The sequence below is a fragment of the Colwellia sp. 5_MG-2023 genome, from assembly GCF_030547795.1.
Taxonomy (GTDB): domain Bacteria; phylum Pseudomonadota; class Gammaproteobacteria; order Enterobacterales; family Alteromonadaceae; genus Colwellia.
The window spans coordinates 1-57,671 of the sequence record NZ_JAUOPW010000020.1; the positions used below are offsets into that span (position 1 = coordinate 1).

The window sequence follows — 57,671 nt, forward strand, 5'->3', positions numbered from 1 at the left end:
AGGAGTCGAACCTGCGACCGCCTGGTTCGTAGCCAGGTACTCTATCCAGCTGAGCTACGCGTCCGCAATTAAGATGTTTTTAATATCGTACTTAACCGATAAAACTTTCTTTTATATCTTAGTTTAAAGATTCACAACCATACATTACAAAAGGTAAATAATGGCGGAGAGGGAGGGATTCGAACCCTCGATCCGGGATAAACCAGATACTCCCTTAGCAGGGGAGCGCCTTCGGCCACTCGGCCACCTCTCCAATGGATGCGAATACTAATGGATCTTAAGAATAAGTCAAACATTTTTGTGAATTTATTTATGTTTTTTTACTGTTTGCTGAGAATTCAGCCAATAATGCTATTTTTCAGTCAATTTTTTAGAATAAAAAAATAATAGCCACAAAAAAAGCACTATAAAAATAGTGCTTTTTCGAACGTTCATAATGTCCATAAAATTAAACGTTGCCGGTATTTTCTCCATCATCTTTTTCTGCTTGTATACGCATGTAAATTTCTTCACGGTGTACTGAGATTTCTTTTGGCGCATTAACACCTATTCTGACTTGATTACCTTTTACGCCTAATACTGTAACTGTGACTTCGTCACCAATCATAAGCGTCTCGCCAACTCGGCGTGTTAAAATTAACATTTATATATTCCTTTCATTAAAATTGAGAATCACTAAATAAATATATAAGCTAGTAATATATGTAAATAGTATATTTTTTCATAACACAATTAAGTAATAGACAATATTATGAAAAAATCCACTTTTAATAAGTATTAAACTCCTATGTTTATCACTTATTAAAACGTACGTCATTCTAACAAGCTTATATTTACTTTGAATATAGCTAAAAGCTATTTTTCAATGTATTTCAGTTTTTTTTTGCTAATATTAACACTTCTATAACATAATCGGTTGTGATGCAGTCAATATCCACAAATTTTAAACAGTATTGTAGGCTGAGAAATCATATAAACCTTCACATAATAATTCCCCGTGTTTAAATGAGCTGCTATGTATCTATATTAAGTAAATAAGCAATTAAAAGGAGAGAAAGAGGTTTATCTGTATATATGCTTACAGGCGCTAGCTAAGTAGTTCTAATATCTTTATTAAGGGGACTATATTCGTTAATCTGAAACTCGACTTAATAAATACTCCTCTAGCAGCCATTTTACTGACTTCATCATTATTTATTTCATAATTAGCACAACTAATTATTGAAATAAATATCTTGTATTAGGCAATTTTTGATATAAAAAAAGCCAATTCAATTACATGATTGGCTCTTTGGTACAAATTGACCGCCCTGAAGTGTGTAATCACATTGCAGGACGATACATTTATATATTAATTTAGCTAAGCTTTTCAACCAACCAAGGTTGAACTGATGCTAAAGCAGTGGTTATATTCTCAGGTTGACTACCACCGGCCTGTGCCATATCAGGACGTCCACCACCTTTACCGCCAACCTGTAAAGCAACCATATTAACTAACTCACCAGCCTTTACTTGGCCGATAAGATCTTTAGTAACACCTGCAATTAACCCAACCTTACCGTCATTGGCTGTTGCCAGCATGATAATACCCGATTGCATTTTATTTTTTAGTTCGTCAACCATACCGCGTAATGCTTTGGTTTCAACGCCATCAAGATCTGCAATTAATACCTTCACACCATTAATATCAATGGCACTGCTTACTAAATCTGAGCCTGCTTGCGCTGCTAACTCTTGTTTTAACTGACTCACTTCTTTTTCTAACGCTTTAGAGCGGTTAATTAATTGTTCAATCTTAGTATCTACACTTGCAACATCAGCTTTTACTAAACTTGCTACTTTAGCTAAACAAGCGCCTTGTTGATTAATAAATTCTAATGCTCCTGTGCCGGTAACAGCTTCTATACGTCGTACACCTGCCGCAATGCCAGATTCTGACACTATTTTTAATAAACCGATATCGCCGGTACGATCTACATGAACACCACCACACAGCTCGGTAGAGAAACCACCTAAAGTAACTACACGTACTTCATCGTCATATTTCTCACCAAAGAGTGCCATTGCACCTTTTTCTTTAGCTTCTTCAATGTCCATTAATTCTGTTTTTCTTTCGTGGTTACGACGTATTTCATCGTTAACCAGTAGCTCAACAGCTTGTAATTCTTGTGTCGTCATTCCTTCAAAATGAGAGAAATCAAAGCGAAGTTTTTCGCTATCGCACAATGAACCTTTTTGGGTAACATGATTACCTAGCACTTTGCGTAAAGCAGCATGTAACAGATGCGTAGCAGTATGATTTTTAATAATAGCAGCACGACGTTCACTATTGATTTCAGCTTTAACACGACGGTTCATACCAATATCAGTACGAGCAATACCTTTGTGAGCAAAAGCATCACCTAGCTTTATGGTATCTTCTACTTCAAAAACACCATCATCTAGATGTAATAAACCACTATCACCAACTTGTCCGCCTGATTCAGCATAAAACGGGGTATGATCTAAGATGACTAAGCCCTGCTCACCTGCATTCAATTGATTCACCGGCTCTTGCTCGCTCGAATTAAACAGTTCGACTACAGTGGCAGAAGATGTATGACTACTATAACCTTTAAAATTAGTTTTATGATCTGATTTTAATTGTTGGTTGTAATCAGTTCCAAATTGACTTGCTTGTTGTGCTCGCTCTCGTTGCAAACCCATCGCTATATCAAAACCATTATGATCAATATTGAGTTGGCGTTCACGAGCGATATCGGCAGTTAAGTCTGCTGGAAAACCATATGTATCGTAAAGTTTAAATACATCATCACCAGAAATTGTGTCGCCATCTAAATTGTCTAACATCTCTTCAAGCAAAACCATACCACGATCTAAAGTACGACCAAACTGCTCTTCTTCAATACGTAATAATTTTTCAATAATGGCTTGTTGTTGAACTAATTCAGGATAAGCGTCACCCATTTGTTCAATAAGTGATTTTACTAATTTATGGAAGAAGTGCTCTTTTGCTTCAAGTTTATGTCCGTGACGAATCGCACGACGAATAATGCGCCTTAATACGTAACCACGACCTTCATTCGATGGTACAACACCATCAACAATCAAAAAGCAGCATGAGCGGATATGATCGCTAATAACACGTAATGATTTATTATCTAAATCATTACACGACAATAAACTAGCAGTATCTTTAATTAAAGCTTGAAAAAGATCAATTTCATAGTTGCTGTGTACATCTTGCATAATCGCAGAAATACGTTCTAGCCCCATGCCAGTATCAATTGATGGGTTAGGTAGTTTATCCATATCGCCATTTGCTTGGCGATTAAACTGCATGAAAACTATATTCCAAATTTCAATAAAACGGTCACCGTCTTCTTCAGGCGATCCTGGAGGACCACCCCAAATATCAGCGCCATGATCATAAAATATTTCTGAACATGGGCCACATGGACCTGTATCACCCATTGACCAAAAATTATCTGATTCATACTTTTTACCAGCAGATTTATCACCAATACGAATAATTTTATCTTCAGGTATACCTATAACATCTTTCCAATATAAGAAAGCTTCTTCATCGGTTTCATAAATGGTAACTAGTAGCTTTTCTTTTGGTAAACCCAGAACACCTGTTAAGAATTCCCAAGCATAGCTTATTGCGTCTTCTTTAAAGTAATCACCAAAACTAAAGTTACCTAACATTTCAAAGAAAGTATGATGACGGGCTGTGTAGCCGACATTTTCTAAATCATTATGCTTACCACCAGCTCGAACACAGCGTTGTGCTGAAGTGGCTCGTGTGTAACTACGCTTTTCAGCACCTAAAAATACATCTTTAAAAGGTACCATACCTGCATTTGTAAAAAGTAATGTTGCATCATTACCTGGCACTAGTGAGCTACTTTTAACTATTTGATGTTGTTTTGTGGCAAAAAAATCCAAGAATGCTTGACGAACTTCGGCGGTACTTTTAATCATGGGGACCTTAATCAATCTGTGTGTTCAATTATCGTTAACTAGCGCAAAAATTTCATTAATAGAAAATCTGCGATATTGTAAAATCGTATTTTTTGGTTTGCTCTTCTTAAGTTAATAGAAGATCTACTCTCTTACTTTCACCAAAGCGTTTATTATACGCAAGCTCGGCTTGAAGATACCAATCAATTTCGCAATTATTCTGCAATTGTTGAATAATTGTTGAACAAACACCTTTTTGTTCTAACTCATTGACCATATGTAGCTAATCATAATCACTATTCAGAAAGCGCTATAAATAGGCTAGACAAGATTTAATAAATGTTTCTCTAGCCATTATTTTTCCTGACTTCATCGTTAAATTCAATTGTAATAGAGTAACTATTAACACGAAATTTATTTTCGAACTAAAGTAAAAGGTTATCAAGCTAGGCTATAGTAAAAATTAATATAATTAATTATTTCAATTGATTTAAAATATTTTAAATCGAGTTCAGATTAAGTATTCCCTTAAGATCGTATATTGATAACGACAATTTCCACTTACGTGTTTAATAGCCTTTTATAGAATATGGATATAACACTCGTTTAACTTATTTTAATTGAAATACTAAATGCGTTCGGCAAAGTAAGCTCAGTTCAGTAATCTAATATTATTTTTAGTTTTATTGGTTAAAGCAAAGATAATTGTTTACATTGAGTATTCTTTTCAATGCTTGGCTCAGCAAAACCTAAAGTTAAGCCGACAAGACGTATACCTCGTCCTTTTGAACGCTCATGTGCTTTAAGTAATAAACGATGAAAAGTATTTTCTTCTGCAGCTAAGCTTTGTTGCTCAACTGTAGTTTGATTAAAGTCATTGAACTTTAACTTAATACCTTGGCGCACAATTTGTCTGCCTTCAACTTTTGCTAATCGCTCTACTAATTTGGGGTATAGTTTTTCAATCACCCGTAAACATTCGGCTTCACTATAAACATCTGTCATTAAGGTTGTTTCTATTGCTAACGATTTTCGCTGCCGACTTACTTCTAATTCTCTGTTATCGATACCGTGCGATTTTTGATACAAGCTAGTTGCAAATTTACCGACTATAGTCGCGAGATGGTTGATAGAAGAAGCTCTAACGTCGGCACAAGTAGTAAAACCAAATGATTGTAATTTTTGAAAAGTTTTAGGCCCTATCCCTGGAATTTTTTTCAGAGATAATTGCTCAACAAATTGACTAACTTGATCAGGTGGAACAACGCACTGACCATTTGGCTTATTTTCATCGCTCGCTATTTTCGCAATAAACTTATTAGGCGCGACACCTGCTGAAGCTGTAAGGTTTAGCTCATTATATATATCACTGCGAATTTTTTCCGCAATAAGCGTTGCACTGCCATGACATTGTACTGAATCAGTTACATCGAGAAAGGCTTCATCAAGTGATAAGGGTTCAATCAGATGGGTATAACGAGAAAAAATCTCTCTTATATGAGCAGAAACTTCTTTATAAACAGACATGCGCCCATGCACAATAGTTAATTCAGGACAGAGTAATTTTGCTTTACTCGCTGGCATAGCAGAACGTACACCATATTTTCGTGCTTGATAATTACAAGTGCAAAGAACACTACGAGGCCCATCACCACCAACCGCTAATGGTATATCACGGTATTTGGGAAAGTCTCGCATTTCTACGGCTGCATAGAAACAGTCCATGTCTATATGAATTATTTTTCTCATACAGATATGTTACTGAGTTTTTATACAGTGTCAATTATTCAGTTAGCTTTGAAGCATTAAGCTTCGGTGCTAAAATATTTACAATAGCTTGAATATGATCATCTCGATCATTTAGCGCTGCTATATAATGGTATTCCTCACCACCAGCCTCGATAAAAATGTCTCGATTTTCATGCTCAAGCTCTTCTAGTGTTTCTAAACAATCAGCGCTAAACGCAGGACTAATAATAGCAACATGTTTATGACCTGCTTGAGCTAAACTTTCGAGTGTTTCGTCGGTATATGGCTGTAACCATTGTGCTTTACCAAAACGTGATTGAAAAGTCATCACGAAAGAATCATCTGTTAAGTTTAACTTTTCGCTTAATAAGTTATTGTCTGAGCGACTTAATAATTCTTTCTTTAGTAGGTCTGTTGTTATTTTACAAAAATCATAATAAGGGTCGCCCCATTGGTAAAATAACTCAGGCATACCGTGATAGGAAAGTACTAATTTATCGGGTGTACCATGTTCATTTAAGTGCTCTATTACCGTATTGGCTAGTGCATTAATATAAGATTTATTATTATGATAACTATTAATAAAGCTAATGTTAGGCACATAACGCCATTTTCTTAGCTCTTTACTAACCGCATCAAAAGTAGAAGCTGTCGTTGGTCCTGCATATTGTGGATAAAGCGGTAACACAACAATATTATCGACATCTGCCTGCTGAAATTTTTGTAATACACTGGGTATTGAAGGTTCGCCATAACGCATGGCAATATCGACAATAACATCCTGTCCGTACTTTTCTTGCAGTTGTATTGCTACTTTTTGTTGCTGAGCTCTACTAATAACAAGTAAAGGTGCGCCCTGCTCTGTCCATACAGTTTGATAGAGCTTTGCAGATTTTTTTGGGCGTATACGTAAGATAATACCATGCAGTATTATCAACCAAATAAGACGCGGAATTTCAACAACTCTGGGATCAGACAGAAATTCACGTAAATATTTACGCACTGCACCCGTAGTTGGTGCAGCTGGTGATCCTAAATTAGTTAGTAAAACTCCTGTTTTAAAAACCTTTTCACTCTTGTCATTATTGTTAGCAACGTTATTCTTATGAGCTGTAAAACGTGATTTCATTTTAATCTTATTTAATTTTGCTATTCAACAAGGCTATCAATAACAATATCGATAGTTTCCGTTTTATCAACCGGTATATTCTGAACTTCAGCTTTAAAGTCGCCTGGTTTAATACCTGCGCCACCATCTTTAGAAACGATAGCGTATATATTCACTGTGCTCACACTACTTAAATTGCTCTGTGGAGACATTGCAGTGCTATTATTTAATACTACGTTTTTAGGCAGGTCACTGGCCATTAATTTTATTGCCGCTAATGGCATACGTTGGCCATCAGTTGGGATCGCATAAACAAATACAACCTTATCTTCACCGTTTGCTAATTGCACCATAATGTCGTCAGATAAACTCACACTAAGGTTAAGCTGTGGACCATCAATAGCTGCCGTTGATGGTGTTTGATTTACTTCGCTTCCAAGGCGTCTTTTCGCTTCGTTTACCGCTTCTTTTAAAGCTTCAATATTCACGCTTTGTCTATTGTCATCAATAATTCGTTGCCAGTATTCAATCGCTTTAGCATATTCTTGCGAAATAAAATTATGCATACCTAATAAAATGTTGGTTGACGGATCATTATTATCTAACACTAAAGCTTTATCAATTAGGGTTTGTACTTGTCCATCTATTTGCTGGTTATTGCGATAATAGGTTGCCTGGGCAATTGCGCCAAATAAGTCGGCATGCTCACCTTCAATTCGAATGACTTCTTCAAATGCATGTATAGCAAGATCAAACTCACCGACACCAACGAAAGCTTGACCTAAATCATACCAAGCCTTGCTATCATCTGAATTAGTATCTATTTTTTGCTGTAAACCTTTTATGTAAGCCAACATTTCTTCTTGTTGTGCTTCTGAAGATTGTAGCCCTTCTTGATTAGTAGTTGATGCCATTGGAGTAGCAATAATCGTATCCAACGTGCCTTGCTTTAAATAGATAGCAACAGAAAAAGAAACAACAAATAAAGACAAAAAAATCGGCCATAAAACACTAAAATGATTAGTGTTTTTCACCTTGTTTTTTTCCTTTTCTGTCGTTGTTACATCTTGCAATAAACTATTATCTAATTCTGCTAACAAATATTGGTAGCTTTCTTCATCAATAGCACCATCGCTATAATCTTTTTCAATTTCAGTTTTATGTTCTTTATAAAGCACAACGTTAGTTTCATCACGTAAACCTTGCTTGCTTTGATTATTTTCTTTTGCCTTTTTAAAGAATGGCACCCAAACAATTAATAAAAGTAAGGCAATAAAGATAAAGGCTATTAATACTATTTCCATAACGGTTGACTACTCTTTCTCTTGTTTAGTTTCGTTTGGGCTAGCCTTATTAGAGGCTGCTACATTACTGTCGCGTTGTAATAATTGATTTAGCTTTTCTTGTTGTTTGTTATCTAATGCTAAACTTTCTTTTGTCGCTGGTTTTTTTCTCACAATAATAATAACAACGATAATACCTATTAAAATTAATAATGCAGGACCAAACCAAAGAATATAAGTAAGGCTTGTTACGCGAGGTCTATATAATACAAATTCTCCATAACTACTCACCATAATATTAACAATTTCAATATCCGCCTTGCCTTCAACAAGTAAATTATAAAGCTCTAATCGCATTGCCGAAGCAACAGTAGAGTTAGAATCAGCTAGGTTTTGATTTTGACATTTAGGGCAACGTAATTCTCGACTCAATGCCTGAAAACGAACTTTGGTTACTTCATCTTTAAATTGAAAGGTTTCTACTGGTGCAGCATGTACAGTACTAACCATAAAAGTACTAGTAGCTAACATTGCAAGAAAAAATAAAAATCTACTTAACATCATTATTTACCCGCTTGCTTTTCAGCAATAATTTGATTAATTAATGGCTCAAATTCTTTACGCCAGACGCGAAGATCTAAAGCACCGGCAAAACGTTTTCGAATAATGCCATGATGATCAATCACAAAGGTCTCTGGTGCGCCAAAAACACCTAGCTTTACACCAAGTAATCCATCTTTATCAAAAATAGAAAAAACATAAGGGTCTTCGTAATGCGTTAACCACTCATTAGCCGCTACCAATTCATCTTTATAATTTATGCCATAAAGCTTGAATTGCGGATCTTTAGACAGCTCAAATAAATAAGGGTGTTCATATTTACAGGTTGGACACCAAGTTGCCCACACATTTAATAAAACAATATCACCTTTTAAGTCTGCCTTAGTAACGGTGCCATTAGGGTTAGCCAAGGTCGGTAACGCAAAATTAGGCATGGGATTACCCACTAATGCTGATGGCATTTCAGCAGGGTTTAAGGATAAGCCTCGATAAAGTACGACACCTAATGCAATTACTAATATAAGTGGTAGAAAGCGGATAATTTTATTCATTTAAGCATTCTCCGATGCAGCTTTAATACTTGGCTTTACATCAGCCGCTGCATTTTTTGGGTTATCACGGCTATTATTCAAAGCATTTTTTCTTACCTGGCTTTTCACTCTGTAGCGTTTATCCATCATGGCTAAAATACCACCAATCGCCATAAATATCGCGCCTAGCCAAATCCAGCGAACAAATGGTTTATAATGAACTCGAATAGCCCATGCTCCAGCATCTAGAGGGTCACCTAAAGCGACATAAATATCTCTAAATAAACCACCATCAATACCAGCTTCTGTCATCCCCATTGTTTGTACTCGATAAGTTCGACGTTCAGGTTTCAATAAAGCAACAAAGTTATCACCATCATAAACATTAATTTGACCTTGCTCAGCAATATAATTTGGTCCTTCTACATGCTTAATACCATTAAATTCAATATGATAACCTGCTATCTCTACTTTTTCATGTAATTGCATTTTAACATTGGTTTCACTTTCATAACTCGATACTAACGTAACACCAACAATAGTTACCGCAATTCCTGCATGTGCTACTGTCATGCCCCATTGCCCTAAACTTAACTTTGCTCTAAGTTTATATTGATTGATTAAATCCTTAACTACCACAAGGAAAACCCATGCAGCTAATGTCATGCCCATAGCAACCAATGCATCAAATTCACCGCCATAAATAACAGGGAATAATAAACCAAATGCAATACTAAATACTGAAGGTTTAATTAGCTGCTTACGTAATTCTCCTTTTTTAGCCTTCTTCCATCGAATGAGGGGACCAATTCCCATAATGATAAATAATAAGCTCATAATTGGCACAAAAACCGCATTAAAATACGGAGGCCCTACCGAAATTTTTCCGTAACCCAAGGCATCAACTAGCAAAGGGTATAATGTACCTAATAATACCGTTGTGGCAGAAACAACTAAAATAACATTACATAACAATAATGCGGTTTCACGTGAGTAAAGTGCAAAACGACTAAAACTTGCAACATTGCTTGCACGGAATGCATATAAAGTTAATGAGCCACCAACAGCAATAGCTAATAGCACTAAAATAAACACACCACGAGATGGATCAGCAGCAAAAGAATGTACCGAAGTTATAACACCTGAACGTACTAAAAACGTTCCTAATAAACTTAAACTAAAAGTAAAAATTGCCAGCAAAATAGTCCAATTTCTGAAGGTACCTCGTTTTTCAGTTACTGCTAAGGAATGAATCAACGCCGTCCCCACTAACCATGGCATGAAAGAAGCATTTTCAACAGGATCCCAAAACCACCAACCTCCCCAGCCAAGCTCGTAATATGCCCACCAACTACCTAATGCAATACCTAATGTTAAGAATACCCAAGCACCAATAGTCCAAGGACGCGACCACCGAGCCCAAGCGGCATCCATTTTACCCGACATTAGTGCCGCGACGGCAAAAGCAAAAGCAACAGCAAATCCCACATAACCTAAATACAGCAAGGGTGGATGAACAATTAAACCAACATCTTGTAGTAATGGGTTTAAATCGCGACCTTCAAGTGGGACATTTGGCCAAAGACGTTCAAAAGGGTTAGAAGTTAGTAATGTGAATGCAATAAAACCGACGGAGACCATGCCCATTACAGAAAGTACACGGGCAATAAATTCTTGTTCAACATTTTTTGAAAATTGAGCTACTGCCATAGTCCATGCGGTTAAAGAAAAAACCCAAAGAAGTAATGAACCTTCATGTCCGCCCCACACTGCACTTATTTTAAAGTAATAGGGCAAATGCGTATTTGAGTGATTTGCAATATATTTAATAGAAAAGTCATCAACAACAAAGCTATAAGCTAAAATCACAATACTAATTGCGGTAAAAATAAACATACCAAAGGTAAGTGGTTTAGCATAATTCATTAACTTATGTTGGGTACTGTAGACACCAATCAATGGAACAATACTTAAGCATAATGAAAAAGCAAAGGCTATAACCAAAGCGATATGACCTAATTCAGGTATCAGCTCAGGTAAAATTTGGGGATTCATTTATTTCTCCGTATACACATAATTATTATTATTTGGGCTCAAGCATAAATAATAAAAAAGTACTAACTCATAATAGTTGCGCAATTCTAGCACACTTTTATCAAGGAAAAGATCAAATGCTTTACCCAAAATGATTTGATAATTGTTTCTTAATGTTACAAATTATCAAGTAACTATGTTTGCTAATTCTAACTATTGCTATGGTATGATATATCCAATGGACATAATAATAATCTAATTCAAAATGAACTACGAAACAGCAATCATCAAGTAAACTTTGCAAGTAAATGAAGTAGTACTGTAAATTGCTAAACTAAGTTATTAAATTAATTTATTAAATAATAGAGAAACCTCACTTTGTCAGAACATCAAACTAACACCAGCAATACCTCTTTACTTAGCGCAATAAGTTTAACTTGTATTCGCGAAGATCGTTTGTTGTTTGATCAACTAAATATTAAAATAAACGCTGGTGACATAGTACAAGTTGATGGGCCTAATGGCTCAGGAAAAACCAGCTTACTCCGTATTTTAGCTGGCTTATCCCAACCTTATGAAGGCGATATTTATTTTAAAAATAAATTAATAAATCACTCAAACGAAGAATTTCATCAAGCGTTACTTTACTTAGGCCATCTGCCAGGTGTGAAAGGTGAAATGAATGCACAAGAAAACTTAGCATTCAACCTTAACTTGCATGGTTTACACTGTGATGACACATCGATAAAGCAAACATTAGCTAAGGTAAACTTAACAGGTTTTGAAGATAGTTTAGCTGCTCATTTAAGTGCAGGACAACACAGAAGAATATCATTAGCTCGCTTATATCAATCAACCGCTCGCATTTGGATTTTAGATGAGCCTTTCACAGCGATAGATAAGCAAGGTGTGTACGATTTAGAACAATTATTTAAAGCTCATATTAATCAAGGTGGTTGTATTGTTTTGACGACACATCAGGATTTACTGACATTCGAGCCATCCTCAATAAAAAAAATAACCTTAGACTACATAGTTGAGTAATAATAAATGTACCGCACTCAAAGCCAAATAAATCAAGATAAAAATAGAGGACAGCATGGCTGCAGCTAATTTGTCATATCGTGCTGTTTTTTCGCTCGTACTTAAACGTGATCTAACTATTGCTATGCGCCATAAAGATGACATTATTAATCCACTTTTATTTTTTGTTATTGTCATCACCTTATTTCCATTAGGGATTGGGCCAGAAGCGCAAACCTTAAGTCGTATAGCGCCAGGCATTATTTGGGTAGCCGCGCTATTATCAACTTTATTATCACTCGATAGATTATTTAAATCGGATTATGAAGATGGTTCACTAGAGCAAATGTTATTGAGCCCTCAACCTATCTTTGTTTTAGTACTTGCAAAAATTGTAGCTCACTGGCTAATAACGGGGCTTCCATTGATTTTAATTGCACCTTTGCTTGCTATACTTTTACATTTAAATGAACAAAGTTATAGCGCGTTAATGCTAACGTTATTATTAGGAACACCGGTATTAAGTTTGCTTGGCGCAATAGGCGTAGCCTTAACTGTCGGCATTAAAAAAGGTGGCGTACTACTGAGTTTACTCGTACTGCCCTTGTATATTCCCGTTTTAATATTTGCAACAAGCGCTATTGATACCGCAGCGCTTGGCTTACCTTACAGCGGACAACTTGCTATAATTGCAGCATTATTTTTTGGCTCTCTAACACTGGCGCCTTTTGCTGTTAGCGCTGCATTAAAAGTAAGTACTAATTAACATAAAGCTCGATTGATTAAGTCCCTGATAAAAATTCAGGATAACGGTATTTGTCCTAATAACCGAATGCTTATTCATAAGAGTAAATAACTATAATAGTTTTAGTAAAAAGAGAAGAGCATACTTATGTGGAAATGGTTACATCCCTACGCTAACCCAGAAGTGAGTTATCACTTAACTGGAAGGATTATTCCTTGGTTTAGCGCATTAACAATCTTGTTTTTATCTATTGGTCTTATTTGGGCATTAGCTTTTGCGCCCGCTGATTATCAACAAGGTGACAGTTTTCGTATTTTTTATATACATGTACCTGCTGCTTCATTGTCAATGGGCATTTATTTAGGCATGGCAATAGCAGCTTTCACCTCTTTAGTATGGCAATTTAAATTAGCCGATGCATCGGCTGCGGCCATGGCTCCTGTTGGTGCTATATTCACGGCTATTGCGTTAATTACCGGCTCAGCTTGGGGGAAACCTATGTGGGGAACTTGGTGGATATGGGATGCTCGATTGACCTCTGAACTTATTTTGTTGTTTCTATATTTAGGTGTTATTGCGCTACATAATGCTTTTGAAGATAAAGCTTTAGCAGGAAAAGCGGCTGGTATTTTAACGCTTGTCGGTGTGATCAACTTACCTATCATAAAGTACTCAGTAGAATGGTGGAATACTTTACATCAAGGCTCAACAGTCAGCAATTTGGGCAAACCATCGATGTCTGTTGAAATGCTTTGGCCTTTTGTATTCTGCTTCCTAGGTTTTGCTTTATTAGTTGGGACAATTGTTTGTATACGTTTTCGTAGTGAAATTTTAATTCGTAATAGTATAAGGCCTTGGGTAAAAGCATTAGCTTTAGAAAAGAGCCTTTCCAATAACGCTTTGGAGAATAAATAATGCAATTTGACAGTTTTAGTGCTTTTTTAGATATGGGTGGCTATGGCTTTTATGTGTGGTTATCTTTTGGTATCTCAACGGCCCTCATCTTAGCACTTATTTTTAACTCCATTTACGCCCATAAACAAGTTATTAAAAATATTGCTATGCGCCAGCAAAGAGAAAATAAATTACGCGAATTACGTTCACAACGTAATAAAACTCAAACTAACACACCTAAAGAGGTTATATAATGCACCCCCGCCGTAAAAAACGTTTAACAATAGTTGCCTCAATATTAATCGGTATTTCCTTTGTCGCCGGACTGGTACTTTATGCTTTAAGTCAAAATATTGATTTATTTTATACACCATCAGAAATAACTCTGGGTAAAGACGGCTCTGGTGCTACTCCAGAAATTGGTCAGCGTATTCGTATTGGTGGTTTGGTTGTACCTGGTTCAGTTAAACGTGATCCAGATAACCTGAAAGTTACTTTTAAGCTTTCAGATATGAAAATGCCAATTACCTTTAATGAAAATGATTTAATGATCTCAGTTTATTACGAAGGAATTCTGCCAGACTTATTCCGTGAAGGGCAAGGAATTGTTGCTAATGGCACATTAGTATTAGGAAGCTCTGGAGAATTACATATTGAAGCAAGTGAAGTGCTAGCTAAGCATGATGAAAACTATATGCCGACAGAGCTTGCCGATGCTGCAGGTAAAGATTATAAAAAGCTAGAATATACCAATAAACAGTTAGAGAATAAGAATTAACCACTCTCAAGTAGCGAAGTCGATTAGGAGAACACACTATTTGTTGTTCTCCTTACCTCACAGCCACTGAATTAATACACTACCGTCCTTAAAATCACTTAAGTTAATTTAGTTTGAAGTAACGTAATTAACCGAAAGTATACGATCTCCAATCTTGTTGAGAATCTCAACTTCCCCGTCACAAACAGCAATAATAGATTTACCATCTTTAAATTCTTTTGGAATAATAACTCTTCCAGATAAGTTCTGATCAAATATTTCCACCGTATGATGCAGTTCTAAACCATTATCTTGATAATAAATAATGGTCACTTTACGTTGAAGCTCCGACATAGTATTGACAACTTTAATAATAAATATGGTGATAGATTATACACGAATAACTTATTAGTAAAGCTATTTACTTTGCGCATAAAAAAACCCTGAACCATAAAGGCCCAGGGTCGATCAAATGACCGTTTAACGCACCCTCAACTTTCAAAATAAATAATTGAAATTATTAATTTTGACCGCAGAGATTTTTTACAAATACTGGCTAGAAGGAAGTACCAATATTCGTAATTCTTTCGTTAGTCGTAATTATGTATCTAACTACTTCCAACTTTTCATTTTGCAGCCTTTTACGGCATAAAATAGAATAAATAAATAACAAGGTAACATCACAATATACCCGCCTTGTTGCCCCATAGAAGTGCCGCTTGCCAGTCCCCAAAATAAAGGACCAAATGCGCCACCTGAAATCCCCATAACTAATAGTGCTGAACCAATACTAGTTAGCTTACCCATGCCAGATAAAGCTAAAGGAAATACTGCTGGCCAAACAATCGCATTAGCTAGACCAAGAAATGCTATTAGGATCAGTGTATCTGGGAATTGTGCTTCACCTAAAATAAATGAAAGCCCATTAGCGATAACAAATGAATTATTATCACCAAAAACAACACCTAAGCTCAGTAATACACCAAGTAGCGCAGAAATAGTTAATGCTGTTTGTTGCGAAATAAAACGAGGTATTAAAATAATACCTAAAATGTAACCAACAACCATGCACCCCATAGTATATGACGTCATCACACTATAATTTTTAACACCTAACGATAACGCAAACGTTCCAATGGTATCACCTGCAATGACCTCAACAGCCACATAGAAAAATAATGCTAATACACCTAGCGCTAAGTTAGGATGAGACAGCGCTTCTTTTAGCTGTCCTTTGTTATCACCTTCATCTACTTCTCTTTCTAGCTCAGGTAATGGCGATTTTTTAACAGCAAATCCTAATAAACCAATAAATAAAGCCATGCCCAAATACGGCGTGACTAGCGCATCAGCCATACCATCAATTTCTATTTCGGTTAATTCAGTATTAGCCGTATCACCAAAACCACTTAAAATAAGCGCGGTAAAAACAATAGGAGCAACAACACCTGCGCCTTTATTTAAGATGCCCATAACAGAAATACGTGCTGCAGCTGATTCTTCAGGTCCAAGGCGAACAACATAAGGATTAACAGCTGTTTGTAATAAGGTTTGACCTGCTCCCATTACTAATTGAGCTAAGAGAAACAAAGCAAATATTTGTGTTTTAGCTGCAGGGATGAATAATAAGCCTGCAGCCATCATAGTCGCCATCCCTAATGCCATACCGTTTTTATAGCCAACTTTACGAATAATGGCAGCAGACGGTAGTGCGGTAAAAGTTACTGCGATGTAAAAAGAGAATAAGATCAAAGATGCTTGAAAAGGTGATAACTGTAATATTTGTTTAAGGTAAGGCATTAACGAGCCGTTTAACCAAGTAGCAAAACCTAAGATAAAGAATAGCCCTGCAACTATTGCCATAGGTAACACATTACTCTTTGAGTTATTTGATTGCTCTTGTTCATTTATAGGTAATGACATTTCTCTAACTTCCTCTTTTTTAGTATGTTAGCGATTAAAATAACACTAACTTTTTAATTATTTTTATTTACTACTCAAATAAATTTTATCGCTATTAATTAAACTTTTTCTCCAGCAATCCAAGTAGATAAAACAGTGAAATCTTCTTTTAAAACAACCATATCTGCCTGCATCCCTACCTTTAACTCTCCACGAATAATATTTTGATTTTCATACAAGTATTGTGCTGGATATAAACTCGCCATACGTATTGATTCACCTAGAGGAATATTCAAACCTAAATGTGTATTTTTTACTGCTGTAGCCATATCTAAAGATGAGCCTGCTAATTCACCTGTGGTTGACGTTAACTTGCCCTTGTCTACATAAACCGTTCTGTCATATAAAGGGAATTCTGTCATATTAGTTCCAACTGGTGGCATTGCATCTGTGACTAAAAATATTCCTCCGGCAGGTTTAGTTTTAATCGCTAACTTACAACTTGCATAATCAACATGATGACCATCAACAATTAAACCACATTGAGTATTATCATTTAACAAGGCGCAACCCACGACTCCTGGCTCTCGACCTTGTAATGGTGACATAGCATTAAACAAATGCGTAAAACCAGTTGCGCCAGCATCAACCGCTTTTTGCGCTGTACAAAAGTCTGCATTAGTGTGTCCTAAACAAACTTTAATACCTAGTTCAACCATGCGCGCTATATCTTTTGCAGAAACAGTCTCTGGGGCTAAAGTAACCATCACTTGCCCCATGTCTTTTCGTGATAATATTTGCCATTCAGCATCAGAAATTGGACGAATAAGGTCACCACTGTGAGTGCCTTTTTTGGCTAAGGATAAATGAGGGCCTTCGAAGTGAATACCCACTATGCCTGGTATTTTCTTGGTTATTGCTTCTGATATAGCATCAGCTGCTTGCGTCATCACGTCTACTTTGTCAGTGATTAACGTTGGCATCATTGCTGTGGTACCAAACTTTGCATGAGCTGACATAATAATTTCAAGCTTCTCAACAGAAGGAGAGTCGTTAAATAAAGCGCCACCTCCACCATTAACTTGTAAATCAATAAACCCTGGCACAACTAAATCTGATGCTACAATATCTACATCATTAATATTTTGATCTATCGCGCTAATAACACCATTAGTAATGGTTAATACTTGATCATCAATAAATTGCTGACCATCAAATAAACGTTTGGCGTGAAATCTAAGTTGTGTCATTTAATGTTAATCCTTAAATATTTCTAGTGTGCCTATGCTAGTTATCGACTCGTTTCTAGCTCAACTACGCACTTTGAACTACACTTAAGCTTTGTTGCATTGCTAGCTCTTTACGGGCAAACAATACAGCTCCAACTTCTGGAGGACTTAATGGCTCGGCTAATTTTTCTTGCAAATTTTTATCAAGCCAAGGTTTCAACCGTATTGTTAAACCGCCAAGCATTGATATACGCGCGGGCATTTTAGTTAATAACACACGAGCAATACTATTAATGTATTCGGCACCTTCTGTGACAATTGCAATAGCAATATTATCGCCCTGCTCTGCAGCATCAAACACTAAATTTGCTAGTTGAGCAAAATAAGTTGCTTTTTTTCCCGCTACTTTTTCAACGATAGATGTCGCATCAGCACAATGTAATTTTGCTAATAACACATCATTCATTATTGAATCTTCAGCAATACCATCAAGAGAAAGTAATACTTGCTTCACTGCTTGTAACCCAAACCAAGCACCACTACCAATGTCACCTTGAGGAAAACCATGCCCACCAATGATAACTTCTTGGTCATCAATACATGAAAATCCACAAGAGCCTGTACCTGAAATGATGACCGCACCATTACTACTATGATGAGCACCTAAACAAGCAATAAGTAAATCGTGCGCTAAAAATAAGCCTTTAAATGGGCTTTGCCATTCTTGCATTTGCTTAAACTGAATAGGTAAATTAACCCCTGCTAAACCAACGCCAGCATAAATTTCGCTTAAGTTAATATGTGTTAATCCTGCATCTTTTAATGCCAACAGTGCAGACTCTGTAATTGAATCAGTTGCTTGCCCTATTCCATGTAGAGGGTTGCCTGGTCCAGAAATTCCTGTTCCCAGAATTTCATTGTTTTCATTCATTACAATGGCTTTACACTTGCTTCCACCACCGTCTATTCCTAGAAATAGCGCTTTGTTATTGTCACAGCTTGTGAGCATACTAACCTCAAAATTTTTCTCAATTATTCAATATCTTGCTTTCGTATTGTTAGTGCTACTTCTAATAAATAAGCAATATAAAAAGAATTAAATTAAATTGATTTATTCATTTATCTTACCTTTAGATGACAGCGTTGTCATTTATTTTTTCATTAATTATTAATATTTACCAATATTTTAGTTAACGAAAAAATATAACATCCTGATATTAAAAGAAATATAAAGAATTAATTATCGATAAAGACGAAAAAATTATTGTTTTTCATCTTTATCGATAATATAAAAATCATTACTTAGTAACTTTAGTAATGCGCCCTGTTCTTAAACCATTAATAGCACGACTACGAACAGATACCGCGCCAGTTACTTTAACTGGTGCTGTATACGTGTGCCAAATTGACGGTCCACTTTCAGTATTATTTATTTGATATTCAATAGTAAGCCCTGGAAAAGCGATATTAGCTTTTAGTACCCCATCTTCAATTACAGCACCTACTGTTGGCAAGCGATAATCTACTCCAGCTAACTCTAACTTAGGAAGCTCTTTTTGACCTAAAACTTGTGCAAATAAACGCCAGTCATCATCTCGAGATTTTTTCATATCTGTTGTAAATAAGCCTGTCGTTTGACTGTATATAGCGCCATCATAATTATATGGTATTGCCCAGCTAGGTAGATGCCAAGCGCGTTCTGCTAAAGCGATTAAACGTGGATATATTTTATGTTCTGCAACTTCATCACTACGTGTATTTTCACTCCAAAGTTGACCTTGAATGCCTAAAAAGGTTTGTCCTTTAGCTAGTGTCGACTTGGTATCATCAGCAACATAACTATTGTCTTCTCTGTCCAACCAAAACTCTGCATGAGCTGGTAAGTTATCAGGCATAAATTGAAAAACTTTCTCTGTGTTGGTATGACGAGATGCCCAGTAATAACCGTGTTCTTTTGGATCAGCCTCATATGGAAAGTCAAAATATAAAACATCAGGAGAAGAAAGCACGACTTGCCAATCACGGTTTGCTAAAGCATGTACTTTTTTATGCCCTTCCCAAAAAAGCACATCCCAAGAATTAGCTTGTACTATAGCAGGCATATTTTCCTTACGGGTATGTTCCATCCCATCACTCCAACCTGCTACTTCAATATCAAGACTTAATAAAATACCAGCAACTCGTTCAATAAAGTAAGCGCCAAGATCACTCATCTTTGAAACGCCTTGGTCATTTTTTGCCACAAACGCTTTACATGCAGGCGATTCAAGCCATGCACCTGCAGTTTCATCAGCACCAATATGGTAACGAGTTAATGGTTGTCCAGCCTCACTATGAATTTGTTTTACTTGCGTCATTACTTCCAATATAAAATCGTATGTCGATTCAAGACAAACATTAAGTGTATTATCATTATAAAACTGCACTGACGAATATTCCGTCTTATCTTCGAAGTCATCAAGCAAGAATTGTGTTGCTTTTTCAGTTTCCTCAAGTGCCTGATACTTATTATATCGAGCAGCCATAGCCTTCATCGCCGCACGTGAATGTCCCGGCATATCTAGTGAAGGAATTACTTGAATATGTCTTGCCGTCGCTGCTTTTAAAATCTCTTGATAATCACTTACACTATAAAAACCATTAATCGATGACTCACTATCTACACCAGCACCTAACTGCGATATCAAACATGTTTGCTCTTGTGTATCGAAACAGCGTTTACTTGATAGCTCAGTAAGTTCAGGTAAACTTGGAATTTCTAGACGCCAACCTTCATCATCCCCAAGGTGTAAATGTAGTTTATTTAACTTATAAGCCGCCATTTGATCTAATAACGTTAGAATAAATTCTTTAGAATGGAAGTTACGTGCAACATCAACCAACATACCTCGAAAAGCATAATGTGGCTCATCATCTACTTCAACAACAGGCAAGGTTTTATGCCCTATGGTATACAAGCTTGCAAGTGACTGTAAGCCATTAAAAACACCATTCTCATCAACACCAATGATACTAATTTCTTTGCTATTAACAGATAGTTTATAGCTACCGATTGCTTTAGTATTATCTGGCTCCACTTTTAATGTAACAGGGTAGCCCTGATTGTTTTGCTTAAGACCTAGCATTGATAAATGCTTTAACGCCGCATCCACTGCCTTAGGGACTACATTTAAATAATCAACATTAATTCCTTCAGCCACATTAACCAAAGTATTGTTTTCATCAAAGCGAACTGATTTAGGTGTTGGTATGATTGCTTGAGAAATTGTCGGCAGCTCTTCCGCTAAATCAGCGACTCCTTGAGCATTACGCTTATATAAACTTTGGCTTGTTAACCATCGTGTGCTATCACCACTGCTGCGTTTAAATTGAGTAATTTCATCGGTAAAAGGTACAATAAAAGGTAATACTTCTAATTTAGTTTCTTGGTCTGTTATCGGTTTAGTACTGGTAATGACTCTAGCTTGTAAACCTAACGACGTAACCAGATAATTTGGTAGCGCATCGGTTTCTGATAGCATCCAGAAATTAGCTCTAAAAGTTACTTTTTTCGTTTCATTAGCTTTAAAGCCTGAAAAATTGTTTAACAAAGTAATTTTATGTAAATCACCATTTATATGCGTAACACTAAACTCATCACTTATCGATGATTGGACCGGAGAAATCTGACTGAAATAGATCGACCATCCTTTAGTATCGATAGGCTCTTTTGCAGTAAAACTTAACTCTACTTCAAAACAGGCGCCATCACTAACATTAGCATCACAATATTGTGTTGGCACATTACTGATCACTCGGTATTTGACGTCAAGATTGTTGGCAATATTATCAATATCGCTTTGTTTAGCGTCGGGTAATGCTTTGGGCACAACAGATTCTATAGTCTGATTTGGTTTTTGGTTACTATTTTCACAACCTAAAAGAAATAAGCTCAATGACAAAGCAACAAATGTTGATAAACGCATCTTTGGTAGTGTTTTTTGATTCATGTTTCTAATCCATAAAATTTGTTTGATGCTCATTACAATGATGTACTAGATAAATACTAACTTACTACTCTACAATAAATGTTCACTATTAGAATAAAGTAACTTAATTCAAATAGTCGACGGCATTTTTTTGCCAAGAGTATGAAAGATAAGTAAACAAAGTAACATCATTAAATAATGAAAAACCCAGCATTTGCTGGGCTTTCGCAATATTAACTAATATTAGCTACTTATTAAAAACGTATGCTAACACCCACTTTATAACGAGCTTCACCTTCAAAACTCCAAGCAGGGTAACCCGCTTTAAATTCATCAGTAACACTAGCATCTAAACTCGCAACACCAATTTGAATACTGTCTTCTTCGGTAATGTTAACCGCTTCAAAAGTAATATCGATATAGTCGGTTGCTGCATAAGAGCCACTAAAATCTAAAGAACCGTAATCTTGATGCTCTCTGTTACCGTAAAAACCAGGTAATTCACGCATCATGTACTCAGAACGCCAGTTATAAGCAATACGTGCAGAGAAGTCATCATTTTCATAAAAACCAACTAAGTTAACAGTATGCTTAGACGAGTCAGAAAAAACACTCACTTCATCAGGGTAGTTTTCACCTGGAGATTCTGCATCGGCATAAGTGTAGTTAACTGAATAACCATAACCATTATCAAAGGCATCTTGAATTTGAACTTCGATCCCTTCAATTGAACCACCAGCACCGTTAACAGACTTACTTACCGTCCAACAGTCACCGTCAGCACCACCACAATTAAGACCGATAGCAGCAGAGTCATTATCAACAATGCCGATTGAGTTATTAAGTGTTTGCTGCGATGAAATAAATGAGCTTACTTCTTTAGTAAAGTAAGTAGCACTTAACATAGCATCATCACTGAAATACCATTCAATACCAATATCAGCTTGGAATGCTTTGAAAGGGCTTAAACTAACGTTACCTGTATTTTGAACTTCATTAGCTGCTATACCATCGTGATAACCAGTTAACGCTTGTGTAGCAAACATATCTGAATAGTTTGGACGAGAGATAACTTGTGCTGCTGATGTACGTAAAATGATATTGTCTGCTAAATCCATTACTACATTAATACTTGGTAATAACTCATTATAACTTGCAGATTCGTTTGTTAAATTAGTATCACGAACACCTGTAGAGCTAAGTGCATAATGATCAGATGAAGCATCTGTTGTAATATAACGTAGACCTAAGTTACCTCGAATACCATCGGTACTAAAATCAGCCATTGCATATATTGCAACATTTTCTTCATCAACTGTTCCGTATCCTGCTCTATCTTCTTCATAACCAGTAATAAAAGACTTAGAGTCACTTAACATAGCTGATAAATTTGGCGCGGGTAGTGTAAAACCTGCACCCGCAGAAATGGTACCTGAATAAAATGCAGAAGCATCTTGTCCTGTAATATCAGGAGCAATAGCGGCAAACGTTTGTTGTTTAACGCTATGATCTGCATAACGGAAACCTGTTTTTATCGAAGAGATAACACCCAGTTCAACAGGGACTTCTAAATCTAAATTTAAATACGTTTCTTCGTCAGAGTTCGGTTGTGTTTTAAGTGCCCAACTTGCCGAGGCTAAATCGCCTTGAAAATCATCAGCAGTAAAACTATTTCTAGCGATATCAATAGCAATCACTTTACCTGTTGCGTCATATGTACCAGCATAATCTTCAGCAGTACCTAACCATGTACCATAGTTTGCTGTTAAATCAGTACCACCTTCAGCTTTGGTAGAACCAACACGACCAGATAGCGTGTAGGCATCCGCTTCATATTTAAAATCAAGATCAACAGTTTCAGAAGTCATGCCTGTTTCACGTGCCCAAGTTTGTGCCCAACCTGAGTCAGCACCGGTACCTGGTCGACGATAAAAAGTACATGCGCCAGCAGCATTTGTTTGCTCACAAGCTGCATCTTTATCATCAGGAAACATGGTAAATACAGAGGTATTAGCATTATCAGCTTCTAAGTCTAATGACATTATATTTAAACCAAACTCTAAATTGTCCGTTGGTCTATATTGAAAAGCTACGTTTACCGCTGTACGTTCACGTTCTTGTTGGAAAGTTGTTGGAACAATTTCTCCCCAACCTAGTAACGACTCTATGCCATTACGTTGATAGTCAGTTTCAGAATAAGAAGCCGCAACTAAAACACCAAATGATTCATCATCATTTTTCCAGCTGTATAAACCAGATAGTTCAGGGTCAAGAGCTTCAGAAACCGTTCCGTAGTCACCTTTAATACTTAAAAAAGCTGTATTTGAGTCTAAATCTAGTGGTTTACGGGTTTTAACGATCACCGTACCACCAATACCACCTTCAACTAAATCAGCTTGAGAGGACTTATAAACTTCTAGACCACCAACAATTTCAGAAGGAAGCATAGAGTAATTGAAACTACGGTCAATCGCTTGTTGATCATACCAACCAGTAGATGCAACTGAGTGGCCATTTAATAAAGTACGTGTTAACTGTGCTGAGGCTCCACGAATAGAGACTTGTTGACCTTGGCCAAACTGACGGGACACTGCTACCCCTGGAATTCGAGCTAAAGACTCACCAACATCGCTATCTGGAAATTTACCAACATCTTCTGCTGATACAACATCAACTACGGCGTCAGAAAAACGTTTACCGTTTAATGATGCTTTTAATGAACCACGAATACCAGTTACTTTAATTACTTCCATTTCTTTATCTGTAACTTCTTCTGCAGCCATTACCATTGGTGCAGTACCACTAGCTAAGATTAAAGCGATTGAACTAGCTAACACGCCTTTTTTAAATATTTTAGATGACATAGATTTCCCTTACTCATTTTTGTTTTATTTAATTAATTTCAATTTTCTTGTATCAGCGAACTATTGATAAATTTCACAAGCTTATCTGAAATAAACTATATCGAAGCTCTCTATCTTTTTAATACAGTAATATAAATATTTTATTTTCATATTACGACAGCGCTGTCATAAATCATGACAACGCTGTCATAAGGCGACTAAAACCATAACGCTTATTTTTAAATTTAGCTAGTCAAATTCTAAAAATAATTTAATTTAAAATGTATTTTTTTCTTAAGTGATTGAAATAAAGTAATTTAAATTTTGCTTTAATGTAGCTAAATTCAACTTTTAATTATCATAAATACGTCATAATTTTAACACAGAGTGAAATTTATCGTTAAATTATATGATTTGAATAAAAATAATAGCGCAATTTACCAATAAAAAAGGCGAACAAAATTGTTCGCCTTTCATAAAAATTTAATACGTGTTATTGATAATAAGCTTTTGGCATATTACCTTTTTCAGTATAACGATCACGTAAAGCATCTTGACGTGATTGAGTGGAAACAGGTTTACCATTAATCCACATAAAATCTACTTTGGTGCTTAACTCCAAAGGATCACCACTCCATAATACTAAATCAGCATTTTTTCCTACTTCGATACGACCTGAGTTAAGTTTAAATACATCAGCTACATTAGCCGTAAGCGAAGCAATAGCATCAGCTTTTGGTAAGCCATTAGCAACGGCAATACCAGCATCAAAGCGTAATTGATTAATATTATGACTTTCACCTTTAGGTGCTAAAATAATCTTAACGCCTGCTTTAGCTAATATTCCCATGTTAGCTAAAGAAACGTGCAATGAGTCAAAACTACTCGGTAAATTATCAATTGAGCTTAAAATAACCGGTACGTCCGCTGCTGCTATTTCTTTGGCAACAAGTACAGCATCACTCGCACCAACCAACACTAAATCAATACCATATTTTTTCTTCAAGGTAAGTAAAGCTAGTAAGTCAGTTGCTCTGTCAGCATAAGCTAATAATGGCTTTTCTCCCGCCAATAAAGCATTAACAACTAATTCATCACGGTTTGGCTCTTTCGCTTCTTTTTTCTCTTTCGCTGTTTGATTTTTTTGCTTCGCTAACGCTTTTTTAGCATCAGCAAACTTATAATCTAGCGCTTGTAACTTTTGTGCTCTAGAGCCTTTCCTTTCTGAGCCTAAATAAATAATAACAGCATTTTGCTTTTCAATAATACTCGAAAAATCACCCGATAAGTTAACAGCAAATGTTTGACCTGCAAACAGACCTTCTCCGCCAACGGGTGTCGATATATTGCTCGTGATCCCACCTTTACGGGTATAAGGAATTAAAGTTGATTTAGGGTTGAATGCTAAGCTAGCGTCAAAGGTGATATCTGCCTTTTCATCCCTACCATCACGTGTTCTTGATACAGCGCCAACTTCAACTAAGCCTAAAGAATTCATGGTTCCAATAAAACCTGGGGTTAATACTCTTCCCTTGGCGTCAATGACTTCATCTGCTGCAATATTTTCAGGCCTATTCTCATTTTCATAAACTTGAGTAATGACTCCTTCATCAATAATAACAGTGGCTTGCTCTAAAATTCCTTGGCTTGCTACCGTATGAACAGTGGCATTAGTAATAGCCGTGATTTTAGCATTTACTGCAGTACTCGTTAACGCTAATACGGTAAGAGATGCTGTTACTAATGAACGTAAAATAAATGTTTGTTTTTTTTGTTGAATATTTTTCATTAGTTATCCCCTACTCTTGCCCTAAAAGAAAATCACTTTTCGCTTGATATTTTTCATCGAAACGATCGTACACTTTTGCGCCATCAACAAAAACTTGTTCAGCACGTGCATAAACACTAAAGGGATTAGTATTCCATAAAACTACATCTGCATTTTTGCCGACTTCTAAGCTACCGGTTTTATCATTAATACCTAACGATTTTGCTGCATTAGCTGTAATCCATTTAATTGCATCTTCTTCTTTTAGATTAAAACCATTATCAATAGCACGATATAACACCTTGCCGGCTTCTTGGTTTAATCGTTGAATTGTCGTTTCAGAATCCGAATGAACAATAGCGCATGAATTTTTCACAGCATCAACAATTGCTACGTTTTCATCAACCATATCATAGGCTTCCATTTTAAAGCCCCACCAGTCAGGCCACATGGCAACACAATTTCCATTTTCAGCTAACTCGTCTGCAATTTTGTAAGCTTCTACCGCATGATGAAAAGTACCAGAGTCATAGTTAAACTCTTTAGCTATGTCGACCATTACAGCCATTTCTTCTGCTTTATAACAATGATTATGCACAAGAATTTCACCGTCAAGTACGCCCATTAAAGTATCTAATTCTAGGTTTCTTTTCGGCGCTTCAGGATTTTTACCTGCGTCATAATCACTATTATATTTAGCCCATGCGCGTTTATATTCAGTTGCTTCAGCCCAAGCTGCTCGATAACCAGCAACATTTCCCATACGCGTTGAAGGCATTTGCTTTCTGCTACCATAAACACGCTTAGGATTTTCTCCGCACGCCATTTTCAAACCGTAAGGAGCATCAGCAAACTTCATCGCTTGCATAGTATGGCCAGGAACATTTCGTAGAGTTACGCCACGGCCACCAAATAAATTGGCTGAGCCAGGTAAAATTTGTAATGTAGTTATGCCACCTTCTCTAGCTGCTTCAAAACCAGGATCTTGTGGCCAAACACTATGTTCAGCCCAAACCTCAGAGGTATTAGGCGAGGTCATTTCATTACCATCAGAGTGTGATTCAACACTAGGGCTTGGGTATACACCTAAATGAGAATGCACATCAATAATACCTGGGGTTATCCATTTACCTTGCGCGTCAATAACTTCTACATTGGTTGCCGTTAAATCAACACCAACTTGTTTAATTTTACCATCAATAATAAGAACATCTGCATTATCCATACGTTCACCAATACCATTTAATACAGTGGCATTAGTAAATAAGGTGTTTTGTTGTGGTAATACTTTGTATGTGCTTGGGAATGGGTTTTTATTTATCGTGACTTTATCATCTTGTTTTTCGTTGGGTGAACACGCAGTCAAAGTAAGTGACACTGCGGTCAAAGCTAAACTCAGCTTAAAAGGTATTTTTTTCATGTTTATTCCTTTAGGTAAATAACAGCTATTATTATTTTTCATGGCTATTCAAGTAGTATCGAAAAGTTTTTCCTAGCTAAAATATATAAGAAAATTATTTTTTACTTTGATATTAAACAACCCGATCTGGGGTTAAATAGAATAGTTTAGACCTAAAAAGAATATTATGTTTGACCAGTAACGACAAGCCCTTAGCGCTATAAGTAGCGTGTTTGAGACAGAATTACGACCAATGGTATAAAAATTGAGATAGTTTACTGAGGAGCATTCTTAATATTTAATGAATCAATATTTAAATGGATCAATAAAACCTAGGTAAAACTAAGTCAGTTAAACTTAGTTAAACGTCGATAAGAATAACCGTTTGATTTTTTTATATCTAAATAACAGTAACATAATTGCCATAGCAAAATAGAACAAAGGCGATGTTAATTCTGACTTAACCGACCAGTAAAAATGGATTGCTACCAATAAAATGATGATATAGCTCACATTATGTAGCTGTTGCCATGATTTACCCATTTTACGTTTTAACTTATTTATAGATGTAATACTTAACGCGGTTAATAAAAAGAAAGCCGCCATACCAATGGTAATATATGGACGTTTCCATACTTCACTAATAAATAATGCGCCATCAAATTGTATTTCAAAAGATAAAAAGTTAACTAAGTGGAATAAAGCATAAGTATAAGCATAAAGCCCAAGTAAGCGTCTAACGTTCAACAAATAACCTTGTTTAGTTAATTGAGCGATTGGCGTAACACTTAACGTTATTAACAATAAATTAAACGCTCCTATACCAGTAAAATGAATAACACTTTCAACTGGATCTGCCCCTAATTTATCATTAAAAGCTAAAAAATATAAATTAACTAATGGTATCAAAGCACCTAAGTGAATAAGTACTTTTAATAAAAACACTTTAGTATCATTTTTCATATTATCTAGACAGCTTATGTTTGTAGAAAGACATCATTTACATTAAAAGTTTTTTGATAAATCCATACCTTTATAAAGATCAGCAACTTCTTCGCCATAACCATTAAAAGGTAGTGTTGCAACACGATTACGCGAAAAAAGTCCTCCCGTTGTTATACTACGTTCACTCGCTTGGCTCCACCTTGGGTGATCATGATTAGGGTTAACATTAGCGTAAAAACCATATTCTTTTGGTGCCAGTTTATTCCATGTGGTTGGCGGCTTATGCTCAAGTAATTTAATGCCAACAATTGATTTAATACTTTTAAACCCATACTTCCACGGAACAACCAAACGAATAGGTGCACCATTTTGCGGAGGCAGTGTTTTACCATATAAGCCTACGCTCATTAACGTTAAGGCATTCATCGCTTCATCTATACGTAAAGCTTCTACATAAGGGAAAATAAGACCACCACCTAAACGTCTGTCGGCTTGCCCAGGCATCTGTTTAGGGTCATACAACGTTTCAAAAGCCACATACTTAGCACGAGAATTAGGCGCTACTTTTTTAAGTAAATCAGCTAAAGAAAAACCAATCCAAGGAATAACCATTGACCAGGCTTCAACACAACGCAAACGGTAAATACGTTCTTCTAAAGGAAACATGTTAGTTAAGTTGTCATAATCAAGCGTTATTGGATTATCACATTCGCCTGATATTTTTAACTGCCAAGGGGCAACATCAAAGCCTTGTGATAGCGCTAAAGGTTGATCCTTTTGAGCGCCAAATTCATAAAAATTATTATGTGAAATCACCTTATTTTCAGGTGTTCTAAGCAGGTGCTCATTTGTTGAGTCTTTACTGAAATTAAGCGCTTTGGTTTGAAACTTCACCTTCTCTTTATCATCATCTGAAAAAAAGCCCGCTTGCGCTGTAGAGGTAATGGCAGAGCTCATTACTGCACTCGCACCTAGAAACCCCATTTTTTTCAATAAACTTCGACGTTCAAGATATACCGATTCATCGGTAACGTTGCAATCTTTAAGGGTATTTTTTGTCGGGATATTAATCAGCATATCAGTATCTAATGGTTCATATTAAAGCACATGAAATAGTAGACACTGATATAGCAGAAATAATTTCAATTATCTCGATTACTGACTAAATTTTTAAACAATCATTTACTGCTTAAACTGAGAGATATTATTATTAAAAGAAAAACTATGCTGTTTTTACTAACTGTTGTAAATGCGTAATGACATCACTTGATTCATAAAGCCACTGTACTTCACCATTATTTTTCTCAATACGCAAACAAGGCACAGTACGTTTGCCCCCCTCACGAATAAGCTCTTCGCGGTAATCATTTTTTTGGTTAATGTTACGCAATTCTATATTCAAACCTTCACGCTTAATTGTACGGCGTACTTTTACACAAAAAGGACAACTAGGTAGTTGGTACAAACTTAAATTTTTAGTATTCTCATCAACTTTTTTCTGTTCTTCAACGGTTCTTTTTGGTGATTTTGGTGAAAAAATAAAGTTTAGTAATAAAATAAGGCGACCAATTGGCCAGCGTATGAGCGACATAATCATAGTATTGTTTCTATAGTAAAGTGTGTATTAAAACTTTTATTTAAAAAGTGCGTTAAAACATCTAATTTGATCATTAAACCAAATTCGGTGAAGGTGAAATAGTTTAGCATGAACCATCTTTGTTAGCCCATACATAACCCGAGAAGAATATTGCTTAAATGTTACTGAATATCTTGGCTTTGATCATATTGAGTCAGTTTATTAAATTTAATCATGGCGCGTAGCTCTGTTATATATTCCATCCCGCGCTCAGAATAACGACTTAAACCTTCAGCTAAAACAAGCCCTGTTATCGGCTGCTTGTCAGCTCTTTGTTGTGCCCGTATATTTCGTAATGACTGATATGCAGGATGGCTATTTAAATTATTCATATAGCTTTCAAGTGACTGTTGAGGTGAGTCAAAAGCAGCAACTTCATGGCTCTTACCAGAGTCTCTTTTATTAGGAATAAGTCCACAACCTTTTTCAAAACACCATTGACCAAAAAAATTATTACCGAGTTGAGCAAACCTTGAGGTTCCCCACGCACTTTCATTAGCTGCTTGTGCTAAGACAAGTGATGGCGGTAATACATCAACACGCTTAAGTAGTTTTTGCCAAAAAATATCATCGTCAATAGTGGCGTCTGTGACTCTGTACTGAATTGCTATATCGGCAATTTTTCGCTTATCCCACCAACTGATATTATTTCTATTTTCTGACCATAAAAGTAACTGTTTTCTCGTCTTTTTTATGTTTATATTCTTTTCATCAATAAGCGGAATAAAGTAATTAAAAAAAGCGGACTTTCTCTCCGTACCGGCAGCGTATTCTTCAAAGTTAGGTCGCTTTGGTTCGTGTGAATAAAGGGTGATAACGAGTGTAAGCAATAAAACTAATACGGCTAATAAAATTGATATTCGTTTATTATCGAATGCTTTATTCATATAACTTCCTTAATTAAATGAGTTTTAGGGCCATTTATTCGTTACGTTAACTTATTGAAAATCTTTATTGAGTACCTTATTTATGTGCATTTATACTTAGGTACGTTTATGCTTAGCTCCGCTTACTTTTAGGTATATAATTCAAAATAGAAACGGGAACGACTTTTTTGACATCAAAGCCTTCAAATTCTTTCCGATTAATCACATGGCCTAGCCTACTTTCAATAGCACATAAGTTTCTAAAGTTATCTTTGGAAACAAAAGATACTGCTTCTCCAGATGCTCCAGCTCGACCTGTTCTACCTATTCGATGAATATAATCATCAACATTGTCAGGCAGATCATAATTCACTACACGCTCAAGTGCGCCAATATCAAGACCACGTGCAGCAATGCCTGTTGCAACTAAGTATTTAATTTTCCCTGATTTAAAATCATGCCATATTTGTTCACGAACGGCTTGTGTTCTTCCACTATGGATAGCTTCTGCTTTTATGTCACGTTTTTCTAACTGACTTACCAATTTAGCAGCCCCATGTTTTGTTTCAATAAAAATAAGCGCCTGCTGCCATTGCAAACTTTTTATTAAATGACTTAATAATGCCGATTTATTACCTTTATCGGTAGTTACCAACCATTGCGCTATTTGGGGCTTTGAAGCACTGTTTTGAGCGATACAGATTTCTACCGGGTGATTAATAGTTCTTTTAGCTAAGGCACGTACTTCATCTGAAATAGTAGCAGAAAACAATAAATTTTGACGTTGTGTAGGTAAGCGCTCAATAATTTTATTAATGTCATCAATAAACCCCATATCAAGCATTCTATCAGCTTCATCTAATACTAACATTTCAAGCTCATCAAAATGTAAAGCACGTTGATGTGTCATATCTAATAATCGGCCAGGTGTCGCAACAATAATATCAACTCCCCATATTAGTCGTTGCTTTTGTGGTACGGCATCAACACCACCATACATAGCCATAGAACTTAACGTTAAATATTTACTATATGAGCTAATACTTGCTTCAACTTGCACCGCTAATTCACGTGTAGGAACCAATATAAGTGCACGTATACGTTTGCCACGCAACTTACGATCTGTATTTATTTTTTTTGTATGTAACTGCTCTAAAAGAGGCAAAACAAAGCTCGCAGTTTTACCTGTACCTGTTTGCGCGCCAGCAATAAGGTCTTTACCAGACAAGACAACTGGTATTGCTTGCTTTTGAATATCAGTAGGCTCTGTATAAGCTAAATCAGCAACAGCTTTTAAAATGGGTTCAGATAATCCAAGGGTTGAAAATGACATGTAGATCCAGAAGAGTAAACTGTGTTAATTAGAATAAATAAAGCGACTACAACGTAAAGTCGCTTATTAAAGAGAGGTTAGCAAACTATTGTTGTGCTTGTATTTTTAACCCATTTAGAAAAGTTGAAAGTACATCATCACTGCAGTCTCTGTAGTGCTTATGGTTTACATTTCTAAAAAAAGCACTTAGCTCATATTTACCTAAGCTTAAACCGGCTAATTCAAGAATATTAATAACATCATCAGCCTTAAGTCCAAAGGCTATTTTTAGCTTATTAAAAATAGCATTATTTGTTAATACTTGCTCAGCTTGACGTTGAGGCGTATCGTCCTTAGCACCTCTTTTCTCAGTGATTAAACCATTTAAAAAGCTTGCTAATTCGCTATCAGAGAGTACTTGATAAGCACTGTCATTTTTCTCTTTGAAAAAATCGGCTAACTGTTCTTGGGTAATAACACATTCCCCTAGCGCAAATACGACAAGTATTTTTTCATCATTAAAATTTAAAATCGTACTGATACGACGAAGAAGGTCATTATTTATCATTAATTTGCCCAGAGCTGTAAAAATAGTGAAAGTGCTTATAGTATAACGGCTATCAACCTATAAGCGCTATCACATTCATACAATATGCTCGATTACATTACTTAAGCTTTTGCTAACGCTTGTTCAATATCGGCAATAATATCGTCAATATGTTCAATACCCACAGATATTCTAACAAGATCTTCAGAAACCCCCGCAGATTTAAGCTCTTTGGCATTTAACTGTCGATGTGTCGTCGATGCAGGGTGACACGCAAGTGATTTTGCATCACCAATGTTGACTAAGCGTAAAATCATACCAAGAGCATCGATAAATCGCCCACCAGCTTCACTACCACCTTTAATACCAAAACTTAAGATACCTGACGCTTGACCATTAGTGACAGTTTGGCAAAGTGCATTATAAGGACTTTCAGGTAAAGCAGCATAATTAACCCAATTTACTTTTTCATGGTTGCTCAGATATTTAGCGACCTTAAGTGCATTTTCACAATGGCGCTCCATGCGTAAACATAAAGTTTCGAGACCTTGCATGATCAAAAATGAACTATGTGGTGATAAAGCAGCACCTGTATTTCTAAGTGGTACTACACGACAACGACCAATATAAGCTGCTGCGCCTAATGCTTCAGTATAAACAACATCATGGTATGAAGGATCTGGTTCATTTAACATTGGAAACCTATTTTTGTTTGCAACCCAATCAAATTTTCCTGAGTCAACAATAATGCCGCCAATAGTTGTACCGTGACCACCAATATATTTAGTTAATGAGTGAACAACAATATCCGCACCATGCTCAAACGGACGACACAAAGCTGGACTTGCAACGGTATTATCAACAATTAACGGCACACCATGTTTGTGTGCAATTTTAGCGAGTCCTTCAAGATCGATAATATTACCCGCTGGGTTACCAATAGATTCACAAAAAACGGCTTTTGTATTCTCATCAATTAAGTTATCAAATGAAGCTAAATCATCACCTGAAGCAAACTTTACTTCTATGCCTTGTCTTGGCAAGGTATGTGCGAATAAATTATAAGTACCACCATAAAGCTGACTAGTACTGATAATATTATCACCTGCTGATGTAATAGCTTGAATAGCATAGGTAATTGCCGACATACCCGAAGCAACAGCTAACCCTGCAATACCACCTTCCATTTGAGACACGCGTTGTTCCAATACATCCGTTGTTGGATTCATAATACGCGTATATATATTACCTGGAACTTTTAAGTCAAATAAATCAGCACCGTGTTGTGTGCTATCAAAAGTATAAGAAGTTGTTTGATATATAGGTGTTGTTGCAGCCTTGGTTGTGGCTTCAGAGTCATATCCATGGTGCAGTGCTAAAGAGGCTAGTTTCATAAAATTCCCTAATTGATGTTATTATAATTGAAGTTAATCTATCTTAATGCACGTAAAATTTAAATAGAAACTCATATCTATTAACCATAAGATATATGAATAGTCACTCTGAACTTGACTCAGGATCCTATGCACATACAGATAAACTCAGGAGATTCCGTATTATGTAACCTACGAAATGACAAGCACAATGACCTACGTAGCGATGAGTAAGAGAATAACGAAAGTAATGCGCTACCCAGTATCAGATATTAACCAAAAACAACAGTCTCATCATTATCTAGCCATAGCGGATACTTAAACATAACTTTTGAAAACATCGGACTTTGTAAATAATGGTTAAGCCATTGTCGGATTTTGGGATAAGGCGCTTGTAAATACCATTGACGCTCTACTCTGGCAAACTGCCGTATAAAAGGTAACAACGCGATATCTGCTAAACTCTCTTTATCAGACATAATAAATGCATGACAATTTAACCGCTCTTCTATCATTTTTAGGTGATTTTCACAGGCATATCGGCATTCAGTAATATTATCTTCGTGATACCGTTTAGCGCATCGATATGCTTCGAGCTTCGTCTTAAATTCCTGATCGAAAATAGCAATTAACCTAAGCATTTCGTCCAGCTTATTCGTACCTGTATTAACTTGTTGGTTATGCAAAAGATCGTCAGGATCACTCTGCTTTAAAGCCCACAACATAATATCTAAACTTTCATCGATTACGGTTGGTACTTTTTTATCTAACACCAAAACAGGCACAGTACCTTTAGGCGATACTAGGAGCATTTCATCGGGTTTATTACTTAACACAATATCGCGTAATTCAATAGGTTGCTTGGATTTAAATACGGCTATTCTGGCTCGCATAGCATACGGACAGTTTCTAAGGGAATAAAGTATAGGAAGGTTATTCATTACGGATATATTATCTGTTGTCATTTTATTTATGTAATAGATACTACGTTGGCTTATGTTTATTAACTAATATACCAATTACATATTTTAATTGTGTTATTATTTTACTCAATAAAATGCTACGCACATTAATCAATAATGCTAGCTAACAGCTATTTAAAGCCAGCTATTTAAAGCATAATCCACATTATTCCACCTACTTTGAATAATGATTGTTAGTCAATAATAAAAGTAACACTCCATAAACATAAAAGCTCTATTTTCTCTAATAAATATACCTAAGTAATTAAATAGCTCAATACTATCAATAAGTATAGTAATATCAAATATATAACTTATTATCACTCACATTCAAAATTTAAATTGAGATAACTTTATAATATTTTATCTTTCAAGACACGCCTAATGATAAGCACAAATAAAAAGATTAAAAATCAACCAGTTAACTTAAGTTTATTTTTATTTCATTCAAAATAAAAATATACAATCATTTGAATTAATATAAAATATGCTTAGAAAATAGTAATAATTTATTAGGTTGAAAAGAAAACTCTAGGAGAGAACATGACACTGACCATTAAGAACAAACTTATACTTATTGGAGGGATTGTAGTTATAGGTTTGGCTATTTTATTTACTCTTGGAGTTGTCAATAGTAACAAAATTCTTGAATTACAAAACATGAGAGCGGCATTAAAAGATGTTCAAATTTCAATGTTGCAACTTAGGCGCGCTGAAAAAGATTTTTTATTACGTAAAGATATTAAATATAAAGAAGTGTACTCTAAGACTAGCCAAGAGCTACTTGATAAAGTCACTAAATTAAAAAGTGATTTAAAATCCCTAAACATACCTCTTGATAAAATAAATAGCATAGAACGTGAGCTACAAAAATATCAAACGGCTTATAATAAACTTGTTAATGCTTGGATAAAAAAAGGGTTAGATAAAGATTCTGGTCACTATGGTGCATTACGCTCAGCTACTCATGACATTGAAGAAAACATGATCACCATTAATGACTTATCATCTCAAGTATTATTACTTACATTAAGACGACATGAAAAAGATTTCATGTTACGAGGTGATGACAAGTATATAGAAGAAATAAAAATAACAGCTGCACAACTTAAAAACCAATTACATTCAACTAAAACAAAAGAGCTTTTAGATATCTACCTGAATGAAATAGATGCTTTTTTCATAATTAACCAAGAAATAGGTTTAACACCTAAATTAGGTATTCAAGGTGAGATGAGAAATGCTGTTCATGAAGTTGAAGTTGATCTAAAACTAGCTGTGTCATTAATATCTAAGCATATAAAAGAAGGAATTGATAGCGCATCGCTACAATCGTCAATGGTTACGTTGATTTTATCAATTATCATTATTACTATAATTTTCTTTATTGCTAGACAAATAATTACGCCGCTGAATAATTTCTCTCAACACATTATTAGTATACGTAGTGCTAATGATTTATCACAACGAATTCATGAGCCAAATGATGAAATAGGCCTTGTTGCTAGAGAATTTAATGGTTTTATGGATCACTTTCAACGTTTGATTATTAATATTAATTCCATTGTTGCTTCGCTGAGAGAATCAACTCAAGTAGTTTCCAATAGCGTACTCAAAACTACGGATGGTTTAATGAATCAAGCAATAGAAAGCGATATGGTGGCGACAGCAATTACTGAAATGGGTTCAGCTGCAAATGAAATAGCAAATAATGCCCATGATACCAAGAACAAAACAGATCAAGCTGTGGCTAATGCAAGCATAGGCCAGAATCGGCTCGACAGTACCATTACGAATATCAATCAATTATCAGAAGAGCTGGTTACTGCAGGTCAGCGTGTAAACTTCTTACAAGAAAAAAGTAATGGGATTACATCTGTACTTGAAGTAATTAAAAGCATTGCAGACCAAACTAATTTACTTTCATTAAATGCTGCTATTGAAGCCGCTCGTGCAGGTGAACAAGGCCGAGGTTTTGCGGTTGTTGCTGATGAAGTAAGAACACTCGCTGTCAGAACACAAAACTCAACAACCGAAATTAGTAATATCATAGACGAACTACAATCTACCACTATTGATATTGTTAATACCGTTAACCAATGTAAAGATCAGGGACTTGAGAGTGCATCTCAGGCTAAAGAAACTGAAAATATACTAAATGAAATAATTTCTGATGTAAATCATATCGCTGATATGACAGTGGAAGTAGCAACTGCTGTTGAAGAACAGTCAGGAGTAATTCAAGAAGTTGACAGAAATATTATTCGAATTCGTGATATTGGCGAACAAGTATCACAAGATTCACAAGAAAATTCAAAAGCTAGTGCGCAAGTAGCGAAACTAGCACAAACTTTACACCAAGAAGCTAAAGTATTTACGATTTAATACACTAACTAAGATAGAGTCAGAAAATTTATTTATTCTGACTCTATCTTAGTTATATGCAATCTAGTAACTAACTTTATTAGTTTATAATTCTTACGATTTTATTTTACCTTCCTTTAAATATAACCGATTGAAAGTTTTTTATATTTAAAGGTATAGACTTTAAACATGAGCATTTATAACGTAACCACTTGAAAAAACATTTAGAGATTTTATGCATTTATTAAAACGAGTTGTTCATCATGCTATTGAAGAACAAAACTTAACACCTGATCACCCTAAAAGCTTTACTCGAATTGCCACCAGAGCAATAGTCATAAAAGACAAAAAAATATTATTAATGTTTACTGAGCGTTATAACGATTACTCATTACCTGGTGGCGGTGTTGACCAAGGTGAAGCTTTAATTGATGGTTTAAAGAGAGAGTTAAGTGAAGAAACCGGTGCATTAGAGATAAACAACATAAACCCTTTTGGCTTATACGAAGAGTATCGCCCACATAATAGCCAAAAACACTTTCCAAACTGTACTATTATGCATATGCTTTCATATTGTTATGTCTGTGAGATAGCAGACCAATTAGGCGAAAATAAATTAGAAGATTATGAAGTAAATAATGGTATGCAAGTACGCTGGGTTTCAATAGATGAAGCTATTAAGCATAATAAAGAGACCATGAAAAATGATGAAAAGCAAGGGCTATCTATTCAGCGTGAAACGTATTTATTGCAAAAAATTAAAGCCCAAATTATTAATAGTAAACCTGATGCTTAATAGCAATCACAAATAGAACTAACGACTCTAAACATATTGTTTACCTATTTATTGAGATAAGTAACTAATAAAGTTTTGAGTTATATTTACTTAAGCACTAATAAGCTTGAAAAAATCAATATATATAGCATACTTACTCAATTAAATAATTTATTAAGAACTCACGCCTTGACCTATTTTTATTTAAAATCATATTTCACAAAGCTTATTGTGATTGTGGTTCTAGCCTCTATTGCTTTTCAGTCTCTTGCTAGTGAGCCAATTCTACCTATTTTAAAAGAAAAGCATCTCAACAATAAAAAATTTGAACTCGGTAAATTATTATTTGTAGATACAAGGTTATCCAAGAATCAGGATAGGTCTTGCCATTCCTGTCATAACTTAGCATTAGGTGGAGCTGATGGTTTAAAAAAGCCTGTTAATCTAGCGTTTAATTCTCCTACCATTTTAAATGTCAGTAAAAATTATTATATTGGATGGAAAGGTGAATATAGCCAATTAAAACCTCAACTAGAAATGATACTTCAAAAGCCTGATGTAATGGGTACAGATTGGGCATTTGTAATACCTGCATTTAAAAAAGATCAGTTATATTCAAAACTATTCTCCTCTATTTATAACAACGGTATTTCAAAAGAAAATATTATCGATGCCATTTTATACTATGAAAGCAACTTAATTTTTCCTTCAAAGTTTGATGAATTTCTTTTAGGTGATAATGATGCAATAAGCTTATCAGCCAAACAAGGCTATAATAACTTTAAAGATTATGGCTGTGCATCGTGTCATCAAGGAGCCAACGTTGGCGGAAATATTTTTCAAGAACTTGGCGTAGTTCTTCCTTACAAAGGTATTATTGGTCAATACAAAACGGAGAAATTACGTGTTCCTTCATTGAGAAATGTTGCAAAAACAGCTCCTTACTTTAGCGATGGTACGGTTAAATCACTAAAAAAAGCAATTGAAATAATGGCCAAGCATCAACTTGGGCAAAAACTAACAGATACAGAAATTGATCAAATTGCTGATTTTTTAAAGTCACTCGATAGTATTATGGAGTGATATGCATGAAAAAAACTAAATTAATATTTGTCCTCATTATTTTATCTTTTTCTCTTATCTTAGCTATTTACGGTGCTTACCATCGATATAGTAATCTCAAAAACACTATGGAAATACAAGATAGCATTCTTCAATTAGTAGAATTAAAGTCTGCTAATGCTGAGTGGGATATCGAATTGAATAGAATTCACAGTGATAACATTCCTCACTTTGATTTAGTCAACAGTGCCGCGGTAAAGTATGAAAAAGAAATGATGCTATTTCTAAATAAAACCGCCAATTTTAAAAAATCAATTCAAGAATCTACAGCCGACCTAGTTGTTTTATCATCGATGAAAAAACAGAGTATGAACGACTACTTATCAGAAGTTGCGGTTACTAGAAATTCTTTAAAATTTTTAGATACTTTATTGTTTTTTCTACATTCTCAATATCAAAATGACGAAAATATTCTTAAATATCTTACTTACGCACAACACCGGCTAACAACACTTATTGCATCAAATCAAAACATTCATCTTAAAGAACAAAAAAAGCCTGCTGAATGCCAGCAGTGCAGTTTGGAGCAAAACGAGGCTATTTTCAAAGTTAACCAACATTTAGAGCTTTTAAAAGAGCAAGTGTTATTATCTCACAAAGCTAGAGAAGCTTTTTATAATCCTGAATATGAAGCTCTATCAACAAACCTCTTTGATGAGTTATCGTCTATCTATGTAGAAGCAGACATGGTTCATCAAACCATTCAAACTAAAGTGCTCATGTTTACGGCTATATTGGTAATAATAATAGTTATACTCTTAATACTATTATATTGGTTATATCGGACCATAGACGGACACCGAACTACTGGTATTACAGACCCTCTCACAGGTCTGTATAACCGAAAAAAACTATTTGAAAATTTAAAAAGTTTGATACCTTCACATAAAAAATCAAATAGTAAATTAGCATTACTTTTCATTGATTTAGATGGCTTTAAAGGTGTCAATGACACTCATGGTCATGACATAGGCGACAAACTACTACAATTATTATCGGAACGATTAACAAGTAGCGTAAGAAAACAAGATTCTATTTACCGAATAGGTGGTGATGAGTTTATAATCCTTGTACAAGAATTAAATAGGTTAGAAGATGCAGAGTCTATAGCACAAAGTATCCTAACGAAATGTAATAAACCCTATTTACTAGATAAGAACAACTGTAACGTAACACTGAGCATTGGTGTTAGCCTATTCCCTGACCATACTGAAAATCCAAATGAACTACTTAAATATGCTGATGAAGCCATGTATGATTCAAAAAGAAATGGCAAAGGTATAGTAACAACCTGGTGTCGTAAGCGTTGTTAAAATAAAGTGCTTTAAGTAAAACATCTTAAGCTAAAACGAATATCAATTACAATTAAGCTTCATTTATAAAAAAAGGCTGTTGTTAAACATAACAACAGCCTTTTTAATATCATATTTATTCATTGATTAGTTCGCGTTAAATGCAGTGATGAATTTTTTTATACGCTCGGCATTGGCACCCAGATCAGTACCACCAACACGAGAGATTGAACGTAAATCAACCTTACTCCCCATATCAGTCAATTGAACACGGATAGCAACGTCGTCTTTAAACGCCCACAATAAGGTAGTATCTACCGCTTCAATCATGCCTCTATCTTTATCCTTAGCGACTACTTCCCAGCCTAAGTTCATTGCAGTATCAACAGCTTTAGTGAATGCCTGTTCTACACTAAGATCGGATAAAATAGATTGTAATTCAGGGTAAGCAGCTTGCTGCAACAGTGCAAGTTTCTCACGGTCGTAATCTAGAGGATTACTTTTTTCACCACGTAATGCAATAATCACATCAAATGCAGGTAAGTTAACTGTGTCGGTACTTACTTGATGCAAGAATGGTAAAGATTTAGCTTTAGCTGCTTGCATTGATAAACCTATTACCGGCATTGCTAATAATAAAGCAACAACTACGCAGGTTTTAGCAACATCTTTTTGTTTTTTAAACAAAGCGAATACTCCAACTAATACCGCGATTAAAAATACCGCAATACTTACATAACCGGTATATTTGATTATTTGAAAAGAGACACCCATTGACCAAAGCTGTAAGCGATATGCAATAACTGCAATAGGAAAACCGAGTAATAGAGGGATTGCCGCGACTTTACAAAATTTTGAGATGGTATTAATAACCATTATACTTCCTTAATCTAGCTGTTGGGTCTATCCAAGTAGTTAACACTTATTTATTAAGCAGAAGCTAAAATTTACAAGTATATTGTTGAATAGGTATTAATTAGAAAAGCCACTATCGATTCTGGCTTATGTGAACTATTTAAACGTATTTATTACAGAAGTGCTATTTATATTGGTGGGATTTTGTATTTATTAACAACTATTTTCAAGTTATTACATTGTATTAACTAAGATATCATTATAAAAGTGAGGAGCTATAACTCCTCACTTCACTCAACTTAAAGGACTACTATAGCTTAGCTAGGACTATGCTCGAGTTCGAATTGACGTAGTTGATTCAATTTATGATTTGTAAGCTTTATTTACCTAACAAGGTGAAAATCTTATTCGCAATATCAATATTATTATTTAGCCCTATAAATTCTTCACTATGTGACCCAAAAGCAAATACAGGAACATCTATCGCGGTATGTGCTGAAGAAGTCCATCCCGTATTCGTTCTCTGATCCGCTATATGCTTTATTGCTTTATATAGCTCTTTATTAACTTTGCTCGCATCTTTATCTTTATACGGGTTACCCATATCTTCTGCTTCTTCAAATCCACCCTCTTTAACCGTACGTAAAGCAGTTAATTCTTCATCAGTAAGATCAAAATTAAACAATAAACGCGTAGACTCTGGCGTTATCGCTGCTTCTGTTAATTTATCAGCGATAAATTTAGGTGTATGCTTCATTATTCTTAACGTTTCAGGCTTCCATTCATAAATGCCATTCGCGCCTATTGTTAGTCCCCCTGTACTATGATCTGCAGTCACCACTACTAAAGTATCAGGATTATTCTTAACATATTGTTCAAAATATTCTAATGCTTTCGCTAAATCATCCATTTCTCCCATAGCAGCAACGATATCATTGTTATGTCCGCCCCAGTCAACCTGGCTAGCTTCTACAAGCAAGAAAAAGCCATTTTCGTTATCTAATTGGTTAATAGCTGCTTTTGTCATTACAGACAAACGATATGGAATTTCATCATCAAGTGCCCAAGGTAAACCAACATCAGCAAACAAACCGATTACAGGTTGATTTGGTGTAATAGTCTCTAATTGTTGGTACTTATCAATATATTGAAATCCTGAGCTTTTAAATTCATTTACTAATTGTCGATCATCCCGTAAAAAGTATTTCCAGCCTCCACCTAACATCACATCCATTTTAAAAAGCCCATTTAACTTTTCATCAAAATAGCTGTCTGCAATTTCATTATAATTTTGTCGACTCTCATTATGAGATAAATAACTTGCTGGTGTCGCGTGATTTATCTGACTTGTCACAACAACGCCAGTTTTTTTACCTTGTTTTTTTGCAAACTCTAAAACCGTTTCAACTGGCTTTTTATTTACATCTACACCAATAGCACCATTGTAACTTTTAACACCAGTTGATAAAGCAGTAGCGCCTGCAGCAGAGTCAGTTACATAACCAGACACCAAGGCAGGATAAGTGCTACTTGCCCCAACTAAATTACGATCAAACACGGTTTGCTCAACACTTGCAGTATTCAAGTTATCACGATAATAACGATAAGCCGTGATATACGCAGGCCCCATACCATCTCCAACAACCATAATAATATTTTTAGGTGGAGAATAAGTTGCTACTTCCTCTGTTAATACATTTTGGTTACTACACGCAGATATACCCATCATTGCTAGAGCAATCACTATACTTTTTTTCATTTTCTGTCCCACTATATAAAGATTAGTTAAGTTAAAATTCATTAAATTTCATCAATTTAACAAGCGACACTCTCTTGCAGTTTAGCGATACTATCTTGCTGCTTAGCAAAAAATATTGCTCCCATTTCCGGAGGGCTCAAAGGGGGAGATAACATATCTTGAACATCAACAGCTAACCAAGGAATAAGTAATGAGCTCAAACCACCTAACATAGAAATGCGTAGAGGGTTATTTTTCATTAATAACTTAGCCATTTTATTAATATAGTCAGCACCTTCATTCACTAATTTTAATGCAAATTCATCGTTATTGTTGGCAGCGTTAAAAACAATACCCGCAAACTGAGCATAAAATCCAGCTGTTTGACCCGAAGTTGCTTCCACTAGTTCAACAGCACTAGAAATATTTATCTGTTCTTTGATTTTACTACTCATAACAGATGAATCAATAATACCGTCAAGTTCAAGCAATGCATATTGAACGGCTTTTAATCCAAACCATGACCCACTGCCCTTATCACCTTGCGGAAATCCATGAGCACCAACAACCATAGTTTTATTATCCACATACGAGAAGCCACAAGAGCCTGTTCCAGTAATCATTACAGCGCCATCATCACCATTATGGGCACCTAAACAAGCGATTAATATGTCAGTTGTTAAATAAAAAACTTTAAAAGGATGCTCCCAGTCAGTTAATTGCTTATACAACATAGGTAAATTTACACCTGCAATGCCAGCTCCAACAATAAGATCACTTAATTGAACATTATCTAAATGCGCATTTTCAAGTGCTAATCTAGCGGACTCAACAATTGAAGCTATTGTTATATCCAAACCATTCACTGGATTAGCAGGGCCGGAAACGCCCTCTCCTAATATTTCATTATTGTTAGACACAACAATTGCTCGGCACTTAGAGCCACCGCCATCAATACCTAAAAAATATTTTTCATGTCCCATACGTTCCATTAAAACCTCATTAATTTTTCATTTTACTCGCATGTTTTTCTTTAATAACAATACAATTTTTACTCGAATCGATATGCAAACAACACAGAAAAAGTGAACAAAAAACTTAAATACCACCAAGAGACTTAAGCTACCTAAAAAAAACGCAACTTACAACAATTAAATACCACAAAGGAAATTAATGGCGCTATTTCTTGATACATCACGATAAAAAACACTTTTAAAGCATAAAAAAACAGCTAAAAAAAACAATTAAATTCAAATACAGTACTTATTAAACATAAAAACAAAGCAACTAAAACAATATAAAACCTTTAAAAACAACAAAATAAAAATAAACGAAAGGATAAAAACCAAAAAAAACAAGTAAAAAAAACCTAAATCATTGCAAAAGATAATCAAACGTGTATATTAAATCACCTAACGGTATTTAATTTAAATAAGAATTTTCCTAAAAAGAAAACAAATGTCTACTGTAGTTCCCATCAAAAATTAATTAAGGGTTAATATGAGAAATTTTAAAAAAACAAACAAATCATTAAACAAGTTTAATAAGGTCTCCGCCGCAGTTTTATTAGGGTTAATTTATAACGTATCCCCAGTAAATTCTGCTTATGCTGCTGAGAGTACAGCAGCAGAGAAAGAAGCTGAAGTTGAAACTATCAGAGTTACCGGTACTAGGCTAGTAAGTCGAAATGTGATTGTTCAGAAGCAAAACTCTGCACAAATCGTTGACTCTATAGGCCAAGATGAAATAGGTGGATTACCTGTAGGTAATGCTGCAGAGTTACTTGCACAGGTACCTGGCCTTAATCCTTTTGAAGATTTAAGTGGTCGTGGTAGTGGCGGTTCAAGTGGTCCAGAAGTTAGATTTGTTAGCATTCGAGGCATACGTCCTGATTTAAATATTACCTTATTAGATGGGTTAACACTGGCAACATCAAACTTTGAAAATAGAGCCGTTTATCTTGATGCTTTCCCTGTAAACTTAGCTGCAAGAACCGATGTAATTAAAACCTTTACCCCTGAAATGAATCCTGGTGGGGTTGGTGGACAAATTAATTTTATAACCCGAAAAGGCGTAGACTTAGCAGAACCATTATTTACAGTAACAGCTGAAACGGGTGTGGCCGAAATAGATGACGCTGTACAAGGCGTAGATGATCCTTTAAGACTAGAAGCACTTTATGCTGGTCAAATTACTGAAAATGTAGGCATAGCCCTATCGGGTAGTTATAACAAACGTGATCTCGGTAAACCTTCACAATTAACCCGTGGTCGTTCACGTAGTATCGATTTTCCAACCCAAGAAGATGTCAGAGTGGTTAGAGAACACAGAATACTTTCTGAATCAGCACCAACAACTCGTATAGGCTTATCAGCTAAATTAGATTGGACACCTGATGATGACACTTATCTTTGGTTTACAACAGCATACAATGACCTTGACCAAACAATTAACCATAATAAATCAGACGTACGTATTCCATCAAGTGCAGAAGGCTTAACATTAGATCCTAGTGGTCAATCAGGTACATTACGTATTGATGATTCAGATGTTGCTTTTGGAACAGGTAGATCAGCTTTTTCTGAAGTAGGTGAATTTATTAATAAAGCCGACCTTACCTTATTCCAGGCTGGTATAAACAAAATTATTAATGACGATTTTACTTTTAATGCAAAAGCAGGCTACTCTGAAGCTAATAACTCAAGAGAAGCTGAATATTATTTATATATGAGAACAGGTGGGGTTACTGATATTGCATTTGACAGTAGTAATATCACAGAGCCTAGCCTAAGTGTTATTAGTCCGTCACCTGAAAGCTACTTCGATCCTAGTCAATATAATTTACTGTACCGTAATATGTTGCCTGAGAAAGCAAAAGAAGAAGTGCTCGACGCTATTATAGATGTTGCCTACAATGCTGATATTGATGATGAAGGTTGGGGCCTAAAAACAGGTGTTCAATATAGAACAACTGAACGAAGCTATGACTTCGACTTAACAACTCATTACGATATCGCCAATGAAACCGTTGAGGGAACTGGTTTTTCTTTAAGTGATGTATTTGCTGAAAACTCAAGCGACTTATCACCTCCAGGCTCTAGCAGTGGCTTCCCTGCATTTTTTGCTGATATTAATGAAATAAACAAAACAGTTACTCCATCATTGTCTGATACTAGTATCTTTCGATTTGAGAACCTTGACTCAAATAGACTTGGCGCTGATTATGCTATAGATGAAAAAGTAGTATCACTTTTTGTTCAAGGTGTATACCAGTCAGAAAAAATCCAATCGATCTTAGGCTTCCGTTATGAGAAAACAACTACTGACGGCTCTGGCTTTAGAGAAGTAGATGGTACGTACGAAGCAAGTGAAAATAGTGGCTCTTACGATTTTATACTTCCTTCATTATTAGTAAACTATAACATTCAAGATGATTTAATCTTAAGATTTGCAGCCAGTAAGACATTAGGTCGCCCGGCTTTCCCTGAAATATCTCCATCAGGAGAGCTAGAAAGTATTGGTTTACAAAATACACTTACTCGCTCTAATCCAGATCTTAAGCCACGTTTATCAACGAACCTAGATTTATCATTAGAGTGGTATTTCACTTCTGATAGCATGGCTACTATAGGCTTCTTTTCTAAAGATATTAAAGATGAAATATTAGTTGAAACGTTAACTGATGTTACTATCGATGGTGTTACCTATGATGAAGTAACTCAACCTGTAAATGCTTCAAAAGCAACCATAAAAGGTGTTGAGTTAAGCTTTGTATCATATTTACCTGAGCCATATAATAGCTTTGGTATTTCTTCAAATGCTATTTTTATGGATACTACATTTGATACCAAAGGTGAAAGAGGTGAAGTTGATTTCTTACTTTATCAACCTGATTCAATTGTAAATGTTTCATTACTTTATACTGATGATAATTTCGATGCGAGTCTTTCATTAAACAGAACAGCTGAATTACCGACTGTATTTAACCCAAGTGATGCTAATGGCGATCAATATAACCAAGCTAGAACAACCTTAAGTGCGAAACTACTATATAACGTTTCAGAAAATACTAAGGTTTATATTAATGGCTCTAACTTAACATCTGAAGATAGTGTAGAAATGACGGGCGAAGGGGTTTTATACCATAACCGCATTATGGGTAGAACTGTAAACCTAGGTGTAACGCATAAGTTTTAATTGATGTTAGGCATCTTTACTATCGAGAGCTAAAGGGCTCTCGATTGTTTTAATTTTAGTGTTATAAAAACTAATGTATTTCGTTATTGTAAAACGAAATACATTCCTTAAAATATGTACAACGCGTTATAGTAAACAGGCTAAATACCTCCATAGTAGAAAATTTAATTATATGATATTGTTATAATAGCGAGTTATATATTTCATCTAGAGCAGTGCGGAATAGCTCTTTTATAAGAATAAGGAAGTGTTGTGCCAGAGCATTCAGCATTAAAATCTACGTTACAAATAGAAAAACAATTACACCTTAGCCATAAAAAAGTACTTGAATATCTCAAGCGCCACAATAAGGCTACTCGTGCAGAAATAGCAAAAGCAACCGGTTTATCAAACCAAACATTAACACGCCTCACAAAACAGTTAATCGACTTAAAAATTATCTCTGTTGACTCAAAAGTGTCAGGGTTAAGAGGTCAACCTGCTATTTATTTACGTATAATTCCCGGTGTTTTTGCTTCTATTGGCATTGTTTTTGAACATGATAAAATTGTCGTTATTGTCGATGATTTAAGTGGAGATAACTTATTAAGAACAAGTCAAAAAGGTACGTTTTTAACTGCTGATATTGCGATAAAATCAGCAACAGAAATGCTTGACCACATCTATTCACAAATAAATCCTACCCTGAAAATATTAGGTATTGGTATATCGATATCAGGCTTTTTCACTAACGTAGAAGGTGGTGTTTGTTCTCAGAAAGATCCTCAAGGTTGGTCTAAAATTGACTGGCAAAAAACCTTTGCTTATAAATATAACTGCCCATGTTATGTTGAAAATGATGGCTGTGCCGCTTCTATTGGTTTTTCACTATCAACAGAAGGCGCTAAGCTCCATAGTTTTTTCTTACTTTTATTTACCCTAGATATTGGTGGCGGATTCGTGTTTGAAGGGCAATTAGTGAATGGAACCTACGGAAATGCAGGAGAAGTGGCGACACTATTCAATAAAGACCTTAATGCGATTAGACCAACAGAAGGATCATTATACAGCTATCTTAGTAATCTTTGGGATGAACCTGTAACAAATGAAAAAATAGTTGCTGCATTTCATGCTGGTGATACCAATATAGCATCTTGGATTACAGCTTGTATTGAATCGATGAAATTTCCATTAAAAGCTATTCAAAGTTTATTAGACCCTGAAGCTATTATATTTACCGGCCGTTTACCCATAGAGATCCAACAGCAGCTGTCTGAGAAAGTCGTTATATCAGGTCCCTCTTATGGTGATGTATATGCACCTACGCCAAAAATATTAGTAGACAAAAAACAAAATATACTCGAAAAAGGTGTTACCGCAATACCGGCTTTCTATTTTTTTAATCGTGGCTAAGAATGAGATAAGCAACGTTAATACAAACAAACTAATAACGCTGCACATAATATTTACCTAAAAACACACTTACTTTAGTACTAATCAATGAAGCGAGATTCTCTTCGTTACCCACTCATCATTTAACTCCATCAGCCGATTATTGCATCACTTTTTCAATAACCGTTTTTATTTTTTCATAATTCACCGACTCAACAAAACCAAGGGAAAACGTTTGTGGTGTCTGTAGGTATTTGTCTTTATTACTACGGCCAAAACCAAATACCGTCATATCAGGGCGACTAACATAGTTATCTGGATACTCATCATCTTCATGATGCAATAAATAAAGCATACGTGAGCTTTTTTCATCACCAAAAGCGATCCATTCAGGCGAAGGTAGGTCACCTAAAAAGGGGTCATTGATTAAGTTCTTCTTGTTATTATTCGCACTAAACCAAAAATCAGTATCATCCACTTCCCCAAAAGGCACCCCTTCATACTGCACCCAATACTTGTATCCAGCACTCACTTTACTCATAGTAAAATCTAAGCGATCAGGATAAAAATCCCATTGCCCTTCCCACTTTTTGTTTGCTGATGTGAATGTAATACGAACATGTTGTTTAGTGTCAATATCAATCACCGACGTTGATAAGTCTGTTCCAGCATTTAGCGCATGAAAGTAGTTACCGTCTTGTTTATGAATGGCGTTAGGAAAACCGCGATATTCACCTTTATGACCTGATCCTTTTTCATTATGAAAACCAATCCAATCTACCCCTTCCTTATCTAGCATACTTGATAAACCACCACCTTCCTTTTCAAGGTAATAAGTCGCATTGGTTGTAGTAATGATATAGCTAGACACACCTCCTGCTGACTCATCAATACCATGAGTCAGTTGTACAGCTTGTGTCACTATGCTTTGTTGATTGTCACTAGAACAACCGGAAATAAAAGATAGTACGCCTGTTAATAAAACCCAACGTGTTAGTTTTTTAGGTACTGCTGCTAATGTTGTTAACCTCATACGGAACTCCCTCCAAATTTTATTACTCTTACTTCAACTATGACTTTAAATATTGTTGTAACTATTATTTTTAACTAACCTTTGTATAAAAAAGGCGCTACATCAATAATGTTTGTAGCGCCGAATAAAGCCTAATAAAAATATATTTTAAGTTGCTTTTTTTACCTTAAATTTGTGCTGTAATTTGCTTTGGACTCGCGCTTTTTTTTAATAAAAATCCGGTGCCCAAAATAACTAATGCACAACAAACGAAAATTAAACGCCCCCACCATGGGTTAGGTATTAATGTCATCATGAAAATACCATAGCCCATGTACATCACCATAGAGCCTAATTTATTACGCTGTTGACGGTCATAATCGTCTTGCTCACCATCAGCAATTACTGGCTTAACCAAGTCTTTAAAGAACGCATCGGTTTGCTCTTTATATTGATCTTTTTCCTCTTTATAAAACAATGAAGTTAGGCAAAAGAAACCAGCAGTAATAACTAAATGTGCCCCTATGGTTAATATTAAGTTCATGTCTGTTGCTTCTCTTGGCGTAAACTCAGGTATACCAATAAAACGAGAGAACACATCTGGGGTCAGTATATTCATCACAAACCAAGAAACAAACAAGCCAATAACGACCGTTACCCACGGAGCCCAAGACGGCGTTTTCTTAATAAACAAGCCAAATATTAATGGAATAAGGATAGGCACTTGGATCATTACCGAGAAAGACATCATCAAATCAAACAAGCTAAGCTCTTTTAACGATTTGAAAAATAACGCCATTACAATAACCAGTAAACCACTAACAAAGCTTAGTATCTTACCCATTTTTAATAAATGCGCGTCATCAACAATTCGATTACGTTTCGCTAAAAACGGTTGGTAAATACTACGAATAAAAATACCTGAGTTTTTATTAAGTGCTGAATCCATTGACGACATAGACGCTGCAAATAACGCGGCGAGTAACAAGCCGACTGTACCAATAGGCATCGCATTTCTTGCAAAGACTAAATACACCGCATCTGATGCTTTATTACCAAGGTCGGCATAAGCTAGTGCGGCATCTGGATATAAAATGGCTGACGCCCAAGGGGGAACAAACCAAATAATACTACCAATCCCCATCAACACCATAGCAAGCAATGATGCTTTGCGTGCATTGTCAGAGTCTTTCGCATTTAAAAAACGAAATGAATCATTCAAGTTCATAATGGTTATAAGCTGTTTAGCAAGGAAGAACACAAAGGTGCCCACCAATAACAAACCATAATTCATATCAGGTCCCATAATAAAATCAGACGGGAACTTAGTAACTAGCTCTACAGGGCCGCCAACCATAACTAACGCAACAATAGCACAAGCAATAGATACCACAGCAACCACTAAGGTTTGTACAAAATCAGATGCAACTACACCCCAAGCACCTGATAATACTGAAATAAACAATACTGCTAACCCAGTGGCAATAATGGTAACGTTAATATCAGCTTCAAATACTGCACTGGTAAATACACCTAAAGCATTTAACCAAATACCAGCATTTAAAAAGCTGAATACGATTAATGCACAAGAAAAAAACAATTCATTTTGGCTACCAAAACGACGTTTAATTCCTTCTGTTGGTGTATCAACACGCATTTGACGAAAGCGATACGAAAAATATGCCCAACCACAAAAGTAAGCAAAGGTATTAGCAAAGAACACCAAACTTACCGCAAAACCATCGGTAAAGGCTTTACCGGCAGCACCGGTAAAAGTCCACGCTGAAAACTGTGACATAAAGGCGGTTGAACCCACCATCCACCACAACATTCTGCCGCCGCCACGAAAGTAATCACTTGTTGATTTGGCTGCCATTTTTTTGAAGGTAAACCCAATACCAACAACTAACAGGAAATAACCAACTATTACTGCGTAATCATAGATCATGTTATCGCCCTTTTATTAAAGTTTGCTTACGTCTACCCAGTAATCGTTTTTACGAATTAAGTCGATAAGTTGCTGATACTGACTACCTTCTTTAAAGGTTTGGTAAGGAGGAACGTCTTCACCTTCAATATCTTTAACCATTTCACGAATAAGATAACGCCAGTTACGCTCGGTATCACCTTCAACATTAGGAATATCGGCGGCAATATCAGCAGGTAATACTTGCTCTAGCCACTCTTTAGAGTCACCACCATTGTTTTCACCATATAAGTAAAGTGGACCTGCACCGTAATGACCTTTAATGTAAATAGCGCCTTTGCTACCATAAAACACAATGTGATCTTCATTAAAACGAGGATGTAAACCGCCGTGCTTGAACATTACTGAAACCGGTTTTTTAGCAAACTCACTTTCTAATTGTGCTAACACGTTATAAGACCATTCAACGTTAGATTCGCCCCATTTTAATGACGGATCATTAATATCTTCAGGGATAAAGTCACGACGGGTTTTAAAGTTATGAACACCTTCCACAATTGGCGCTTTGCCTAAATCGTCACGCACTTCGCCCATTATTGATAAGATCTTCTCACCAACAACCGAAGTTACAATCGACATCATGTGCGTGAAGTTATTGTTTAAACGACCACCACCGTCTTCCTGACGATGTGACCAACCGAATGGGATATCGCGCTCTAAATTAAAATGCGAAATACATTCAACTTCTAATGGCTCACCAATCGCGCCAGCAGCAACTAAACGTTTAGCGTGTAATATTTCAGGCATGTATCTAAAGCTTGAAGCAAAAGCTGTTTTTACTCCTTTAGCAACGGCTAATTCATGTAATTCTTTTGAAGTACTGCCATCGGCAGTTAATGGCTTATCTGAAAACACATGACAACCAAAAGCAATCGCTTGCTTAATAGGTTCAACGTGCGCACCACCCGGCGTTGCAATTGACACAACATCAGGCTTACAGTCTGTTAAGGCTTGTTGCCAGTCAGTACCTGCGTATGGAATTTCCATATCTTGAGCCACTTGTTTAACAACACTCTCTGTTCTACCGACTATGCCGACTATTTCTGCGCCAGCGTATCTAAATGCTTCAGCATGACCTTGTCCGGCAAAACCAGTACCGTGCACTAATACTTTTACTTTATTACTCATGATTTATTCCTAATACTTTAATATTTATAAATAGATGTCTTTATTCTTTCTTTGTAGGGAATTATTTGAAAAAAAACATTCTAAATTTCTCTACTAATACAGTTAATTACCAGTTCCAAAGCGTACCGTCTTCTAATCGACTTACCGGTAAGTATGAACGTTTGTATGGATATTCTGCTGCTGCTTCTTCATCAAATTCCACTCCTAAACCAGACGCTTCACTCATCATCCCCATACCATTTTCAACAGTGAACTTATGCTTAAAAATGCGATTTAAGCTTTCGTTACCAAAACCAACAAACTCTTGAATACCAAAGTTAGGAGCCCAAATATTTAAATGCATATGAGCAGCAAAACATACGGGTGATAAGTCAGGTGCACCGTGTGGTGCCGTTTTAACGTTATAAACACTGGCAAAATCAGTAATTCTTTTAAGTGCGGTTATCCCGCCAGCATGAGTTGCGGCCACACGAATATAATCAATTAATTGATTTTGAATTAGATCTTTACAGTCCCAAATGGTGTTATACGTTTCACCAATAGCTAAAGGCGTTGTTGTGTGATGACGAACAATTTTATAACTGTCTTGGTTTTCAGCAATAGCGGCATCTTCAAGGAATAATAAATTATATGGCTCTAGTAATTTACCTAGTTTTGCGGCTTCAATAGGCGTTAAGCGACTATGCACATCATGGGTAAAATTAACCTCATAACCAAAGCGTTCACGCGCCTTTTTAAATAGCTCAACAATCGAATTAAAGTATTTAGCGGTTGACCATTCTTCCTCTGGTGGTAATGGGCGGCTACCTTGCAATTCAAAGTAATCCTTTTTATCCCCAAGTACACCATAAGTGACTTTTAAACCAGGGATAGCAGACTGTAAGCGAATAGCTTTAAAACCATTTTCAATATGCTCTTGTGCTTTATCTAGGGTATCGTCAATATTTTCGCCGTTAGCGTGCGCGTAAAAAGTAACGCCTTTACGACTTTTTCCGCCTAATAATTGATATACAGGTAAATTCGCGATTTTGCCTTTAATGTCCCAAAGCGCCATATCTATCGCGGCAATAGCCGCCATAGTGATTGGCCCTTTACGCCAATAAACACCTTTGTATAAATATTGCCAAATATCTTCAATTTCTTGTGGATCACGACCAATTAAACAAGGAACAACGTGTTCTTCTAAGTAGGCAACTACCGCCATTTCACGGCCATTTACTGTTGCATCGCCTAAGCCATAAGTACCTTCGTCAGTAATCACTTTCACTGTAACGAAGTTTCTTCCTGGACTACACACGAATACTTTTATTTCTTTAATTTTCATTGCTTTTCCTTATTTAGGTTATCAAACCAAAAGATAACTAAACCGATTTACTAAAACAATTATCTTACTGATGTGAAATCACTTGGTCAACTAAATTTCTAACTACTATTATTTCATATCACAACGATTTTAATTTCTCTCCTTGATGAGAGCCTTACGAAAAAACACAACAAGATAACTTTAAAACCTTACCCTGCTTCATCGTTGGTTTAACGCTTTTATATGACAAAGGTCTAAGTATTGAAATATTGACATTTGGTTGTTTTATGTTAACTTTACCTTAGTAAATCGGTTTAGTAAAACGATTTGTTTTGTGGTTTTACATCTTGTAAGCGATTTATTTACATAAACAATAAATACAACATTACGTAGTAAAAGGGGAATTCATGAAAATTAAATTAAATAAAATAAGCTCTGTACTGCAAAACCGTAGCTCACATTCGGCACTATATTGTGCCGCTTTAGCCACATTATTGGCTGTACCTTCTGTTTCAGCACAAGAAGCTCAATCCGCACAAAATACACCGGAAGTTGAAGTAATAGAGGTTACGGGAATACGTAGCTCTCTTACTAGCGCACTTTTAGAGAAACGTGATGCAAATAACCTAGTTGAGGTAATTAAAGCCATAGACATTGGTAAATTACCCGACCAAAACCTTGCTGAGGTTTTAGAAAATGTGACTGGTATACAAATTACAAGAACAGCGGGTGTAGGTACAGGCGTACAAATTCGTGGCACTAACGCAAATAGAACAGAAATCAATGGTGTTTCTACCGTAGGCTCAGGTACTGGCCGAAGTGGTATCAACTTTGAAGATGTTTCAGCAGGTATTATCGCTGCTGTTGAAGTAACGAAAGCTTCTGAAGCAAAGACGATTGAAGGCTCTGTAGGCGGAACAATTAATTTAAAAACTATCCGCCCTCTTCAACTAAGCGACACATTAGCGACCTTAAGAGTACAAGGTGAAAATAGCAGTTTATCAAATGATAGCGGCTTAAAACCTAGACTATCAGGTACCTTTGGCGATAATTGGGAAACTGATGCTGGTACATTTGGTATCGTCATCAGTGCGAACTACGCAGAGCAAGAAGCAACCGCATTTCGCCCTAGATCAGATCGTGATAACTCAGTAGCATCCAATAGTGGTGTTGCTAGTGCTCAATCATTCGACTTCTTACCAATTCAATTCTTTGTTCAAGATTACGATAACTACGAGTCTGAAACCATCAATATAGCCTCTTCATTAGAATGGGCGCCAAATGACAATACTAGACTCTATTTCGATGCTGTTATTAATGATCAAGAACGCCGCGAAGAAAGTTCAAGGGTTCAAGCGTCTGGTGTTAGTGATCTTATCAATGTTTCAATTCCTACTGAATTTGAAACCGTTAACTTTGGCACAATAGATGGTCAAGATCTTGGATCTATACAAGCCGCAGTTCAAGGGGTAATTCCGGTTGAAGATGGCGGTGCCGATCCAAACCTTCGCTTTTCTGGTGATACAAACTCACGCTTAACAAAAAGCGAAATATTTAGACTTGGCGGAGAATGGCAAGGTGATAACCTTAAAGTCACGATAGAAGCTTCATCATCAAAGTCTGATACAAAGACGCCTAGCTTTAACTCTACCCTTAACTTTATCAATCCAAATGTTGCATCGAATGCTTCAAATGAAAACGGTACACCTTTTCAATATGATCTAACCGGCGGTTCATTAGCATTTGGCATAGCATCAGGTGAAGCAAATGCACCAACGGCTGCTCAACTACTTGATCCTAGCAATACCGTATTACGTGATGTAGAAATAGGTAAAAGTACAGCGAACAATAGTGAAGACGCTTTTCGTGTGGACTTCAGTTACTATGTAGATTCTGTAATAACGTCAGTTGATTTTGGTTATCGCTACAGTAAAACCTCAAGTGTTCAAGATACTGTTATTAGTAGTATTGGTTTAAGAAACATGTCTGATAGCCCAACGGGCGATCTATTCTCAGAACTTCTGATCGCTGGACCAACAAACTTTAACGATGCCGACGGTAGAGAGTTATATGTTCGTGATTATCTACAACTTGATCCTGAGCTTGTTGCTTCAGATCAAGACGGTGCTTTAGCGGTATTACAAAGTGCTATAGATACAATAGGAGGCTCAATAGCACTTGATGCGCCAACGTCAAGCTCTGATGGCTTCTTTGATATCGAAGAAGAAACTAACGCACTGTATGCGCAAGCTAACTTTGAATACGATATATTCCGAGGTAACTTTGGATTACGCTATTTAGAAACTGACGTTAAATCTATTGGTAACTCAACAACCACTGATGCGAATGGAAGTGACTTAGTCTCAAAAGTAACAACAACGGGTGGATATAACTTCTTATTACCTAGAATAAACCTAAGCGTAGATTTAACCGACGATATAGTTATTCGTTCAGGTTGGGGTAAAGATATTCGACGTCCTGATTTTGACGACTTATCAACCTCATTTACCTTTGATACTAGCCCAAACCCTGCTGTCGCTATCGGTAATCCAAATTTGGTGCCTGAAGAAGTGACGTCATTTGATCTATCTGCCGAATGGTACTTTACCGAAGCAAGTGTATTAAGTGTTGGTATTTTTCATAAAAAACGTAGCAATCTTCATGTTAGCCAACAAGAAGACCCTTATGAAGACTCAGCTACTGGATATCGTGATTTAACAGATCCATGTGAAGCCGGCGGTATTTTCAACCCAATTGCAGATATCAATGTATTTGGACCTGATATCGGTGTAGGCGTATGTGTGCCATTTTCTACCACAATCAATGACACTGGTGAAACTACACAAAAAGGTATAGAAATCGCCATTCAGTATGATCTTTCTAGCTTTGAAGATGATTTAGGCTGGGCTTCTGGTTTTGGTGTTATTGCTAACTATACCAAACAAGAATTTTCTGGTGGTGAAGCATTCGATACCGCGACAAGTCGTGCCAATGATGTTTTTGCTTTAACAACAGGCATTGAAGATATCAATGTTACTCGTGTACAAGGGCTGACCGATTTATCTGAAAATGCCTATAACTTTACACTATATTATGAAAAATATGGCCTTTCAGCCAGAGCTCGCTA

At 35.9% G+C, this 57,671-nt stretch carries 43 protein-coding genes and 1 tRNA gene (1 of these 44 running past the window's edge); 12 read left to right on the forward strand and 32 right to left on the reverse strand.

Annotated features, from left to right (window positions below; translation table 11 throughout):
* Window positions 1-161 precede the first annotated feature (161 nt).
* The 9 genes from Q4496_RS13025 to Q4496_RS13065 all read right to left on the reverse strand — a co-directional run bounded on the left by Q4496_RS13025 (window position 162) and on the right by Q4496_RS13065 (window position 11,228).
* Window positions 162-253, reverse strand: a tRNA-Ser gene (locus Q4496_RS13025).
* Between the two features lie 195 nt (window positions 254-448).
* The gene (gene csrA, locus Q4496_RS13030) at window positions 449-643 is read right to left on the reverse strand and encodes a carbon storage regulator CsrA (protein ID WP_215971421.1); all 195 of its coding nucleotides are present in this window, start codon (window positions 641-643) and stop codon (window positions 449-451) included.
* Window positions 644-1,356: 713 nt separating this feature from the next.
* A complete protein-coding gene (gene alaS, locus Q4496_RS13035; protein WP_215971422.1) occupies window positions 1,357-3,987 on the reverse strand; it encodes an alanine--tRNA ligase in 2,631 nt (876 codons plus the stop codon).
* 669 nt (window positions 3,988-4,656) lie between these two features.
* Entirely contained in the window at window positions 4,657-5,715 is a 1,059-nt protein-coding gene (gene dinB, locus Q4496_RS13040) for a DNA polymerase IV (protein WP_215971423.1), read from the reverse strand.
* 34 nt (window positions 5,716-5,749) lie between these two features.
* Window positions 5,750-6,844 carry a ferrochelatase gene (gene hemH, locus Q4496_RS13045; protein ID WP_303602714.1) on the reverse strand — a complete coding sequence of 365 codons (1,095 nt, stop codon included), beginning with the start codon at window positions 6,842-6,844 and terminating at the stop codon, window positions 5,750-5,752.
* Window positions 6,845-6,864: 20 nt separating this feature from the next.
* Window positions 6,865-8,127, reverse strand: coding sequence for a c-type cytochrome biogenesis protein CcmI (gene ccmI, locus Q4496_RS13050; protein ID WP_303610592.1), 1,263 nt, complete (start codon window positions 8,125-8,127; stop codon window positions 6,865-6,867).
* A gap of 9 nt (window positions 8,128-8,136) precedes the next feature.
* Complete coding sequence (locus Q4496_RS13055; protein WP_252727322.1) at window positions 8,137-8,670, reverse strand: cytochrome c-type biogenesis protein; 534 nt, start codon at window positions 8,668-8,670, stop codon at window positions 8,137-8,139.
* Entirely contained in the window at window positions 8,670-9,218 is a 549-nt protein-coding gene (locus Q4496_RS13060; protein ID WP_215971426.1) for a DsbE family thiol:disulfide interchange protein, read from the reverse strand. Before Q4496_RS13060 ends, Q4496_RS13055 begins: the two co-directional genes overlap by 1 nt.
* Complete coding sequence (locus Q4496_RS13065; RefSeq protein WP_215971476.1) at window positions 9,219-11,228, reverse strand: heme lyase CcmF/NrfE family subunit; 2,010 nt, start codon at window positions 11,226-11,228, stop codon at window positions 9,219-9,221.
* Window positions 11,229-11,609: 381 nt separating this feature from the next.
* Between Q4496_RS13065 and ccmA the strand changes: the two genes are divergently transcribed.
* The 5 genes from ccmA to ccmE all read left to right on the forward strand — a co-directional run bounded on the left by ccmA (window position 11,610) and on the right by ccmE (window position 14,671).
* Window positions 11,610-12,275 (forward strand): cytochrome c biogenesis heme-transporting ATPase CcmA, encoded by a 666-nt coding sequence (gene ccmA, locus Q4496_RS13070; RefSeq protein ID WP_303610593.1) that lies wholly within the window; start codon window positions 11,610-11,612, stop codon window positions 12,273-12,275.
* Window positions 12,276-12,330: 55 nt separating this feature from the next.
* Window positions 12,331-13,020, forward strand: coding sequence for a heme exporter protein CcmB (gene ccmB, locus Q4496_RS13075; protein ID WP_215971428.1), 690 nt, complete (start codon window positions 12,331-12,333; stop codon window positions 13,018-13,020).
* Between the two features lie 126 nt (window positions 13,021-13,146).
* Complete coding sequence (locus tag Q4496_RS13080) at window positions 13,147-13,914, forward strand: heme ABC transporter permease (RefSeq protein ID WP_215971429.1); 768 nt, start codon at window positions 13,147-13,149, stop codon at window positions 13,912-13,914.
* Window positions 13,914-14,147, forward strand: coding sequence for a heme exporter protein CcmD (gene ccmD, locus Q4496_RS13085; protein ID WP_303602719.1), 234 nt, complete (start codon window positions 13,914-13,916; stop codon window positions 14,145-14,147). The genes Q4496_RS13080 and ccmD overlap by 1 nt, the downstream gene beginning before the upstream one ends.
* A complete protein-coding gene (gene ccmE, locus Q4496_RS13090; protein ID WP_303602720.1) occupies window positions 14,147-14,671 on the forward strand; it encodes a cytochrome c maturation protein CcmE in 525 nt (174 codons plus the stop codon). The genes ccmD and ccmE overlap by 1 nt, the downstream gene beginning before the upstream one ends.
* A 108-nt stretch (window positions 14,672-14,779) precedes the next feature.
* On the opposite strand, the gene Q4496_RS13095 is transcribed toward ccmE, so the two are convergent.
* The 16 genes from Q4496_RS13095 to Q4496_RS13170 form a co-directional block, all read right to left on the reverse strand.
* Window positions 14,780-15,004: a TIGR02922 family protein gene (locus Q4496_RS13095; protein WP_215971432.1), complete on the reverse strand. Its 225-nt coding sequence runs from the start codon at window positions 15,002-15,004 to the stop codon at window positions 14,780-14,782.
* 258 nt (window positions 15,005-15,262) lie between these two features.
* Window positions 15,263-16,573: an N-acetylglucosamine MFS transporter NagP gene (nagP, locus tag Q4496_RS13100; protein WP_303610594.1), complete on the reverse strand. Its 1,311-nt coding sequence runs from the start codon at window positions 16,571-16,573 to the stop codon at window positions 15,263-15,265.
* Window positions 16,574-16,671: 98 nt separating this feature from the next.
* Window positions 16,672-17,802, reverse strand: coding sequence for an N-acetylglucosamine-6-phosphate deacetylase (gene nagA / locus Q4496_RS13105; RefSeq protein WP_215971434.1), 1,131 nt, complete (start codon window positions 17,800-17,802; stop codon window positions 16,672-16,674).
* 64 nt (window positions 17,803-17,866) lie between these two features.
* Window positions 17,867-18,790, reverse strand: a complete 924-nt coding sequence (gene nagK / locus Q4496_RS13110; RefSeq protein ID WP_303610595.1) for an N-acetylglucosamine kinase — start codon at window positions 18,788-18,790, stop codon at window positions 17,867-17,869.
* Window positions 18,791-19,079: 289 nt separating this feature from the next.
* Window positions 19,080-21,770: a family 20 glycosylhydrolase gene (locus Q4496_RS13115; protein WP_303610596.1), complete on the reverse strand. Its 2,691-nt coding sequence runs from the start codon at window positions 21,768-21,770 to the stop codon at window positions 19,080-19,082.
* A gap of 233 nt (window positions 21,771-22,003) precedes the next feature.
* Entirely contained in the window at window positions 22,004-24,613 is a 2,610-nt protein-coding gene (locus Q4496_RS13120) for a TonB-dependent receptor (RefSeq protein WP_303610597.1), read from the reverse strand.
* A gap of 472 nt (window positions 24,614-25,085) precedes the next feature.
* Window positions 25,086-26,381, reverse strand: coding sequence for an amidohydrolase family protein (locus tag Q4496_RS13125; protein ID WP_303610598.1), 1,296 nt, complete (start codon window positions 26,379-26,381; stop codon window positions 25,086-25,088).
* A gap of 10 nt (window positions 26,382-26,391) precedes the next feature.
* Entirely contained in the window at window positions 26,392-27,780 is a 1,389-nt protein-coding gene (locus Q4496_RS13130; protein WP_303610599.1) for an amidohydrolase, read from the reverse strand.
* A 336-nt stretch (window positions 27,781-28,116) separates the two neighbouring features.
* Entirely contained in the window at window positions 28,117-28,722 is a 606-nt protein-coding gene (msrQ, locus tag Q4496_RS13135) for a protein-methionine-sulfoxide reductase heme-binding subunit MsrQ (RefSeq protein ID WP_303602728.1), read from the reverse strand.
* 42 nt (window positions 28,723-28,764) lie between these two features.
* Window positions 28,765-29,781 (reverse strand): protein-methionine-sulfoxide reductase catalytic subunit MsrP, encoded by a 1,017-nt coding sequence (gene msrP / locus Q4496_RS13140; RefSeq protein ID WP_303610600.1) that lies wholly within the window; start codon window positions 29,779-29,781, stop codon window positions 28,765-28,767.
* Between the two features lie 145 nt (window positions 29,782-29,926).
* The gene (locus Q4496_RS13145; RefSeq protein WP_159822533.1) at window positions 29,927-30,295 is read right to left on the reverse strand and encodes a glutaredoxin; all 369 of its coding nucleotides are present in this window, start codon (window positions 30,293-30,295) and stop codon (window positions 29,927-29,929) included.
* Window positions 30,296-30,462: 167 nt separating this feature from the next.
* Window positions 30,463-31,227: a glucosaminidase domain-containing protein gene (locus Q4496_RS13150; protein ID WP_215971441.1), complete on the reverse strand. Its 765-nt coding sequence runs from the start codon at window positions 31,225-31,227 to the stop codon at window positions 30,463-30,465.
* Window positions 31,228-31,339: 112 nt separating this feature from the next.
* Window positions 31,340-32,539, reverse strand: coding sequence for a DEAD/DEAH box helicase (locus Q4496_RS13155; protein ID WP_303610601.1), 1,200 nt, complete (start codon window positions 32,537-32,539; stop codon window positions 31,340-31,342).
* 85 nt (window positions 32,540-32,624) lie between these two features.
* Window positions 32,625-33,086, reverse strand: coding sequence for a DUF1456 family protein (locus tag Q4496_RS13160; protein ID WP_215971443.1), 462 nt, complete (start codon window positions 33,084-33,086; stop codon window positions 32,625-32,627).
* 101 nt (window positions 33,087-33,187) lie between these two features.
* Window positions 33,188-34,459: an O-acetylhomoserine aminocarboxypropyltransferase/cysteine synthase family protein gene (locus Q4496_RS13165; protein ID WP_303610602.1), complete on the reverse strand. Its 1,272-nt coding sequence runs from the start codon at window positions 34,457-34,459 to the stop codon at window positions 33,188-33,190.
* Between the two features lie 251 nt (window positions 34,460-34,710).
* Complete coding sequence (locus tag Q4496_RS13170; protein ID WP_252727324.1) at window positions 34,711-35,403, reverse strand: glutathione S-transferase; 693 nt, start codon at window positions 35,401-35,403, stop codon at window positions 34,711-34,713.
* Between the two features lie 540 nt (window positions 35,404-35,943).
* Between Q4496_RS13170 and Q4496_RS13175 the strand changes: the two genes are divergently transcribed.
* The 4 genes from Q4496_RS13175 (at window position 35,944) to Q4496_RS13190 (ending at window position 40,974) form a co-directional block, all read left to right on the forward strand.
* Window positions 35,944-37,785, forward strand: coding sequence for a methyl-accepting chemotaxis protein (locus Q4496_RS13175; protein ID WP_303610603.1), 1,842 nt, complete (start codon window positions 35,944-35,946; stop codon window positions 37,783-37,785).
* Window positions 37,786-37,999: 214 nt separating this feature from the next.
* Complete coding sequence (locus Q4496_RS13180) at window positions 38,000-38,560, forward strand: NUDIX domain-containing protein (RefSeq protein WP_303610604.1); 561 nt, start codon at window positions 38,000-38,002, stop codon at window positions 38,558-38,560.
* 75 nt (window positions 38,561-38,635) lie between these two features.
* Window positions 38,636-39,622: a cytochrome-c peroxidase gene (locus Q4496_RS13185; protein ID WP_303610605.1), complete on the forward strand. Its 987-nt coding sequence runs from the start codon at window positions 38,636-38,638 to the stop codon at window positions 39,620-39,622.
* Window positions 39,623-39,627: 5 nt separating this feature from the next.
* Window positions 39,628-40,974 carry a GGDEF domain-containing protein gene (locus Q4496_RS13190; protein WP_303610606.1) on the forward strand — a complete coding sequence of 449 codons (1,347 nt, stop codon included), beginning with the start codon at window positions 39,628-39,630 and terminating at the stop codon, window positions 40,972-40,974.
* Between the two features lie 126 nt (window positions 40,975-41,100).
* Here the strand turns inward: Q4496_RS13190 and Q4496_RS13195 are convergent, their stop codons facing one another.
* From Q4496_RS13195 to nagK (Q4496_RS13205), 3 genes are all read right to left on the reverse strand, one after another.
* Window positions 41,101-41,829, reverse strand: a complete 729-nt coding sequence (locus Q4496_RS13195) for a DUF1499 domain-containing protein (protein ID WP_303610607.1) — start codon at window positions 41,827-41,829, stop codon at window positions 41,101-41,103.
* Window positions 41,830-42,187: 358 nt separating this feature from the next.
* Window positions 42,188-43,567, reverse strand: coding sequence for an alkaline phosphatase (locus tag Q4496_RS13200; protein ID WP_303610608.1), 1,380 nt, complete (start codon window positions 43,565-43,567; stop codon window positions 42,188-42,190).
* A gap of 56 nt (window positions 43,568-43,623) precedes the next feature.
* Window positions 43,624-44,538 carry an N-acetylglucosamine kinase gene (nagK, locus tag Q4496_RS13205; RefSeq protein ID WP_303610609.1) on the reverse strand — a complete coding sequence of 305 codons (915 nt, stop codon included), beginning with the start codon at window positions 44,536-44,538 and terminating at the stop codon, window positions 43,624-43,626.
* Window positions 44,539-45,046: 508 nt separating this feature from the next.
* Between nagK (Q4496_RS13205) and Q4496_RS13210 the strand changes: the two genes are divergently transcribed.
* The gene (locus tag Q4496_RS13210; RefSeq protein WP_303610610.1) at window positions 45,047-47,743 is read left to right on the forward strand and encodes a TonB-dependent receptor; all 2,697 of its coding nucleotides are present in this window, start codon (window positions 45,047-45,049) and stop codon (window positions 47,741-47,743) included.
* Between the two features lie 252 nt (window positions 47,744-47,995).
* On the forward strand, window positions 47,996-49,135 hold the full coding sequence (locus Q4496_RS13215; protein WP_303610611.1) for an ROK family transcriptional regulator: 1,140 nt from the start codon (window positions 47,996-47,998) through the stop codon (window positions 49,133-49,135).
* Window positions 49,136-49,274: 139 nt separating this feature from the next.
* On the opposite strand, the gene Q4496_RS13220 is transcribed toward Q4496_RS13215, so the two are convergent.
* The 4 genes from Q4496_RS13220 to manD form a co-directional block, all read right to left on the reverse strand.
* Window positions 49,275-50,147: a hypothetical protein gene (locus Q4496_RS13220; RefSeq protein ID WP_303610612.1), complete on the reverse strand. Its 873-nt coding sequence runs from the start codon at window positions 50,145-50,147 to the stop codon at window positions 49,275-49,277.
* A 166-nt stretch (window positions 50,148-50,313) separates the two neighbouring features.
* Window positions 50,314-52,074, reverse strand: a complete 1,761-nt coding sequence (locus Q4496_RS13225; protein ID WP_303610613.1) for a transporter — start codon at window positions 52,072-52,074, stop codon at window positions 50,314-50,316.
* A gap of 15 nt (window positions 52,075-52,089) precedes the next feature.
* Window positions 52,090-53,241: a Gfo/Idh/MocA family protein gene (locus Q4496_RS13230; protein ID WP_303610614.1), complete on the reverse strand. Its 1,152-nt coding sequence runs from the start codon at window positions 53,239-53,241 to the stop codon at window positions 52,090-52,092.
* Window positions 53,242-53,347: 106 nt separating this feature from the next.
* Window positions 53,348-54,565 carry a D-mannonate dehydratase ManD gene (gene manD / locus Q4496_RS13235; protein ID WP_303610615.1) on the reverse strand — a complete coding sequence of 406 codons (1,218 nt, stop codon included), beginning with the start codon at window positions 54,563-54,565 and terminating at the stop codon, window positions 53,348-53,350.
* Window positions 54,566-54,951: 386 nt separating this feature from the next.
* Between manD and Q4496_RS13240 the strand changes: the two genes are divergently transcribed.
* On the forward strand, window positions 54,952-57,671 hold the 5' portion of the coding sequence (locus tag Q4496_RS13240) for a TonB-dependent receptor (protein ID WP_303610616.1). Its footprint extends 262 nt past the window's final position; 2,720 of the gene's 2,982 nt are visible here — the first part of the coding sequence; it begins with the start codon at window positions 54,952-54,954; the stop codon falls past the right edge of the window.

What these genes read in the sequence shown, in the direction of transcription:
- Q4496_RS13200 (WP_303610608.1), bottom strand. Translation starts at nt 43,567, where the DNA reads ATGAAAAAAAGTATAGTGATTGCTCTAGCAATGATGGGTATATCTGCG.
- Q4496_RS13220 (WP_303610612.1), bottom strand. Translation starts at nt 50,147, where the DNA reads ATGAGGTTAACAACATTAGCAGCAGTACCTAAAAAACTAACACGTTGG.
- Q4496_RS13120 (WP_303610597.1), bottom strand. Translation starts at nt 24,613, where the DNA reads ATGTCATCTAAAATATTTAAAAAAGGCGTGTTAGCTAGTTCAATCGCT.
- Q4496_RS13150 (WP_215971441.1), bottom strand. Translation starts at nt 31,227, where the DNA reads ATGAATAAAGCATTCGATAATAAACGAATATCAATTTTATTAGCCGTA.
- Q4496_RS13175 (WP_303610603.1), top strand. Translation starts at nt 35,944, where the DNA reads ATGACACTGACCATTAAGAACAAACTTATACTTATTGGAGGGATTGTA.
- Q4496_RS13195 (WP_303610607.1), bottom strand. Translation starts at nt 41,829, where the DNA reads ATGGTTATTAATACCATCTCAAAATTTTGTAAAGTCGCGGCAATCCCT.
- manD (WP_303610615.1), bottom strand. Translation starts at nt 54,565, where the DNA reads ATGAAAATTAAAGAAATAAAAGTATTCGTGTGTAGTCCAGGAAGAAAC.
- Q4496_RS13060 (WP_215971426.1), bottom strand. Translation starts at nt 9,218, where the DNA reads ATGAATAAAATTATCCGCTTTCTACCACTTATATTAGTAATTGCATTA.
- Q4496_RS13170 (WP_252727324.1), bottom strand. Translation starts at nt 35,403, where the DNA reads ATGACAACAGATAATATATCCGTAATGAATAACCTTCCTATACTTTAT.
- dinB (WP_215971423.1), bottom strand. Translation starts at nt 5,715, where the DNA reads ATGAGAAAAATAATTCATATAGACATGGACTGTTTCTATGCAGCCGTA.
- Q4496_RS13160 (WP_215971443.1), bottom strand. Translation starts at nt 33,086, where the DNA reads ATGATAAATAATGACCTTCTTCGTCGTATCAGTACGATTTTAAATTTT.
- csrA (WP_215971421.1), bottom strand. Translation starts at nt 643, where the DNA reads ATGTTAATTTTAACACGCCGAGTTGGCGAGACGCTTATGATTGGTGAC.
- Q4496_RS13055 (WP_252727322.1), bottom strand. Translation starts at nt 8,670, where the DNA reads ATGATGTTAAGTAGATTTTTATTTTTTCTTGCAATGTTAGCTACTAGT.
- hemH (WP_303602714.1), bottom strand. Translation starts at nt 6,844, where the DNA reads ATGAAATCACGTTTTACAGCTCATAAGAATAACGTTGCTAACAATAAT.
- ccmB (WP_215971428.1), top strand. Translation starts at nt 12,331, where the DNA reads ATGGCTGCAGCTAATTTGTCATATCGTGCTGTTTTTTCGCTCGTACTT.
- msrP (WP_303610600.1), bottom strand. Translation starts at nt 29,781, where the DNA reads ATGCTGATTAATATCCCGACAAAAAATACCCTTAAAGATTGCAACGTT.
- Q4496_RS13165 (WP_303610602.1), bottom strand. Translation starts at nt 34,459, where the DNA reads ATGAAACTAGCCTCTTTAGCACTGCACCATGGATATGACTCTGAAGCC.
- nagK (WP_303610609.1), bottom strand. Translation starts at nt 44,538, where the DNA reads ATGGAACGTATGGGACATGAAAAATATTTTTTAGGTATTGATGGCGGT.
- Q4496_RS13190 (WP_303610606.1), top strand. Translation starts at nt 39,628, where the DNA reads ATGAAAAAAACTAAATTAATATTTGTCCTCATTATTTTATCTTTTTCT.
- Q4496_RS13230 (WP_303610614.1), bottom strand. Translation starts at nt 53,241, where the DNA reads ATGAGTAATAAAGTAAAAGTATTAGTGCACGGTACTGGTTTTGCCGGA.
- ccmD (WP_303602719.1), top strand. Translation starts at nt 13,914, where the DNA reads ATGCAATTTGACAGTTTTAGTGCTTTTTTAGATATGGGTGGCTATGGC.
- Q4496_RS13080 (WP_215971429.1), top strand. Translation starts at nt 13,147, where the DNA reads ATGTGGAAATGGTTACATCCCTACGCTAACCCAGAAGTGAGTTATCAC.
- Q4496_RS13210 (WP_303610610.1), top strand. Translation starts at nt 45,047, where the DNA reads ATGAGAAATTTTAAAAAAACAAACAAATCATTAAACAAGTTTAATAAG.
- Q4496_RS13130 (WP_303610599.1), bottom strand. Translation starts at nt 27,780, where the DNA reads ATGAAAAAAATACCTTTTAAGCTGAGTTTAGCTTTGACCGCAGTGTCA.
- msrQ (WP_303602728.1), bottom strand. Translation starts at nt 28,722, where the DNA reads ATGAAAAATGATACTAAAGTGTTTTTATTAAAAGTACTTATTCACTTA.
- Q4496_RS13125 (WP_303610598.1), bottom strand. Translation starts at nt 26,381, where the DNA reads ATGAAAAATATTCAACAAAAAAAACAAACATTTATTTTACGTTCATTA.
- nagP (WP_303610594.1), bottom strand. Translation starts at nt 16,573, where the DNA reads ATGTCATTACCTATAAATGAACAAGAGCAATCAAATAACTCAAAGAGT.
- Q4496_RS13145 (WP_159822533.1), bottom strand. Translation starts at nt 30,295, where the DNA reads ATGTCGCTCATACGCTGGCCAATTGGTCGCCTTATTTTATTACTAAAC.
- Q4496_RS13155 (WP_303610601.1), bottom strand. Translation starts at nt 32,539, where the DNA reads ATGTCATTTTCAACCCTTGGATTATCTGAACCCATTTTAAAAGCTGTT.
- ccmE (WP_303602720.1), top strand. Translation starts at nt 14,147, where the DNA reads ATGCACCCCCGCCGTAAAAAACGTTTAACAATAGTTGCCTCAATATTA.
- nagK (WP_303610595.1), bottom strand. Translation starts at nt 18,790, where the DNA reads ATGCTCACAAGCTGTGACAATAACAAAGCGCTATTTCTAGGAATAGAC.
- Q4496_RS13180 (WP_303610604.1), top strand. Translation starts at nt 38,000, where the DNA reads ATGCATTTATTAAAACGAGTTGTTCATCATGCTATTGAAGAACAAAAC.
- Q4496_RS13225 (WP_303610613.1), bottom strand. Translation starts at nt 52,074, where the DNA reads ATGATCTATGATTACGCAGTAATAGTTGGTTATTTCCTGTTAGTTGTT.
- ccmI (WP_303610592.1), bottom strand. Translation starts at nt 8,127, where the DNA reads ATGGAAATAGTATTAATAGCCTTTATCTTTATTGCCTTACTTTTATTA.
- Q4496_RS13115 (WP_303610596.1), bottom strand. Translation starts at nt 21,770, where the DNA reads ATGAATCAAAAAACACTACCAAAGATGCGTTTATCAACATTTGTTGCT.
- nagA (WP_215971434.1), bottom strand. Translation starts at nt 17,802, where the DNA reads ATGACACAACTTAGATTTCACGCCAAACGTTTATTTGATGGTCAGCAA.
- alaS (WP_215971422.1), bottom strand. Translation starts at nt 3,987, where the DNA reads ATGATTAAAAGTACCGCCGAAGTTCGTCAAGCATTCTTGGATTTTTTT.
- Q4496_RS13095 (WP_215971432.1), bottom strand. Translation starts at nt 15,004, where the DNA reads ATGTCGGAGCTTCAACGTAAAGTGACCATTATTTATTATCAAGATAAT.